Genomic DNA, 56,700 nt, shown 5'->3' on the forward strand with positions numbered 1-56,700 from the left:
CTGGACGGCCGCAAGATGTCGAAGAGCTACGACAACACCGTGCCGCTGTTCACCAGCGCCAAAGACATGAAGGAAGCAATATCCCGCATTGTCACTGACTCTCGTCTGCCGGGCGAGGCCAAGGATCCGGACACTTCGCATTTGTTCACGCTGTACCAGGCATTTGCTACCAAGGAACAGGGCGACGAGTTCCGCGCCGACCTGCTCCAGGGGTTGGGTTGGGGCGATGCCAAGCAACGCCTGTTCCAGTTGCTGGACGCGGAGCTGGGCGAGGCACGGGAGAATTACCATCGCCTGATCGAGCGGCCAACCGACCTGGAAGACATTCTGCAAGCGGGCGCCGAGAAGGCCCGTCGTGTGGCCACGCCGTTTCTGGGCGAGCTGCGTGAAGCGGTTGGCCTGCGTTCATTCCGTACCGCTGCGCAAACCGTCACGGCGACCAAGAAGAAGGCCAGCAAAGGCCCTCGCTTCATCAGTTTCCGCGAAGACGACGGCAGCTTCCGCTTCCGCCTGCTGGCGGCCGACGGCGAGCAACTGCTGCTGTCGCGCAGTTTCACAGACGGCAAGGCGGCCGGCGCCGTGACCAAACAGCTGCAGCAGGGCGGTGAGCTGGACATTCGGCCCGAAGGCGATGCCTTTACCCTGTGGCTGAGTGATGCCTGTGTCGCCGACAGCCCGGCGTTCGCCGATGCCGCCGCCCGCGACGCCGCGATCGAGAGCCTGAAACTGGCGCTCGCGCCACAACAGGATTAATTGCCATTCCAATGGGCCATCGCTACAGTGACGGCCCGTTTTTGCTCCCTTGCAAGCGACTATGACCCCTCTAGAACGATACCAAGCTGACCTGAAGCGTCCGGACTTTTTCCACGACGCCGCGCAAGAGAATGCGGTGCGCCATCTGCAGCGTCTGTACGACGATCTGGTCGCCGCCCATGACCGCAAGCCGGGATTGCTGGGCAAGCTGTTCGGCAAGAAAGAGGCCCCGATTGTGAAGGGGCTGTATTTCTGGGGCGGTGTGGGCCGGGGCAAGACCTACCTGGTCGACACCTTCTTCGAAGCGCTGCCGTTTGAAGACAAGACGCGCACGCACTTCCACCGCTTCATGAAGCGTGTGCACGAGGAGATGAAAAACCTCAAGGGCGAGAAGAACCCGCTGACCCTGATTGCCAAGCAATTCTCTGAAGAAGCGCGGGTGATCTGTTTCGACGAATTCTTCGTATCGGACATTACCGACGCGATGATCCTCGGCACGCTGATGGAAGAGCTGTTTAAGAACGGTGTGACCCTGGTCGCGACGTCGAACATCGTTCCCGACGGTCTGTACAAGGACGGTCTGCAGCGTGCGCGTTTCCTGCCGGCGATTGCGCTGATCAAGCAAAACACCGAAATCGTCAACGTCGACAGCGGCGTCGACTATCGACTGCGCCATCTGGAGCAAGCCGAGCTGTTCCACTTCCCGCTGAACGAAGCGGCGGAGGAGAGCCTGCGCAAAAGCTTCCGCGCGCTGACTCCTGAATGCACCAAGGCCATCGAGAACGATGTGCTGATCATCGAGAATCGGCAGATCAAGGCCATCCGTACCTGCGACGACGTGGCGTGGTTCGACTTCCGTGAGCTGTGCGACGGGCCGCGTAGCCAGAACGACTACATCGAACTCGGCAAGATCTTCCATGCGGTGCTGCTCAGCGGCGTCGAGCAGATGAGCGTGACCACCGACGACATCGCGCGCCGGTTCATCAACATGGTCGACGAGTTCTACGACCGCAACGTCAAGTTGATCATCTCGGCGGAAGTCGAATTGAAAGACCTGTACACCGGCGGCCGCCTGAACTTCGAATTCCAGCGCACGCTCAGCCGGTTGCTGGAAATGCAGTCCCACGAGTTCCTGTCGCGGGCGCATAAGCCCTAGGGAGCAGCTGCAAGCTTCAAGCGACAAGCTGCAAGAGGTCATCTCGCCACTTGCAGCTTGAGACTTGCCGCTTGAAGCTGACTCTAGGCCGCCTGCTGAAACTGCTGCCGGTATTGGTTCGGTGACAGGTCGGTGTGTTGGCGGAACAGGCGCGCGAAGAAGCTGGCGTCGTCGTAGCCCACTTCATAGCTGATGGTCTTGATGCTCTTTCGTGAGCCTGACAGCAAGCCCTTTGCGGTTTCGATCCGCAGCCGTTGCAGATAATGCAGTGGCTTGTCGCCCGTTGCCGTCTGGAAGCGGCGCATGAAGTTGCGGATGCTCATGCCGTGCTCCCGGGCCACATCCTCGAAACGGAATTTGTCGGCGAAGTGCTCTTCAAGCCAGTGCTGAATCTGCAGGATGATCACGTCCTGGTGCAGCTTCTGCCCGCCAAAACCAATCCGTCCCGGTGCGTAGCTGCGCTGCACTTCATAGAGAATGTCGCGGGCGACGGTCTGCGCGACATGGGCGCCGCAGAAGCGCTCGATCAGGTAGATGTACAGATCACACGCTGAAATCGTGCCGCCTGCGCAATACAGGTTATCGGCGTCGGTGAGGTGCTTTTCCTGATTCAGCAGCACGTTCGGAAAGCGCTCGGCGAATTCGTTGAAGAACCGCCAGTAGGTGGTCGCTTCCTTGCCGTCGAGCAATCCAGCGTCTCCCAGCCAGAATACGCCGCTGGCTTCACCGCAGAGCACGGCGCCGCGCGCATGCTGCTCACGCAGCCACGGCAGGATTTGCGGATAGCGCTCGCGCAGGGTGTCGAAGTCTTCGACAAAGGCGGGAAGGATGATGATGTCGCTGTGTTCAAGCACGCCGTCTACAGGGATCACGACGTCGCTGAAACTGCGGACTTCCTTGCCGTCCGGGCTGACCAGTCGGGTTTCAAACGCCGGCTTGAAGCCCTGTCCCAACTGCTTGCCGTAGCGCAGGCTGGCGAGGTGAAAGAAGTCTTTGGCTTGCATGAGCGTGGAGGCAAAAATTCCATCGATCGCAAGAATGCTGACACGCCGCAACGGCGCGTTTGGTTGGATAGACATAGTCTTTTGTTCTTATATGGGAAAGTGGTCAAGCAACGGCGTGATCGTCTTATTTTTTGTCGGATGTGTCCAGTGTCGCCGTCAACCGGCTGCGCCTACGCTCTGCTGACGTTTTGTCCGACAATTCTTCGCATCAGGTGCAGCCATGCTTCCCAGAACACTCTTCAGCTCGGAGCACGAGCTTTTCCGAAATAGCGTGCGCAAGTTCTTCGAACAGCACGCGGCGCCCTTTCATGCCCAGTGGGAGAAGCAGGGCCACATCGACCGCACGCTGTGGAACCGGGCCGGGGAGCAGGGCATGTTGTGTTCGCATTTGCCGGAAGAGTACGGCGGCATGGGCGCGGATTTTCTCTACACCACGGTGGTGATCGAAGAAATTTCCCGCCTCGGCCTGACCGGCATCGGCTTCTCCCTGCATTCGGACATCGTCGCGCCGTACATCCTGCATTACGGAAGCGAGGCGCTGAAGCTCAACTATTTGCCCAAGCTGGTTTCGGGGGAGCTGGTCACTGCCATCGCGATGACCGAGCCTGGTGCGGGTTCCGACCTGCAAGGGGTCAAGACCACTGCGGTGCTGGATGGCGACGAGTACGTCATCAATGGTTCGAAGACGTTCATCACCAATGGCTTTCTCGCCGATCTGGTGATCGTGGTCGCGAAGACCGACCCCAAGGCAGGCGCGAAGGGCACCAGTCTGTTCGTTGTGGAAGCGGGCACGCCCGGCTTCGCGAAGGGCAAGCGACTGGAGAAGGTCGGCATGAAGGCGCAGGACACGTCGGAACTGTTCTTCCAGGACGTGAGAGTGCCCAAGGAGAACCTGCTCGGCCAGGCCGGGATGGGTTTTGCGTATCTGATGCAGGAACTGCCCCAGGAGCGTCTGACGGTCGCCATCGGCGCCATTGCCTCCGCCGAAGCGGCCTTGCAGTGGACGCTCGATTACACGCGTGAACGCAAAGCCTTTGGCAAGGCGATCATCGATTTCCAGAACACCCGCTTCAAACTGGCCGAAATCGCCACCGAAGTTCAGATTGGTCGTACGTTCATCGATCGGTGCCTGGAGTTGCATCTGGAAGGGAAGCTGGATGTGCCAACGGCGGCCATGGCGAAATACTGGTCAACTGATCTGCAATGCAAGGTTTTGGATGAATGCGTGCAGCTGCATGGCGGCTACGGCTTCATGTGGGAGTACCCGATCGCCCGGGCGTGGGCCGATGCGCGGGTGCAGCGGATTTATGCCGGGACCAACGAAATCATGAAAGAGATCATCGCCCGGTCTCTGTAATCCTTTGCGGAACCCCAGAGGGGCCCTGTAAAGACCCTCTGCGGTTCCACAGTCAATCAGCGATCACGCAATCACCGATCAAGGCGCAGGATTCGGTTGATCCTTGTGAATCGCGTCAATGCCCGCCAGCACTTCATCCGACAGCACCAGTTCCGCGCTCGCCAGGTTGCTTTCCAGCTGCTCCAGCGTCGTTGCACCGATGATGTTGCTGGTGACGAAGCTGCGCCCGGTCACGAACGCCAGGGCCATTTGAGCCGGATCAAGACCGTGCTCGCGAGCCAGCGCAACGTAGCGCGCGCAGGCCGCTTCCGATTGCGGATTGAAATAGCGCGTGAAGCGGCTGTACAGGCTCAGACGGCCCTTGGCAGGACGGGCGCCGTCGGCGTATTTGCCAGACAACATCCCGAAGGCCATGGGCGAATAGGCCAGCAGGCCGCATTGCTCGCGAATCGCCACTTCCGCCAGACCCACTTCGAAGCTGCGGTTGAGCAGGTTGTAGGGGTTCTGAATCGACACCGGGCGCGTTAGACCATGGGTGTCGGACTCGGCAAGAAACTTCATGGTGCCCCAAGGCGTTTCGTTGGACAGACCGACGTGGCGGATCTTGCCGGCCTTGACCTGCTCGTCCAGCGCTTCGAGCACTTCCAGCAGCGGGGTGAAGTGCTCCTCGCTGTGGTTGTAACCGAGCTTGCCGAAGAAGTTGGTGCTGCGCTCAGGCCAGTGCAATTGATACAGATCGAGGTAATCGGTCTGCAAGCGTTTCAAGCTCGCATCCAGCGCCGCGACGATGTGATCGCGGTTGAATTTCAGCTGGCCGTCACGAATGTAATCAATGCCGTTGCCGGGACCGGCGATCTTGCTGGCGAGGATCCAGTCAGCGCGGTCGCCGCTCTGCTTGAACCAGTTGCCGATGATGGTCTCGGTGCTGGCATAGGTTTCTTTCTTCGGCGGCACCGGATACATCTCGGCGGTGTCGATGAAATTGATGCCGGCGGCCTTGGCCCGTTCGATCTGCGCGAAGGCCTCGGACTGGCTGTTCTGCTCGCCCCAAGTCATGGTGCCGAGGCAGATTGCGCTGACATTGAGGTCGGTTCTGCCCAGTTGGCGGTAGTCCATTTGGCTCTCCTGTTTAAAAGAGCCATAAAAGCAGGTTGAAATTTTTTTCGCAATCTGCATAATTCCGCTCCTCTTTGTCGCTGGAGTGATGCCCCGCGCCAAAAGAAACCGCTGCGATCGAACGCGCTGACCCGAGCCCCCTATAGCGTTCGTGCCCGGCGGCCTTTGACTTGTCAAAGACCGTACTAATGAGTATGCTCCGCCGTCTATTTTTCAGGGCGGCCTTTGAGGCTATAAAGAATGAAAACTTTTACCGCTAAACCGGAAACAGTAAAGCGCGACTGGTTCGTCGTCGACGCTGCTGGTCAGACCCTGGGTCGTCTGGCCACTGAAATCGCGAGCCGTCTGCGTGGCAAGCACAAGCCGGAATACACTCCGCACGTTGACACTGGCGACTACATCGTCGTGATCAATGCCGAGCAGATCCGTGTGACCGGTGCCAAGACCACCGACAAGATCTACTACTCTCACTCCGGTTTCCCGGGCGGGATCAAGTCGATCAACTTTGAAAAGCTGATCGCCAAAGCTCCTGAGCGCGTGATCGAGACCGCGGTCAAAGGCATGCTGCCTAAGAACCCGCTGGGTCGCGACATGTATCGTAAGCTGAAAGTCTATGCGGGCGCTGCACACCCTCATACTGCTCAGCAGCCCCAAGAACTGAAGTTTTAACGGAATAGTTCATTATGTCGGCGACTCAAAATTACGGCACTGGCCGTCGCAAGACCGCAACCGCTCGCGTTTTCCTGCGTCCGGGCACCGGTAACATCTCCATCAACAACCGTTCCCTGGACTCGTTCTTCGGTCGCGAAACTGCCCGCATGGTAGTTCGTCAGCCGCTGGAACTGACTCAGACTGTCGAGAAATTCGACATCTACGTCACTGTCATCGGCGGTGGTGTGAGTGGTCAAGCTGGCGCAATCCGCCACGGTATCACCCGCGCTCTGATGCAGTACGACGAAACCCTGCGCGGCGCTCTGCGCAAAGCAGGCTTCGTCACTCGCGATGCTCGCGAAGTTGAACGTAAGAAAGTCGGTCTGCGTAAAGCGCGTAAGCGTCCGCAGTACTCGAAGCGTTAATTCGCTTCCGTTCAAAAAGAACGCTCAGTTTCTATACGAAGCTGGGCGTTTTTTTATGGCTGTCTTTTATTGATTCCGAGGGCCTGGTCAAGGAGATCTCGGATGCTGACGGGAGAGGGCGCCATGGGCAATGACGGCGTAAACACGGGCCGGCGTCGCTTCCTTGTGACGGCCACGTCTGTGGTGGGCGCAGCAGGCGCGGTCGGCGCCGCCATGCCGTTCGTGGGCTCATGGTTCCCGAGCGCCAGGGCCAGGGCTGCGGGAGCGCCTGTCAAAGTCAATATCAGCAAGATTGAGCCCGGCCAGCAGATGATCGCCGAATGGCGCGGGCAGCCGGTGTTCATTGTCCGTCGTACGCCCGAGATCCTTTCCCGTCTGGGCCAGCTTACCGGCAAGCTCTCCGACCCCGAGTCAAAGGCCTCCGCCCAGCCTGGCTACGTCGATCCGGTGGTCCGTTCCATCCGCCCGGAAATCCTGCTGTTGGTCGGCATCTGTACCCATCTCGGCTGCTCACCGACGTTTCGCCCCGAAGTCGCCCCCGCTGACCTGGGCAAGGACTGGGGCGGCGGATATTTCTGTCCCTGCCACGGCTCCCGTTACGATTTGGCTGGCCGCGTGTACAAGGCACAGCCTGCACCGCTGAATTTGCCAGTGCCGCCGCATTCCTACGAGTCGGACTCAATCATCGTCATTGGCGTGGATCAGGAGGAAGCGTGATGAGCAGGCTCATGGACTGGATCAATGCGCGCTTGCCCGTGACCTCAATGTGGGAAAACCACCTCAGCAAGTACTACGTGCCCAGAAACCTGAATTTTTTCTATATATTCGGCGCGCTGGCATTGCTGGTGTTGGTCAACCAGATCCTCACGGGCATCTGGCTGACGATGAATTACACGCCCACGGCAGAGGGCGCCTTTGCCTCGGTCGAGTCCATCATGCGCGACGTCGAATACGGCTCGATCCTGCGGCTGTTGCATTCGACCGGCGCGTCAGCGTTCTTCATCGTCATCTACCTGCACATGTTTCGCGGCCTGCTGTACGGCTCTTATCAGAAGCCGCGGGAGTTGGTCTGGATCTTCGGCATGCTGATTTATCTGGCGCTGATGGCCGAGGCGTTCACAGGCTACCTCCTGCCATGGGGGCAGATGTCGTACTGGGGGGCGCAGGTGATCATTTCCCTGTTCGGCGCCATTCCGTTGATCGGCAACGACCTCGCACAGTGGATCCGCGGCGATTATCTGGTCTCCGGGATCACCCTCAACCGCTTCTTCGCGCTGCATGTCGTGGCGCTGCCAATCGTGATCCTCGGGCTTGTGGTGCTGCATATTCTGGCGCTGCATGAAGTGGGCTCGAATAACCCCGACGGCGTCGACATCAACAAGTACAAGGACGAGAACGGCAACCCGCTGGATGGCATTCCCTTCCACCCGTACTACACGGTCAAGGATCTGCTCGGCGTCGTGGTGTTTCTGTTTATCTTTTGCTCGGTGGTATTTTTCTTCCCGGAGATGGGGGGTTACTTTCTCGAGCAGCCCAACTTCGAGCCAGCGAACCCACTCAAGACCCCGGAGCACATTGCGCCGGTCTGGTACTTCACGCCCTTCTACGCGATCTTGCGCGCCATCCCGGACAAGCTTCTCGGCGTCATGACCATGGGCGCGGCGATCGCGGTGCTGTTCGTGCTGCCGTGGCTTGACCGCAGCCCGGTCAAATCGATGCGCTACAAAGGCTGGCTGAGCCGCGCGGGGCTAACGGTGTTTTGCGTGTGCTTCGTGACGCTCGGGGTGCTGGGCGTTCTTCCGCCGAGTCCCGGGCGCGCATTGCTGGCACAAGTCTGCACCTTCACGTATTTCGCCAACTTCATCCTGATGCCGTTCTACACGCGCATGGAGCGGACGAAGCCGGTACCGGACAGGGTGACCGGCTGATGAAAACCCTGCTCGTTGTCTTGCTCATGGCCATGTTGCCGGCGCTGTCGTTCGCGGATGAGCATGGCGCGGGCCTTGAGAGCGTTGATATCGATGTGTCCGACAAGTCCGCCCTGCAGGATGGCGCGCGGACGTTCGTTGATTACTGCATGGGTTGCCACAGCGCCAAATTCCAGCGCTATGAACGCGTCGCGGACGATTTAGGCATTTCCCACGAGCGCATGCTGGAAAAGCTGGCGCCTGCCGGAGCGAAGATCGGCGATCACATGACCATCGGCATGCAGCCGGCGGATGCGAAAACCTGGTTTGGCGCAGCACCTCCCGATCTGACCCTTGTCGCCCGCGTTCGCGGAACTGACTGGCTCTATGGCTATCTGCGTTCGTTCTACGAGGACCCGACGCGGCCCTGGGGCGTGAACAACACCGTTTTCCCCAACGTGGCCATGCCCAACGTGCTGGAAGGGCTTCAGGGGCGTCAGAGGCTCGGTTGCAAAGAGGTTCAGCGCGTCGAAGACGGGGAAAAACACACCGACACGCCCCTGAATCACGAAGCCTGCGATCAACTGATCATCGTGCCCAACACCGGCACGCTGACCAACGCGCAGTTCGACGAGAAGGTGAAGAACCTCGTCACCTTCCTCGCCTATTCGGCCAATCCGGACAAGCTGCAGCATCAGCGCATCGGCACCTACGTACTGCTTTACCTGGCCGTGTTGTTCATCCTGGCCTGGCTGCTCAAGCGGGAATTCTGGAAAGACATCCGTTGAGCAGGCGTCTGATTCGCGTGTCTCGGCCACCTGCTGCTGCGCTGTTTCAGGTAATGGAGGCAGAGCGGGTATAGTGGCGGGCTGAAGATTGCAGAATCTACCTTGAGTAAATGAGCTATCTTGTCGCCCGCGTTGAACACCCGATCATCGTGGACGTCGCCGAAAGCGCCCTCGCGGCGCATCCGTATTTCTGCTTTTTGAATATCTACAAGCGAGGAGGACCGCCATGGGCGTGACCAATCGGTTGGCCTGTTACTCCGACCCCGCCGACCACTATTCCCATCGCGTGCGCATTGTGCTCGCCGAGAAAGGTGTCAGCGCCGAGATCATTGAAGTTGTCGAGGGCCGTCATCCGCCCAAATTGATCGAGGTGAATCCGTACGGCAGCGTGCCGACCCTGGTTGATCGTGACCTGGCGTTGTACGAGTCGACGGTGGTAATGGAATACCTGGACGAGCGTTATCCCCATCCGCCGCTGCTCCCGGTCTATCCGGTGGCGCGTGCCAACAGCCGCTTGCTGATCCACAGGATTCAGCGCGACTGGTGCGGTCTGGTGGATCTGATTCTGGACCCGCGCAGCAAAGAAGCCGCACGTGTTCAGGCGCGCAAGGAGCTGCGCGAAAGTCTGACCGGCGTATCGCCGTTGTTCGCGGATAAGCCTTTTTTCCTGAGCGACGAGCAAAGTCTGGTCGACTGCTGTCTATTGCCCATACTCTGGCGCCTGCCGATTCTGGGTATCGAATTGCCGCGGCCCGCCAAGCCGCTGCTTGACTACATGGAGCGCCAATTTGCGCGTGAGGCATTTCAGGCAAGTCTGTCTGGTGTCGAACGCGACATGCGCTAAGGCCTTAGGAGCCGTTTGATGAACTCCAGTCGCCCTTATCTGATCCGCGCGCTGTATGAGTGGATCGTCGATAACGATTGCACACCGCACGTACTCGTCAATCCCGATTACCCAGCGGTGCAAGTCCCGCAAGGCTTCGCCAATGACGGGCAGATCGTTCTGAACATCTCGCCGAGCGCCGTGCGCCATTTGCACATGGACAACGACGCGGTGAGTTTCGAAGGCCGCTTCGGCGGCGTTCCCCACAGCCTGTACGTGCCTATTGCCGCGATCATGGGCATTTATGCCCGCGAGAACGGGCAGGGCATGGTCTTCGACCTGGAGCCTGCTGTGGATGAAGACGAAGATCTGGACGTCGAAGACGACATGCCGCCACCGAACGACGAGCCACCACGCCCTACGGGCCGGCCGAGTCTGAAAGTGGTCAAGTAAGTCGCTTCTGCAGCAACGAAAAAGGCGATCCCGAGGGATCGCCTTTTTTGTGTGTGCCGACTGGCGGTTGCCCATCCAAGCCTGGTTCAGGTTCGCTGAATCGTGTATGTCACTTTGCGCTTTCCGTAGATTTCAATTTTGATGACCTCGTTGCTGACGCTGGCAGCTTCAGCAACTTTGATGAGTTTAGTCATGCTGTTGATCGCGCTCGTCTTCGACCGATATTTTAACCGTTCAATTTCGGCCACCGAGCACGCCCGATATGCAGTTCGGATCACGCCGCTTTTCTCTAGCAGATCAATTTTCTCTGGCGAAATCCATGAAATCAGCTCGACAATTTTGTCGATTTTTTCATGTAAATGAGCCACTGCTTGCTGCTCGTCCGTAACGCCGAAGCGCTTCCAGGCCGGCTCATGGTGGAACACTCGGTTACGAAAGTTGCGAACAAGCGAAACGCGGTTTTTGCACACCTGAAGCATGCTCGCACTCGTAGGCCATGTGCCTCTAAACACTTGTCCCAGATTCTTCGGCCAAATGAGATTGTTGCCCATGAATTCATTATCAAGGACGAATTCCCACGTGGAAAAATCGGCTTGTGAAACGATCTCTTGGTGATCGGGAGCGCCACCGCTGCCCGGTCGTTTCCCTTTTTCCCTTCTGGCGATCTTGAAGGCTGACTGGAAATTATTGGTCAAATATTCAACAGGCTGCGGAGTTTTTACGACTCCTGCGGTATAGCTTCTGTAGCGAAGTTTGCCTTTTTTCCACCAGAATTTACCGATGTCAGCCGTGAGCGCAGAGTCAATCGCATTCCTCAGCGTGACTTCAGCTGCACTGAGTAGGGGGTAGAGGGAAGCGCAGACATGGGAATTCCATAGGTAAGCGCCAACCAGCTCTACGTCATTGCTGACGGAGAAAACTTTGGCGTAGCTGGAGATTCGGTGAGAGCTGATGATTTGATCAATCAGCACGGGTCTGTACTGGACGGTGTGCGGCATGCTCGGCTTCCTTTCAGCGAGGCGCCTGTAAGAATGTGGGTTGACATAGATGTCACCCACCCATAGCATCACTCTCCAGGTTGGCAATGAGCTCCAATGGGCGAAAGCTTAAGACTTTTTGCAAAGACCACGAAACACCCACCCCGGCCTCGAGTCGGGGTTTTTGTTTCTGGACATTTGCCAGCTCGCGTCTGCGCCGGTTCTATTTGCTTGCCATCCGGGTGAGTAGCGAACGCGTCTGGAGGCTGAAGCGGCTCTGGCCAGTCTGCCAGGGCTACCATCGATGTAGACCCACTTCTCGTTAAATGCTGCTGGCACTGGACCAAAAGCGCTGCAATAAAAAGCCCTCACGTGGAGGGCTTAAAAACCTTCGGCAAATCTGCCACACCGTCAGTCGATGTACTCAAACAGCTTCACGATCTTCTGCACGCCGCCGACGCCTTGCACCAGGTTGGTGGCGCGGGTGGCTTCGGCCTGGGTCAGCAGGCCCAGCAGGTAGACGATGCCGTTTTCAGTCACGACTTTGATGCGCGAGCCCGGGATGGCGCTGTCGGTGAGCATCTCGGTTTTGATCTTGCTCGTCAGCCAGGCGTCATTGCTGCGCGCCAGCATCGAGGACGGGCCGGTGACCTGCAGCTCGTTGTTGACCTTCTTGACCTTCTGCACCTGGCTGGCGGTTTGCTCGGCCAGTTGTTTGAGGTCGGCGCGCGGGGTCTGGCCGGCCAACAGGACGATGCCGTTGAAGCTGGTCACGACGATGTGCGATGCGTTGTCCAGATCAGGGCTGGCCTTGGCGATGTTGACCGCGACCTTGGTCTCGATCAGCGAGTCGTCGATCTTGCTGCCGAAGGTGCGTGTACCGCGATCGTCATCGATCGGCGCTTCACGGCTGGCGTTGATCACCGAGCTGCATCCGCTGATGCCCAGGCAGAGCGTCAGGGCCAGCAGGCTAAGACGTTTGGATATCATTCTTCACTCCCGAACAGTTGGCTGTCGATCAAGTCGCAAAGGCAGTGGATCGCCAGCAGGTGGACTTCCTGAATACGTGCGGTGACTTTCGCCGGGACGCGGATTTCAACGTCCTCCGGCAACAGCAACGACGCAACGTCGCCGCCATCGCGGCCGGTCAAGGCTACGACAATCATTTCACGATCATGTGCGGCCTGGATGGCCTGAATAATGTTCGCCGAATTGCCGCTGGTGGAAATCGCCAGCAGCACATCGCCCGGCTGACCCAGCGCACGAATCTGTTTGGAAAAGATTTCGTTGTAGCTGTAGTCGTTGGCGATGGAGGTGATGGTGGAGGTGTCAGTGGTCAGCGCTATGGCGGGCAGGCTCGGTCGCTCGCGTTCGAAGCGGTTAAGCAGCTCCGAGGAAAAGTGCTGGGCATCGCCAGCCGAACCGCCATTACCGCAAGCGAGCATCTTGCCCTCGTTGAGCAGGGCGTTGACCATCACTTGGCTGGCTTGCTCGATGTGGGGTGCAACAACATCCATCGCCTGTTGCTTGGTGTCGATGCTGGCCTGAAAAAGCTGGCGAATTCGGGATTGCATGTCCATCTATGAAAACCTTAATAGGGGCGGCTGGTCGGGGCGGCGTCCGATAAGTCATCGGCGTCCCGGCACAAAACTGTGCAGCCCGCAAAGCAAAGAGCAAAAGAGCCAGTGTGGTTCGTTGGGTTGGTGCAGTAGGACCGGCTTTAGCCGGGAAGGCGGCCGATCTTACGCTGCAATCCCACGGAATCATCGCGTTTTCAGCAATCGAAAGCGTTGGTCAGCCAGTTAAGCGCGGGTGATGTGCCGGGAGCGCCATTGATCGCGACGACGTCGAAGCGGCACGGCGAATCGGCCCAGCGCACCTCGCTTTGCAGAAAGGACTGAGCTGCCAGCGTGAGCTTTTCCTGCTTGCGAAAATCGACGCTTTCCAGCGGACCACCCCAGCCGGCGTGGCGACGATACCGAACTTCGACGAATACTACTGTATCGCCGTCGAGCATGACCAGATCAAGCTCGCCGCGTTTGCATGACCAGTTGCGGGTAATCAGCCGCAATCCATGCTGTTGCAGGTGACGCAGGGCGTAGGCTTCGGCCTCGCGCCCTGCGGTTTGACGGGTCGTGCCTGAGGTCAAGGCGCGGTGTCCGGCAGGCGCTGGACCTTACCGTCTACGAACTCTGCCCATGGCAGTTGACGCTCGATGCGTTGGCCCTGGCCGATCGCCAGGCTGCCGGACAGGCCGTCGATGCGGCTTTCAGGCAGCGTTTTCAACTGCGTCAGTCGTGGCGCCAGACGATACGCGTCGATGCCCATGGCGTAGAGACGGCCAAGGCTACCGGAGGCTTGCGGCCATTGCGCTGTCACTTGCTGGCGCAGTGGGTCGTTGGCGTTCAGCAGCCACGGGGTTTCGCAGAAGCGCACGCCGTTCAGGTCGTTGTACATCGCCGGGTCGCCGCTGTTGGTGAACAGGTGCGAAGTGGCATAGACCGGAACATCGCCAGCGTACTGGAAGACCATGGTCGGCTTGATCTGCTGAGCCTGTTGAGGCGTTGCAGCGAGGAACATGAAGTCCACGTCCTGGCGACGGGAAGGCTGAGCAGCCATCTGCGTGCCAGTGGCGCCTTGCACGCGCTGGGCGCGACCTTCGCTGTTGCGCAACTGGAACAGATCGGCCACCTGTTGAGCGAGTGCGACCGGCTGGTCGATGCGCTCAGCACCCAGCAAGGTGCCGCCTTTGGCCTGCCAGCTTTGACGGAAGGCCTCCAGCACGCGATCACCCCATTCGCCCTTCGGCACCATGGCAACCGCACTGCGCTTGCCATCGGCCCAGGCACGGCGGGCCACTTCGCGGGCTTCGTCTTCCGCTGCCAGACCGAACTGGAACAGCTCGGCAGGGCCCTGAGTGCCGGAATCGCTGTAGTTCAGCGCCAGCGTAGTGATCGGCAGTTGAGGGCGAGCGCTCAGCTGTTTAACCAGTGGCTTTTCCAGCGGACCCACTACCAGTTGCACGCCTGCGGCCTTGGCTTGCGCATAAAAGGCGTCCATCGAGGTCACGCGGGAGCTGTCGAATACTTCGATCGCAGGTGGCTTCTCCCCAGCCTGCTGCGCTTGGTAGTTCGCGGCCATGAAGCCGTCACGCAGGGCGCGGGAGACCGAGGCGAGCGGACCGTCTTGCGGCAGCAGCAGCGCAATCTTGGTCAACGGCTGGCTCTTCAGGTCACGCAGTTGCGCGAGGGCAGTCGGCAGCTGGCGCGCAGCCGGGTGTTGCGGATTCTGCGCCTTCCAGTTGTCGATGGCCGCCTGTTGCTGTTCCAACGTGCCGGCGCCTTTGACCGCGCGGGCCAGGCTCAGCCAGCCGCCCATGTCATCGTTGGCCGAGCTTTGCAACTGCTCGGGTGGCAGCGCAGCAACCAGCGTCCAGATGGCGTCGTTATTGGCGTTCAGGGCGTCGCCTTGCAGCAACGGGCCCATGAACACACGCTCGCTCGCAGCAGCGAGGGTCTGACCATCTGCTTCGAAAGCCCGGGCGCGAACGGTGTGGGTGCGGGTCTGCAGGTCAACCGGCATCTCGCCCAGATGCTGCATGCTCGGGTGGTTGAGGGCGGTCAGCGCAGCTTTCGGCTGGCTGCGACCCAATGCCAGTTCGGCAGACAAGGTGTTGGCGTAGATTTGCTTGTCGGTCTTGAGCTGATCCATCTGGACCTGCTCGAGAATGCTCGCAGCGCGGCTCGGGTTGTTCTGGCGCGCTGCCAGGTCGGCCGCCGTGAGTTTCAGCAACGCTGCCTGATCAGGCGATTTTGCCGCAGCGGCCTGTTCGAGCAGTTGTTCGATGCTGGCATCGGGGGAGCGAGGCAATTCGCCAAGGCTGGAGGAGGGCGAACCGGCACAGGCAGCCAGAAGGGCAGCGAGGCAGAGGGCAGAGAACAGCCGCAGGCAAGCGATCATGTGTATGTTCCTGATACTCGAGCAAATTAGCGTGGAAGTGTACCCAAGCACTGGCCGGGGCGCGACGTTGAAGGCGTTAAAGCGGCGATATTGATCGTCTCCGGGCGCGTCAGTTGACGTGAGTCGGACTGTCGCGGAGTCGCTGCCATGTTGCGGGTGTTCGAGCTGCTTTTCTGGACTCACGGGGTGCGACGTCCTGTTTTGTCGGCCGCAGCCTGTACAATGCAGGCTTTTACACAACATGAGGTGTGCGCTTTGACTGCTCCGGGTGCTTCGAATTCCACTACAGGCGCGCTTTATGTGGTGGCCACGCCGATCGGCAACCTGGATGACATCAGTGCCCGCGCCTTGAAGGTGCTGCGCGATGTTTCGCTGATTGCCGCAGAAGATACCCGCCACTCGTTACGACTGATGCAGCACTTCGGCATTCCGACGCCATTGGCGGCCTGTCATGAGCACAATGAGCGCGAGGAGGGGAGCCGCTTCATCACGCGCCTGCTGGCCGGCGATAACGTTGCGTTGATTTCCGATGCCGGCACGCCGCTGATTTCCGACCCCGGTTACCATCTGGTGCGTCAGGCCCGGGCAGCCGGTATTCAAGTGATCCCGGTCCCTGGCGCCTGCGCCTTGATCGCGGCGCTCTCTGCGGCGGGGTTGCCCTCGGACCGCTTCATCTTCGAAGGCTTCTTGCCGGCCAAGTCGGTGGGTCGAAAGGCGCGGCTCGAACTCGTCAAGGAAGAACCGCGCACGCTTATCTTCTATGAAGCGCCCCACCGCATTCTCGAATGCCTTCAGGACATGGAAGCGGTCTTCGGCCCGGACCGTCCCGCGGTGCTCGGCCGCGAATTAACCAAAACGTTCGAAACCCTCAAGGGGCTGCCGCTGTCCGAGCTTCGTGCCTTTGTTGAGGGCGACAGTAATCAGCAGCGCGGCGAGTGCGTGGTGCTTGTGGCGGGCTGCAGCGAGCCTGAAGGCGAAGATGTGATTGGCGCCGAAGCGCGGCGGGTGCTGGATCTGCTGCTGGAGGAAATGCCCCTAAAGCGTGCCGCCGCACTGGCAGCAGAGATCACCGGTGTACGCAAGAACCTGCTCTATCAGGTGGCGCTGGATAAACAGAAAGGCGTGTGACGGGATGTCGCGGGCAGCTCTGCAAATGGCGCGAGAGCCGATTAAAGCTTGTTCTTGAGCCGCCCTCCCATTAACCTTGGCGGCGGAGAGTCGATTGGACAGTCGCTGCCTTTCATTGTTCTGCAATGGAGGGGGGAGGAAAGTCCGGGCTCCATAGGGCGGAGTGCCAGGTAACGCCTGGGGGGCGTGAGCCTACGGAAAGTGCCACAGAAAATAACCGCCTAAGCATTTCGGTGCCGGTAAGGGTGAAAAGGTGCGGTAAGAGCGCACCGCACGTCTGGCAACAGTTCGTGGCTAGGTAAACCCCACTCGGAGCAAGACCAAATAGGGTTCCAAGGCGTGGCCCGCGCTGGAACCGGGTAGGTTGCTAAAGATGTCCAGTGATGGCCATCGTAGAGGAATGACTGTCCTCGACAGAACCCGGCTTACAGATCGACTCTCCACCTCCTTTTCTTCCCCTCGTTTGTACGATTCATCCCCTTCCGTAATACCAAAAAAATCTTAAACCTCACAAATCACTTTAACTTCAGACCTCATCTGTTTGTTCATCCTCGGAAATATCCGTAGGACCGGTCTGAAATCCGCTACATCTCCTGCGTAAGTGCTCCTAAATATCCGTCCTGTAAGGGTTTTCCTCGTGAAGTCGCCTTGACGGTGTGGTGGGCGCATTCCTATAGTGTGCGCAAGTGGCGGAAAGTGGCGTGAAGTGGGTTTTTTGACCGCAAAAAGATAATATTTGGAGATCGCGCCTGTGTTCCGTGGTGCAAACGCAATCAATCTCGACGCAAAGGGCCGTCTCGCTATGCCGAGCCGGTACCGTGACGAGTTGGATTCGCGTAGCGCCGGCCAGATGATTGTCACCATTGATACCGTCGACCCGTGCTTGTGCATCTATCCGCTTCCCGAGTGGGAGTTGATTGAGGCCAAGCTGCGCGAGCTCGCCACGTTCCGTGAAGAAAACCGTCGCCTGCAGCGGCTGTTGATCGGTAATGCGGTTGATCTGGAGTTGGACGGCAGCGGGCGTTTCCTGGTGCCGCCACGTTTGCGTGAATACGCCAAGCTCGATAAGCGAGTGATGCTGGTAGGCCAGCTCAACAAGTTTCAACTGTGGGATGAGGACGCCTGGAACGCACTTGCTGATGCGGACCTTGCGGCCATTCAAAAACCGGGTGCGATGCCCGATGAACTGCGTGATTTGATCCTGTGACTACGAATAGCGGCTTTACCCACATCACCGTACTGCTCGAAGAAGCCGTCGAGGCTCTCGCGGTGCGCGCCGATGGCTGCTATCTGGATGGCACGTTCGGTCGTGGCGGACACAGCCGCCTTATATTGCAGAACCTGGGGCCGGAGGGTCGGCTTCTCGGATTCGATAAAGATCCCCAAGCGATTGCCACCGGGCAAACGCTGGCGGCCGAAGACGGCCGCTTTGTCATTGTGCAGCGCAGCTTTGCTGAATTGGGCGCCGAAGCTCAAGAACGCGGGTTGGCGGGCAAGGTCAGCGGCATTCTGCTGGATCTCGGTGTGTCGTCGCCACAACTGGACGACCCCGAGCGCGGCTTCAGCTTCATGAACGATGGCCCCCTCGACATGCGCATGGACCCGTCCCGCGGCATCAGCGCAGCCGAGTTCGTCAACACTGCGCCCGCCGAAGAGATCGCCCGCGTTTTCAAGGAATACGGCGAAGAGCGTTTCTCCCGCCGCATGGCCGGTGCTGTCGTGGCCCGCCGCGAGACTCAGCCGTTCGAGCGCACCGGCGATCTCGCCGAAGTGCTGAAAGTCGCCAACCCGGCGTGGGAAAAGGGCAAGAACCCGGCGACCCGCGCGTTCCAGGGCCTGCGCATTCACGTCAACAACGAACTGGGTGATCTGGAAGCCGGCCTTGACGCTGCGCTGGACGCCCTTGAAGTGGGCGGCCGTCTGGTGGTCATCAGCTTCCACTCGCTGGAAGACCGCATCGTCAAATTGTTCATGCGCAAGCTGGTCAAGGGCGAAGCCGACAACCTGCCGCGCAACCTGCCGATCCGTCATCAGGCCTTCGAGCCGCGTATCAAGCTGATCGGCAAGGCGCAGTTCGCGTCCGATGATGAAACCCGCGCCAATCCGCGTTCGCGCAGCGCCGTCATGCGCGTCGCGGAGAAACTCCGATGAACCGCGGTTTCTTCAAGCCCCTGCCGGGCGGCAGCTTCTTCATGCTGATGCTGTTTATCGCCGTGCTGGTGTCAGCGATCGGTGTGGCGTACAGCGCGCACTGGAACCGTCAGCTGCTCAACTCCCTTTACGGTGAACTCAGCGTGCGCGACAAGGCGCAGGCCGAGTGGGGGCGCCTGATTCTTGAGCAGAGCACCTGGACTGCCCACAGCCGTATCGAGGCCCTGGCCACTGATCAGCTGAAAATGCGCATCCCGAACGCCGCCGACATCCGGATGGTGTCGCCATGATGAAACTCGAAGGGGCGCTCTACCCGTGGCGGTTTCGCGTCGTGGTCGGCCTGCTGTCGGTCATGGTCATCGCGATCTGCTACCGCATCGTCGACCTCCAGGTCATCGACCATCGCTTCCTGATCGAGCAGGGCGATGCGCGCAGCCTTCGCACCGTTTCGATTCCTGCCCACCGTGGTCTGATCACCGACCGCAACGGTGAGCCGCTGGCCGTCAGTACGCCGGTCACCACCATCTGGGCAAACCCGTCCGAAATGCAGGCCGACAAGACCAAATGGGTCCAGCTTGCGCAAGCGTTGGGGCAGGATCCCAAGGCGTTGACGGATCGCCTCAACGAACAGGCAAGCAAAGAATTCATCTATCTGGTCCGTGGCCTGACCCCGGAGCAGGGTCAGTCGGTGCTTGATCTGAAAGTCCCGGGCGTTTACGGCAAGGAAGAATTCCGCCGTTTCTACCCGGCGGGCGATGTCACCGCGCACATGGTCGGCTTTACCGACCTCGACGATCACGGCCGTGAAGGCGTAGAGCTGGCCTACGAAGACTGGCTTGCAGGCGTCCCCGGCAAGCGGCAGGTCATCAAGGATCGGCGCGGCAGGATGATCAAAGACCTGCAAGTGAAGAAAAACGCCAAGGCCGGCAAGACCTTGGCTTTGTCTATTGATCTGCGCCTGCAATACCTGGCGACCCGCGAGCTGCGCAACGCCATTCAGGAAAACGACGCCAAGGCCGGCAGCCTGGTGATCATGGACGTGAAAACCGGCGAAGTGCTGGCGATGGTCAATCAGCCGACGTACAACCCGAACAACCGTCGCACCATGGTGCCGGCGGCGATGCGTAACCGCGCGATCATCGACGTGTTCGAGCCGGGTTCGACCATGAAGCCGATCTCCATGACCGCCGCACTGGAAAGCGGCCGCTGGAAGCCGAGCGACAAGGTCGAGGTGTACCCGGGCACGTTGCAGATCGGCAAATACACCATCCGTGACGTGACCAAAACCGAAGGCCCGATCCTCGACCTGACCGGCATTCTGATCAATTCCAGTAACGTCGGCATGAGTAAAGTCGCGTTCGACGTGGGTGGCGAAGCGATTTTCCACGCCATGCAGCGTGTGGGCCTGGGCCAATACACCGGCCTCGGCTTCCCGGGCGAGCGCGTCGGCAACCTGCCGAACTACCGTGAGTGGCGCAAGGCTGAAACCGCAACGCTGTCGTACGGCTACGGCCTGTCGGTGACGGCGCTGCAGTTGGTCCACGCCTACGCGGCGCTGGCCAACAACGGCAGGATCGTGCCACTGACCATTCTCAAAACTGATAATCCAGCCGAGTCGGTTCAGGCCATTCCGGAAGCGACGGCCAAGACGGTGCAGGGCATGTTGCAGCAAGTGATCGAAGACCCGCGTGGCGTTTACCGTGCGCGCGTTCCGTCGTATCACGTGGCAGGCAAGTCCGGTACCGCGCGTAAGACATCCGTGGGCACCAAGGGCTACGCGGAAAACTCCTACCGTTCGCTGTTCGCCGGCTTCGGCCCGATGAGCAACCCGCGTTACGCGGTTGTTGTGGTCATCGATGAGCCGAGCAAAGGCGGTTACTTCGGTGGTCTGGTTTCCGCTCCAGTCTTCAGCAAGGTGATGTCGGGCACGCTGCGCTTGATGAACGTGCGCCCGGACAACCTCGCGCCGATTCCGCCTGAGCAACAAGCCAACGCCGTGCCCGCCGCCGCCCCAGTCAAGGGAGGACGTGGCTGATGTCTTTGAATTTGAGCAAGCTGTTTGCGCAGTGCAACCGCGATCTGCTGATTCGCGAACTGACCCTGGACAGCCGCAAAGTGCGTCCGGGCGATCTGTTTCTGGCGATTCCGGGCCTCAAGGTTGACGGCCGTGAGCACATCACCGACGCCATCGCCCACGGCGCGGCGGCCATTGCTTACGAGGTCGTAGGCGCCAAGGTGCTGCCGATCACCGATATCCCGATGATTCCGGTCAAGGGTCTGGCAGCGCAGTTGTCCGACATTGCCGGGCGCTTTTATGGCGACCCGAGCCGCAACCTGAACCTGATCGGTGTGACTGGCACCAACGGCAAAACCAGCGTGACTCAATTGGTCGCACAGGCGTTGGACAAGCTCGGCCAGCACTGCGGCATCATCGGCACACTGGGTACTGGCTTCTATAGCGAGCTGAAAAGCGGCATCCACACCACGCCGGATCCGATCTCCGTGCAATCGACCCTGTACGACCTGAAAAGGGCCGGGGCCAAAGCGGTTGCCATGGAAGTTTCGTCCCACGGGCTGGATCAGGGCCGGGTTACTGCGTTGGCTTTCGACGTGGCAGTGATGACCAACCTGTCCCGTGACCATCTCGATTACCACGGCACCATGGAGGCTTACGCGGCTGCCAAGGCCAAGCTGTTCGCCTGGAATGACCTGCGCTGCCGTGTGGTCAATCTTGACGACGGGTTTGGTCGCCAGCTCGCCGCTGCGCCGCACCCTTCACGGCTGATTACCTACAGCCTGGAAGACAGCAGCGCTTACCTGTTCTGCCGCGATGCGCATTTCGATGATGATGGCGTGCGCGCGACCCTGGTAACCCCCCAAGGCAGTCATGCCTTGCGCAGCAGGCTGCTGGGCCGTTTCAACCTGAGCAACGTGCTGGCTGCGGTCGGCGCGTTGATGGGGCTCGATTACCCGCTGGACGACATCTTGAAAGTCCTGCCGACGCTGGAAGGCCCTGCGGGCCGGATGCAGCGGCTGGGCGGTGGCTCGCGTCCGCTGGTGGTGGTCGATTACGCCCACACCCCTGACGCGTTGGAAAAAGTGCTCGCGGCGTTGCGTCCTCATGCAAAAGGTCAACTGACCTGCCTGTTCGGCTGCGGCGGCGATCGCGATCGCGGCAAGCGTCCGCTGATGGCCGAAGTGGTCGAGCGTCTGTCCGACAAAGTGTTGGTCACCGATGACAACCCGCGCAGCGAAGACCCGGCCCGTATTTTCGATGACATCCGTGCTGGGTTCGTCTCGGCAAACGCAGTCGATTTCGTTGCCGGGCGCGGTCAGGCGATCGCGCAGATCATCGCCCAGGCGTCCGCTGCCGATGTGATCGTGCTGGCCGGCAAGGGCCATGAGGATTACCAGGAAATCAACGGGCAGCGTCAGCCGTTTTCCGATCTGGAAGAAGCCACCAACGCGCTCGACGCCTGGGAGGCTGCACATGCTTAAGCCGCTCTCGTTCAGCGAACTGCTGGTGCCGCTCGACGCACGTCGTGTCGGCCATGACTGCAGTTTTTCCGGTGTCAGCATCGACAGCCGCGCAATCACGCCCGGCCAATTGTTCGTGGCGCTGACCGGCCCGCGCTTCGACGGTCACGACTATCTCGATCAAGTTGCTGCCAAAGGCGCAGTCGGCGCGTTGGTTGAACGCGAGGTCCCGGGCAGTTCGCTGCCGCAGTTGATCGTCACCGACACCCGCAAAGCCCTCGCGCAACTCGGCGCGATGAACCGCAATGCCTTCATAGACAAGCCGGTCGCTGCGATCACCGGTTCCAGCGGCAAGACCACCGTGAAGGAAATGCTGGCGAGCATCCTGCGCACCCGCGGTCCTGTGCTGGCGACCCGCGGCAACCTGAACAACGAACTCGGCGTGCCGTTGACGCTGCTGGAGCTGGCGCCAGAATTCGATGCAGCCGTGATCGAACTGGGCGCGTCCCGTGTGGGCGAGATAGCTTTCACGGTCAGCCTGACCAAGCCCCATGTTTCGGTCCTGACCAACGCCGGGACTGCCCACGTGGGCGAGTTCGGCGGTCCGGAAAAGATCGTCGAAGCCAAGGGCGAGATCATCGAAGGCCTGGACGCTCGCGGTGTTGCGGTATTGAACCTCGACGACAAGGCGTTCGATATCTGGGTGGCCCGCGCCGGCTCGCGCAACGTGTTGAGCTTCGCGCTCGACAACAGCCGTGCTGACTTTTACGCCAGCGACCTGGGCATTGATGCGCGCGGTTGCCCGGCATTCACGTTGAACACCCCGAACGGCTCAGCCCCGGTGCAGTTGAATCTGCTGGGCACGCACAACGTTGCCAATGCGTTGGCCGCGGCCGCTGCTGCCCATGCGCTGGGCGTTTCGCTCGCGGGCATCGTGACCGGGCTTGACGACGTACAGCCGGTCAAGGGCCGCACCGTCGCGCAACTGGCGCCGAACGGCATGCGCGTCATTGATGACACTTACAACGCCAACCCCACTTCCGTGGCTGCCGCGACCGACATCCTCACCGGTTTTCCGGGCCGCAGGGTTCTGGTGCTGGGCGACATCGGCGAGCTGGGCGCCTGGGCGGAGCAGGGCCATCGCGATGTCGGCGAATACGCGGTCGGCAAAGTCGACGCGCTGTATGCCGTCGGTCCGCTGATGGCCCATGCGGTCAAGGCTTTCGGGCAGGATGCCCGCCATTTTGAAACTCAGGCCGAGCTGATCGAAGCGCTTGGCGCCGAGCACGATAAAAACACCACCATTTTGATTAAAGGTTCACGCAGCGCTGCGATGGAAAACGTCGTAGCGGCCTTATGCGGAACACGCCTGGAGAAACATTAATGCTGCTGCTGCTGGCCGAGTATCTGCAACAGTTCTACAAAGGCTTCGCGGTCTTTCAGTACCTGACCCTGCGCGGGATCCTTGGCGTGCTCACTGCGCTGTCACTTTCCCTGTGCCTGGGCCCGTGGATGATCCGCGCCCTGCAGAGCAAGCAGATCGGTCAATCCGTGCGTAACGACGGACCCCAATCGCACCTGTCCAAGTCCGGCACGCCGACCATGGGTGGCGCGCTGATTCTGTCTGCAATCGGCATCGCCACGTTGTTGTGGGCTGATCTGAGCAACCGCTATGTGTGGGTCGTGCTGATCGTCACGCTGCTGTTCGGCGCCATCGGCTGGGTCGACGACTACCGCAAGGTGATCGAGAAGAACTCGCGCGGGCTGCCGAGCCGCTGGAAATACTTCTGGCAATCGGTGTTCGGCCTGGGCGCGGCGATCTTCCTTTACATGACTGCGCAATCGCCCGTGGAAACCACGCTGCTGATCCCGATGCTCAAAGACTTCAGCATCCCGCTGGGCATTGGCTTCGTCGTGCTGACCTACTTCGTGATCGTCGGCTCCAGCAACGCCGTGAACCTCACGGATGGCCTGGACGGTCTGGCGATCATGCCGACCGTGATGGTCGGCGGCGCACTGGGGATCTTCTGCTACCTGTCGGGTAACGTGAAGTTCGCGGAATATCTGTTGATCCCTTACGTGCCGGGCGCGGGCGAATTGATTGTGTTCTGTGGCGCGCTGATCGGCGCAGGGCTGGGTTTCCTCTGGTTCAACACCTACCCGGCTCAAGTGTTCATGGGTGATGTCGGGGCGCTGGCCCTGGGCGCGGCTTTGGGCACCATCGCGGTCATCGTCCGTCAGGAAATCGTTCTGTTCATCATGGGCGGCGTCTTCGTAATGGAGACCCTGTCAGTCGTCATTCAGGTCGCATCCTTTAAATTGACCGGCCGCCGCGTTTTCCGCATGGCGCCCATCCATCACCACTTTGAACTCAAGGGCTGGCCCGAGCCGCGCGTGATCGTCCGTTTCTGGATCATCACCGTGATTCTGGTGTTGGTCGGCCTTGCCACGTTGAAACTGAGGTAGAACGAGTGTCACTGATCGCTTCTGACCACTTCCGCATCGTTGTCGGCCTCGGCAAGAGCGGCATGTCCCTGGTTCGCTTTCTGGCGAACCGGGGTGTGTCGTTTGCTGTCGCCGATACGCGGGAGCATCCGCCAGAACTCGCGACCTTGCGCCGTGACTACCCGCAGGTCGAAGTGCGCTGTGGCGAGCTGGACGTTGAATTCCTGTGCCGCGCCGATGAGCTGTATGTCAGCCCCGGTCTGGCGCTGGCAACCCCGGCCCTGCAGCAAGCGGCCATGCGCGGCGTGAAGCTGTCCGGCGACATCGAGCTGTTCGCTCGCAATGCCAAGGCGCCCATCGTGGCCATCAGCGGATCGAACGCGAAAAGCACGGTCACCACGCTGGTGGGCGAGATGGCGGCGGCAGCGGGCAAGCGAGTGGCGGTTGGCGGAAATCTCGGTACCCCGGCGCTGGACCTGCTCAGCGATGACGTCGAGCTGTATGTGATGGAGCTGTCGAGCTTCCAGCTGGAAACCACCGATCAGCTTGGCGCTGAAGTGGCGACCGTGCTGAACATCAGCGAAGACCACATGGACCGTTACAGCGGCCTGCCGGCTTATCACCTGGCCAAGCACCGGATCTTCCGCGGCGCGCGCCAAGTGGTGGTGAATCGTCAGGACGCGCTGACCCGGCCGTTGATCGGCGAAGGCGTGCCGTGCTGGACCTTTGGTTTGAACAAGCCCGATAGAAACGGCTTCGGCTTGCGCGAAGAGAACGGCGAGAAGTACCTGGCCTTTCAGTTCGACAACCTCATGCCGGTCCGCGAGCTGAAAATCCGTGGTGGCCACAATCAGGCCAACGCCTTGGCCGCACTGGCGCTGGGTCATGCGGTGGGTCTGCCGTTCGATGCCATGCTTGCCAGCCTCAAGACATTTGCCGGTCTGGTTCATCGCTGCCAATGGCTGCGTGAGCTCAACGGCGTGAACTACTACGACGACTCCAAAGCGACCAACGTCGGCGCCGCGCTGGCAGCGATCGAAGGCTTGGGCGCCGACATCGACGGCAAGCTGGTGCTGATTGCCGGCGGCGATGGCAAGGGCGCGGATTTCACCCCGCTGCAAGCCCCGGTTGCCGCCCATTGCCGCGCCGTCGTCCTGCTGGGCCGCGATGCGGATTTGCTCGCCGCGACCTTCGGCGATTCGGTGCCTCTGGTACGCGTCACTACATTGGAAGAAGCCGTGCAACGTGCTGCTGATATCGCGCAGGAAGGGGACGCCGTGTTGCTGTCGCCCGCCTGCGCAAGCCTGGACATGTTCAAGAATTTCGAGGAGCGCGGACAACTGTTCGCCCGGGCCGTGGGGGACTTGTCATGATTTTTGGCGTGATCAAGCCGTACCCGTCGCCGATCATCAGCGGCCGTGGCGTTGACGTCGATTTCCCGATGCTCGCCGGCTGCCTCGCGTTGCTGGGCCTGGGACTGGTGATGATCACTTCCGCGTCGTCGGAAGTGGCCGCCGTTCAGTCGGGCAACGCGCTGTACATGATGACCCGTCACCTGATCTATCTGGTGCTGGGCCTGATCGCCTGCGTCGCGACCATGATGGTGCCGGTCGCCACGTGGCAGCGCCTTGGCTGGCTGATGCTGATTGGCGCGTTCGGTCTGTTGATCGCGGTGATCGTGCCCGGCATCGGGCGTGAGGTGAACGGTTCGATGCGCTGGATCGGCTTCGGCATGTTCAACGTGCAGCCGTCGGAAATCGCCAAAGTCTTCGTGGTGATCTTCCTGGCCGGTTACCTGATTCGTCGCCAGCAGGAAGTGCGCGAGAGCTGGATGGGCTTCTTCAAGCCGTTCATCGTGCTGCTGCCGATGGCGGGCCTGCTGCTGATGGAGCCGGACTTCGGTGCCACGGTTGTGATGATGGGCGCGGCGGCGGCGATGCTGTTCCTTGGCGGCGTCGGGCTGTTCCGTTTCAGCTTGATGGTCGCGCTGGCAGTGGGTGCCGTGTTCGTGCTGGTTCAGGCGCAGCCTTACCGGATGGCGCGTCTGATTACCTTCACCGACCCGTGGTCCGATCAGTTCGGTTCCGGCTACCAGCTGACCCAGGCGCTGATCGCCTTCGGTCGCGGTGAATGGTTCGGCGTCGGCCTTGGCAACAGCGTGCAGAAGCAGTTCTACCTGCCGGAAGCGCACACCGACTTCGTGTTCTCGGTACTGGCTGAAGAGTTGGGCGTTGTGGGTTCCCTCGCCACGGTCGCGCTGTTCGTGTTCGTCAGTATCCGGGCTATGTACATCGGCATGTGGGCCGAGCGCGCCAAGCAGTTCTTCGCTGCGTACACCGCTTACGGCCTGGCATTCCTGTGGATTGGTCAGTTCCTGATCAACATCGGCGTGAACGTCGGTCTGCTGCCGACCAAGGGTCTGACCCTGCCGTTCCTCAGCTACGGCGGCAGCTCGTTGATCATCTGCTGCGCCAGCTTGGGCCTGTTGCTGCGCATCGAGTGGGAATCGCGCAACAACATGGGCAGTGAAGAGGCCGAGTTCCAGGAAAGCGACTTTGCCGAGGAGCCGACCCATGGCCGCCGGTAACGTTTTGATCATGGCGGGCGGCACCGGCGGACACGTGTTCCCGGCGCTGGCGTGCGCCCGTGAGTTCCAGGCCCGCGGCTACACCGTGCATTGGCTGGGTACGCCCCGTGGGATCGAAAACGAACTGGTGCCCGCCGCAGGGTTGAAGCTGCACCTGATCAACGTCACCGGTCTGCGCGGCAAGGGCCGGCTGTCGCTGCTCAAGGCGCCGTTCATGTTGATCAAGGCTTTGCTGCAGGCGCGCAAGATCGTGGGTGAGTTGAAGCCGGTCTGCGTCGTCGGTTTCGGTGGCTACGTGACAGGCCCTGGCGGTCTGGCGGCGAAGCTGGCCGGGGTGCCGCTGATCATCCATGAGCAAAACGCAGTAGCGGGCACGGCCAATCGCAGTCTTGCGTCGTTCGCCGCACGCGTCTGTGAAGCGTTCCCGCAGACCTTCGCCGCGTCGGCCAAGCGTCGCACCACCGGTAACCCGGTGCGCGCCGAGCTGTTCTTCGAAACGCCGCGCCAGACGCTGATTGGCCGCCGGCCTCGTTTGCTGGTGCTGGGTGGAAGCCTGGGCGCCGAGCCGCTGAACAAATTGCTGCCGGAAGCCCTGGCGCAAGTGCCTGCCGATATCCGCCCTGAAGTGTTTCATCAGGCCGGCAAGCATCACGATGAAGTCACCGCCGAGCGTTATCGCGCCGCCGGTGTCGAGGCGCAGGTCGCCCCCTTCATCAAAGACATGGCACAAGCCTATGGCTGGGCGGATCTGGTGGTCTGCCGCGCAGGTGCGTTGACCGTCAGTGAACTGGCTGCCGCCGGGCTGCCGTCGTTGCTGGTGCCTTTGCCCCACGCGATCGACGATCACCAGTCACGCAACGCCGACTATCTGGCTCGCGAGGGCGCTGCCTTCGTCATGCCGCAAGCGACAACTGGCGCCGCCGAAATGGCCGCTCGCCTGAAAGAGGTTTTGATGCAACCCGAACAATTGAACCGCATGGCCGTCACGGCTCGCCAACTGGCCAAGCCTGACGCCACCAACACCGTCGTCGATATCTGCCTGGAGGTGGCCCATGGTTGAAAATCAACGCGCCATGCCACAGCCGGAAATGCGCCGCATCCGTCGTATCCACTTCGTGGGCATTGGCGGCGTGGGCATGTGCGGTATCGCCGAAGTGTTGCTGAACCTGGGCTATGACGTGTCCGGTTCCGACCTCAAGGCTTCGCCGGTCACCGAGCGTCTCGAATCGTTTGGCGCGCAGATCTTCATCGGCCATCGTGCAGAAAACGCATCGACGGCGGACGTGCTGGTGGTCTCCAGCGCTGTGAACACCTCCAACCCAGAAGTGGCGACCGCCCTTGAGCGTCGCATTCCTGTGGTGCCGCGCGCTGAAATGCTGGCTGAGCTGATGCGCTATCGCCACGGTATCGCGGTCGCTGGTACCCACGGCAAAACCACGACCACCAGCCTGATCGCCTCGGTGTTCGCGGCGGGTGGCCTTGATCCGACCTTCGTGATTGGCGGGCGTCTGAACGCTGCCGGTACCAACGCGCAGCTCGGCACCAGCCGTTACCTGATCGCCGAAGCCGACGAAAGCGACGCCAGCTTCCTGCACCTGCAGCCGCTGGTGGCCGTGGTCACCAACATCGACGCCGACCACATGGCGACCTACGAAGGCGACTTCAACAAACTGAAGAAGACCTTCGTCGAATTCCTGCACAACCTGCCGTTCTACGGTCTGGCCGTGGTCTGCATCGACGATCCGGTGGTGCGCGACATCCTGCCTTCGGTCAAGCGCCCGATCATGACCTACGGCTTCGATGACGCCGCCGACGTGCGCGCGATCAACGTGCGCCAGGACGGCATGCACACACACTTCACCGTGCTGCGTCGTGACCGCGAGCCACTGGATGTCTCGGTCAACATGCCGGGCAAGCACAACGTGCTGAACTCGCTGGCAACCATTGCCATCGCCACTGACGAGGGCGTCTCTGACGAAGCCATCGTTCAGGGGCTGTCCGGCTTCCAGGGCGTTGGCCGTCGTTTCCAGGTATACGGCGAACTGCCGGTGGAAGGCGGCAACGTGATGCTGGTCGACGACTACGGTCACCACCCGCGTGAAGTGGCTGCCGTCATCAACGCCGTGCGCGGTGGCTGGCCGGACCGTCGTCTGGTCATGGTCTACCAGCCGCACCGCTACAGCCGCACCCGTGACCTGTACGACGACTTCGTGCAGGTGCTCAACGAGGCCAATGTGTTGCTGCTGATGGAAGTCTATCCGGCCGGTGAAGAACCGATTCCGGGTGCGGACAGCCGTCAGCTGGCCCACAGCATTCGTCAGCGCGGTCAGCTTGATCCGATCTACATCGAGCGTGGTGTCGAACTCGCCCCGCTGGTCAAACCCCTGCTGCGCGCCGGCGACATCCTGCTGTGCCAGGGCGCCGGCGACATTGGCGGCCTTGCACCACAGCTGCTGAAAAGCCCGCTCTTCACCGGCGCCATCGTGGCCTCAACCGAAGGTAAGCTGAAATGACAGCCGCCCTGCAGTCCGCCCTGTTCTCGACGCTGGAGCCGAAACGCTTCGGTCGCGTCGCCGTGCTGTTTGGCGGCAAGAGCGCGGAGCGGGAGGTGTCCCTGAAATCCGGCAGCGCAGTGCTTGAAGCCCTGCAAAGCGCAGGCGTCGACGCGTTCGGTATCGACGTGGGCGAGGATTTTCTGCAGCGGCTGGTCAGTGAACAAATCGATCGGGCGTTCATCGTCCTCCACGGTCGTGGCGGCGAAGACGGCACCATGCAGGGCCTGCTTGAGTGCCTGGAAATTCCCTACACCGGCAGCGGCGTGCTCGCGTCGGCGCTGGCGATGGACAAGCTGCGCACCAAGCAGGTCTGGCAGAGTCTCGGCTTGCCGACGCCGCGCCACGCCGTGCTGAGCAGCGAAGCAGATTGTATTTCTGCGGCGACGGAACTGGGCTTTCCTTTGATCGTCAAACCCGCCCATGAAGGTTCCAGTATCGGTATGGCCAAGGTGACCGGCGTCGACGAATTGATCGCCGCCTGGAACGCCGCCCGTACCTACGATTCGCAAGTGTTGGTCGAACAATGGATCGAAGGTCCGGAGTTCACCATCGCCTCTCTGCGTGGGCAGGTATTGCCTCCCATCGGTCTGGGTACTCCCCACAGTTTTTACGACTACGACGCCAAATACCTGGCCTCCGATACCCAGTACCGGATTCCGTGCGGCCTCGATGCAGCCAAAGAAGTTGAACTCAAGGCACTCACGGCTCGGGCCTGTGAAGCGGTCGGCATTGCCGGCTGGGCGCGCACCGATGTCATGCAGGACGCCGACGGCAAATTCTGGCTGCTGGAAGTCAACACCGTTCCCGGCATGACCGATCACAGCCTTGTGCCCATGGCTGCGCGTGCGGCCGGGCTCGATTTCCAACAGTTGGTGTTAGCGATTCTGGCCGACAGCGTCCAGGTGCGAGGGTAGATCATGCACGGCGCAACGGTTCGTCATCAGCAATCCGCTACCGGCCGCAACAAGCCGGTGCCGCGGGGTGCCAGCCGCATGGTTGCCAAGGAGCCCATGTCGTCGCGCATGCCGCGACCGAATTTCGGTTTCCTGCGCAGCCTTATGTGGCCGGTGCTGCTGGTGGTGTTTGGTTTTGGTACGTACGAAGCCGCCCAGCGCCTGCTGCCTTACGCCGACCGGCCGATTTCGCGAATCAACGTGCAGGGCGATCTGAGCTACATCAGTCAGCAAGCCGTGCAGCAGCGGATCGCGCCGTTCGTGGCGACCAGCTTTTTCAACATTGATTTGGCCGGCATGCGCACCGAACTTGAGCAGATGCCGTGGATTGCCCACGCCGAGGTCCGCCGCGTCTGGCCGGATCAGGTGGTGATCCGTCTGGAAGAACAATTACCGGTTGCGCGCTGGGGCGATCAATCCCTGCTGAACAACCAGGGTCAGGCATTCACCCCGCGTGAGCTGGCCAACTACGAACACCTTCCGCAGTTGTTCGGGCCTCAACGGGCTCAACAGCAGGTGATGCAGCAGTACCAGGTCCTGAGCCAGATGTTGCGCCCGCTGGGGTTCTCCATCGCTCGCCTGGAACTGCGTGAGCGAGGCAGCTGGTTTCTGACCACCGGCGCAGGCACTGCAGGCCCAGGCCTGGAGCTGCTGCTGGGACGAGGCAATCTGCTTGAGAAGATGCGCCGCTTTATCGCCATCTACGACAAGACACTGAAAGACCAGATCACGAACATTGCGCGCGTCGACCTTCGTTACAACAACGGCCTGGCCGTTGGTTGGCGCGAACAGGCAGCGGCGCCAACGACGGACAAACCCGCCGTCGCGAAGAATTGATAAGAGGCAGGACCCATGGCAAACGTGCAAAGCGGCAAAATGATCGTCGGATTGGATATCGGCACCTCCAAGGTGGTGGCGCTGGTAGGCGAAGTCGCGGCTGATGGCACGCTGGAAATCGTCGGTATCGGCACTCACCCGTCCCGCGGCCTGAAGAAGGGCGTGGTGGTGAATATCGAATCCACCGTGCAATCGATCCAGCGCGCCGTAGAAGAAGCGCAGCTGATGGCCGGTTGCCGCATTCACTCGGCGTTCGTCGGCGTTGCGGGCAACCACATCCGTAGCCTGAACTCCCACGGCATCGTGGCGATTCGCGACCGCGAAGTGAGCTCCGCTGACCTTGAGCGCGTGCTCGACGCTGCCCAGGCCGTGGCGATCCCGGCTGACCAGCGTGTGCTGCACACGCTGCCACAGGATTACGTCATCGATAACCAGGAAGGCGTTCGCGAGCCACTGGGCATGTCGGGCGTGCGTCTGGAAGCCAAGGTTCACGTGGTGACCTGTGCGGTGAACGCGGCGCAGAACATCGAAAAATGCGTCCGTCGCTGCGGGCTGGAAGTCGACGACATCATCCTCGAGCAACTGGCCTCGGCTTACTCGGTGCTGACCGACGACGAGAAAGAACTGGGCGTGTGCCTGGTGGACATCGGCGGCGGCACCACCGACATCGCGATCTTCACCGAAGGCGCTATCCGTCACACCGCGGTGATCCCGATTGCGGGCGATCAGGTCACCAACGACATCGCCATGGCGCTGCGTACACCGACCCAGTACGCCGAAGAAATCAAAATCCGTTACGCCTGCGCCCTGGCCAAACTGGCCGGTGCCGGTGAGACCATCAAAGTGCCAAGCGTCGGCGACCGTCCGCCCCGTGAACTGTCCCGTCAGGCCCTCGCCGAAGTGGTCGAGCCGCGCTATGACGAGCTGTTCACCCTGATTCAGGCCGAACTGCGTCGCAGCGGCTACGAAGACTTGATCCCGGCCGGCATCGTGCTGACCGGTGGCACCTCGAAAATGGAAGGCGCGGTCGAACTGGCCGAAGAGATCTTCCACATGCCGGTCCGCCTCGGCGTGCCGCACAGCGTCAAAGGGCTCGCGGACGTCGTTCGCAACCCGATCTACTCAACCGGCGTCGGCCTGTTGCTGTACGGACTGCAAAAGCAGTCTGACGGCATCTCGCTGTCCGGCCTTTCCGGCTCCGGTAGCAGTTATAGCGATGAACCGAAGGCTCCAGTGTTAGAGCGTCTCAAGCGCTGGGTTCAGGGGAATTTCTAAGATTCAAAAAGTGGTAGGCAGGCAACAGGCGACATAAAACTAGAGAACTGAAGGAGAGGGAACATGTTCGAGCTCGTAGACAACATCCCACAAAGCCCGGTAATTAAAGTTATCGGCGTTGGTGGTGGCGGCGGCAACGCAGTCAATCACATGGTCAAGAGCAACATCGAAGGCGTCGAGTTCATCTGCGCCAACACCGATGCTCAGGCACTGAAAAATATTGGCGCACGTACCATTCTGCAACTGGGTACCGGCGTGACCAAAGGCTTGGGCGCGGGTGCGAATCCTGAAGTCGGCCGTCAGGCTGCACTGGAAGACCGCGAGCGCATCGCTGAAGTGCTGCAAGGCACCAACATGGTCTTCATCACCACCGGCATGGGCGGCGGTACCGGCACCGGTGCGGCTCCGATCATTGCCGAAGTGGCCAAGGAAATGGGCATTCTGACCGTTGCGGTCGTGACACGTCCGTTCCCGTTCGAAGGCCGCAAGCGCATGCAGATCGCCGATGAAGGCATCCGCGCGCTGTCCGAAAGCGTCGACTCGTTGATCACCATTCCCAACGAGAAGCTGCTGACCATCCTCGGTAAAGACGCCAGCCTGCTGTCGGCTTTCGCCAAGGCTGACGATGTACTGGCCGGTGCCGTTCGCGGTATCTCCGACATCATCAAGCGCCCGGGCATGATCAACGTCGACTTCGCCGACGTACGCACCGTGATGTCCGAAATGGGCATGGCGATGATGGGCACCGGCTGCGCCAGCGGTCCGAACCGTGCGCGTGAAGCCACTGAAGCGGCCATCCGCAACCCGTTGCTGGAAGACGTGAACCTGCAAGGTGCTCGCGGCATTCTGGTCAACATCACTGCCGGTCCTGACCTGTCTCTGGGTGAGTACTCCGACGTGGGTAGCATCATCGAAGCGTTCGCCTCCGAGCACGCCATGGTCAAGGTCGGTACGGTTATCGATCCGGACATGCGCGACGAGCTGCACGTCACTGTGGTTGCCACCGGCCTGGGTGCGAAAATCGAGAAGCCTGTGAAGGTCATCGACAACACTATGCAGACCGCTCAAGCCGCACCTGCGCAGCAGCACGCCGCACGCCAGGAGTTGCCTTCGGTCAACTACCGCGATCTGGACCGTCCAACCGTGATGCGCAATCAGGCACACGCGGGCGCAACAGCCGCAGCGAAGATGAACCCGCAAGACGATCTGGATTACCTGGATATTCCAGCGTTCCTGCGTCGTCAGGCTGATTAATGGGTTCTATCAGGGGTATAAGGGTGATTGGTGTTCAGCAAAGGCGGGGTCTGCTATCATCGCCAGCCTTTGTTGATACTAATTCGCGATACGCGCTGAAGCGGCCAATGCCATGATTAAACAACGCACCCTGAAAAATATTATCCGTGCCACAGGTATCGGCCTGCACTCGGGGGAGAAGGTTTACCTGACCCTCAAACCAGCACCTGTGAACGCTGGCATTGTGTTTTTCCGTACCGACCTTGAGCCGGTGGTCCAGATCAACGCTCACGCGTTGAATGTGGGTGACACCACGCTCTCCACGACGCTGTTCAATGGCGACGTGAAGGTCGATACGGTCGAGCACTTGCTGTCGGCCATGGCCGGCCTTGGCATCGATAACGCCTACGTTGAACTTTCTGCCTCCGAAGTTCCAATCATGGATGGCAGCGCAGGTCCCTTCGTATTCCTGATTCAATCGGCTGGCCTGGAAGAACAGGACGCACCGAAGAAATTCATCCGCATACTTAAAGAAGTGTGCGTAGAAGAAGACGGCAAGTCCGCCAAGTTCTTACCGTTTGAAGGGTTCAAGGTCGGGTTCGAGATCGATTTCGATCACCCGTATCTCAAGAACCGCACGCAAACGGCTTGTGTGGATTTTTCCAGCACTTCGTTCGTTAAAGAAGTGAGCCGTGCGCGGACATTCGGTTTCATGAAAGACATCGAGTATCTGCGTAAGCACAACCTGGCTCTGGGCGGCAGCGTTGAAAACGCGATCGTTGTGGACAAGGACGGCGTGTTGAACGAAGACGGTCTTCGTTATGAAGACGAGTTCGTGAAGCACAAGATTCTGGATGCCATCGGTGACCTGTATCTGTTGGGCAACAGTCTGATCGGCGAGTATCAGGGCTTCAAGTCGGGACACGGTCTGAACAATCGTTTGCTTCGTGCGTTGATCGCTCAGGAAGACGCTTGGGAAGTTGTGACCTTCGAAGATGCCAGCACCGCACCGATCTCTTACATGCGCCCTGTAGCGGCGGTGTAAACAGTCTCTTCTTCCTAGTTTTGATGTTTTCAGGCCACCTTCGGGTGGCTTTTTTTATGAGCGTCGATTAGATAGCGGGCATATTCGTTTTTTGTGTTTGCTGGAGTTATGGTTCCGCCCTTACGGCGGGTCACTTTTTCCAACAGCCCGGATTGCCGGCCCAGAAAAAAGTAACCAAAAAGGCCGTGTTCCTGGTTGGGTTCCTCCTTCGTCGGAATACCTTCACTCCGTTCTCGCTCCGTGGGCTCGCGCCGAACGGGCATCCATGCCCTGACGGCGCTCTCGCCGCATCCATGCGGCTCGGCCCACTGCGCGAGACCTGCGTTCAGCCTGCACCCAAGTCGCGATTGGCGGTGTCTGGACTTCTTATGTATGAAAATCAAAAGCAGAGCAAAGGCTTCCCGGCTGAAGCCGGTCCTACGAGGGCGCCGCCGGCCCAACTGGCTGCACGCGGTGTTCATGTAGGACCGGCTTTAGCCGGGAAGGGGCCAGTGCGTGCGCTGGCATTTTTGGACTTGCCAACATTTGAAGGGGACTAACATTTGAAGGGGACTGATTTATTTACAACGCTTCACCGTAAATTAATCTGTCCCCGTCCGAACTATGATTCCCCAGCCTCTTTAGGCACAGCATGCGCGGCCAGCCGCTCGAGCGCAGCACGCAGTTTCGGGTCGGTGATGCCTTCCGCTGTTGCGGTGATGGTCTCGGCCGCCGCGACCGACAGATCGCGCGTATGCCCAGCTTCAGTCCGGTGGGTTCTCGCGGGTTGAACCTTCAGTTGCAGCCGGGTGAGATTGGCAAATTCCTTGAACGCAACCAGTTGCCGTTGCAAACGCTTCTGTTGATAACGCAGTCGAGTGGCCCAGTGGCCATCCGTGACGATGAGCAGCAGTGTGCCTTCGCGCCATGACGCGACGTGGCAGTGCTCGCGCGCGGCGGGTTGTAGCTGGCTTTCCAGCAGACGCTGCAAGTGCGCGAGGCGTTGGGCGTGGTTGAAGATGGCTTTGAGGGGCCGGGCTTCGCGCAGAAGCACAGCCGGTGCGCGAGCGGGGAGGGGACGGAATGCCATGATGAGGTGCCTTGTGTTGCCTGGGCGTGATCTTAGCAGAATCGGTAGAAGCACCTTTGCGTCAGGCGTCCAGGGTGCAAATAAGCCCCGCGATCATGAAAAAACATTAATAAAACTTCTCACCCCCATGGGTTGAAGTCACGGGAAATGACCCTATTGTACTTCTGCCCCGTAACACTGCTGTGCCAGCATCGTGGAATAACGCCACTTTCCTCACCACCATTTCCGGGTAGAATGCTCGTTCGCATGCGGCCATGAGGGCTGCTCGGGCGACTCACGGGGCCGCCCTCCATCCCTATGTGTGGAAGATCCTTTCGATATGTTTGCACCTTTGTTAAAAAAACTTTTCGGAAGCAAGAACGAGCGCGAAGTGAAGCGCATGCTCAAGACGGTCCAGGTCGTCAACGGCTTCGAAGAGCAAATGCTCGCCCTCTCGGACGAACAGCTGCGCGCCAAGACCGACGAGTTGAAGGCCCGCATAGCCAAAGGTGAGACCCTCGACCAGCTCTTGCCAGAAGCCTTCGCGGTCTGCCGCGAGGCGGGTAAACGCATCATGGGCATGCGTCACTTCGACGTACAGCTGATCGGCGGCATGACGCTGCACGAAGGCATGATCGCCGAGATGCGTACCGGTGAGGGTAAAACCCTCGTCGCGACCCTCGCGGTCTACCTCAACGCACTGTCCGGCAAAGGCGTGCACGTAGTCACGGTGAACGACTACCTGGCCCGTCGTGACGCCAACTGGATGCGCCCGCTGTATGAATTCCTCGGTCTGACCGTAGGCGTGGTCACGCCTTTCCAGCCGCCGGAAGAGAAGCGCGCCGCCTACGCCTCCGACATCACCTACGGCACCAACAACGAATTCGGTTTCGACTACCTGCGCGACAACATGGCCTTCAGCCTGGAAGACAAATTCCAGCGTGAGCTGAATTTCGCCGTGATCGACGAAGTCGACTCGATCCTCATCGACGAAGCCCGTACGCCGCTGATCATCTCCGGTCAGGCCGAAGACAGCTCCAAGCTCTACACCGAAATCAACAAGCTGATCCCCAAGCTCGAGCAGCACATCGAGGAAGTGGAAGGCCAGGTCACCCAGCAGGGTCACTTCTCCATCGACGAGAAATCCCGTCAGGTGGAGCTGAACGAGTCCGGTCACCAGTTCATCGAAGAGATGCTCACCGAAGTCGGTTTGCTGGCTGAAGGCGAGAGCCTGTACTCGGCGCACAACCTGGGCCTGCTGACCCACGTTTATGCCGGTCTGCGTGCCCACAAGCTGTTCCATCGCAACGTCGAGTACATCGTTCAGGACGGCCAGATCCTGCTGGTCGACGAACACACCGGCCGCACCATGCCGGGTCGTCGTCTGTCCGAAGGCCTGCACCAGGCCATCGAAGCGAAGGAAGGCCTGAATATTCAGGCCGAGAGCCAGACCCTGGCCTCTACCACCTTCCAGAACTACTTCCGTCTCTACAACAAGCTGTCCGGCATGACCGGTACGGCGGACACCGAAGCGTTCGAATTCCACCAGATCTATGCTCTGGCCGTGATGGTCATTCCGCCGAACAAGCCGTTGGCGCGGAAAGACTTCAACGACCTCGTGTACCTGACCGCCGAAGAGAAGTACGCGGCGATCATCACCGACATCAAAGCCTGCCTGGCCGAGCAGCGTCCGGTGCTGGTAGGTACAGCGACCATCGAAACCTCGGAGCACATGTCCCGCCTGCTGGTGCAGGAAGGCATCGAGCACAAGGTTCTGAACGCCAAGTTCCACGAAAAAGAAGCCGAGATCATTGCCCAGGCCGGTCGTCCGGGTGCGCTGACCATCGCCACCAACATGGCCGGTCGCGGTACCGACATTCTGTTGGGCGGCAACTGGGAAGTTGAAGTGGCCAGCCTGGAAGACCCGACCCCAGAGCAGATCGCGCAGATCAAGGCCGACTGGCAGAAGCGCCATCAGCAAGTGATCGAGGCGGGCGGCCTGCACGTTATTGCCTCTGAGCGTCACGAATCCCGCCGTATCGACAACCAGCTGCGTGGTCGTGCCGGTCGTCAGGGTGACACCGGTTCGAGCCGTTTCTATCTTTCGCTGGAAGACAGCCTGATGCGCATCTTCGCCTCTGATCGGGTGAAGAACTTCATGAAAGCGCTGGGCATGCAGTCGGGCGAAGCGATCGAGCACCGCATGGTGACCAACGCCATCGAAAAAGCGCAGCGCAAAGTCGAAGGCCGCAACTTCGACATCCGCAAGCAGCTGCTCGAGTTCGACGACGTTTCCAACGAACAGCGCAAAGTGATCTACCACATGCGTAACAGCCTGCTGGCTGCGACCAACATTGGTGACACCATTGCCGAGTTCCGCGAAGAAGTCCTCGATGCCACCATCTCCGCGCACATCCCGCCGCAGTCGTTGCCTGAGCAGTGGAACGTGGCCGGTCTGGAAGCCGCGCTGAACAGCGATTTCGGCGTGAAGCTGCCGATTCAGCAGTGGCTCGACGAAGACGATCACCTGAACGAAGACACCCTGCGTCCGAAGTTGATGGAAGCCATCTTGGCGGCCTACAACGAGAAAGAAGACCAGGCCAGTGCCGAGGCGCTGCGCACCTTCGAGAAGCAGATTCTCCTGCGCGTGCTGGACGACCTGTGGAAAGACCACCTGTCGACCATGGATCACCTGCGTCACGGTATTCACCTGCGCGGCTACGCCCAGAAGAACCCGAAGCAGGAATACAAGCGCGAGTCGTTTGCCCTGTTCCAGGAGCTGCTCGATTCGATCAAGCGCGACGCCATTCGTGTGCTGTCCCACGTCCAGGTTCGCCGCGAAGATCCGGCCGAGGAAGAGGCGCGTCTGCGTCGCGAAGCCGAGGAGTTGGCGCAGCGCATGCAGTTCCAGCACGCCGAAGCGCCGGGCCTGGACCAGCCGGACCTGCTCGCCGAAGAGGGCGAGGACGTTGCGGTAGCTGCAGCCGCCGCACTGTCGCCGGTACGCAACGACCAGAAGCTGGGTCGCAACGAATTGTGCTGGTGTGGTTCGGGCAAGAAATTCAAGCACTGTCACGGCCAGATCAGCTAATTCGCCCACCGCGAAGAGCTGTAGCTGACCTGTAATATCACGCCGCGACCGGCTCAGCCGTCGCGGCGTTTTTCAATCAATCGAGCCGTGTCGGCGAGGCCGCGCGGTGTGACTGTCTTTCAAGGAGCGCACTTCATGGCTGTTGGTCTTGGTCCTTTGCCGACGCTGCACCCGGTTCCCGGTTTTGAACTTGGCATCGCCTCCGCCGGCATCAAGCGCCCGGGGCGCAAAGATGTTGTGGTCATGCGCTGCGCCGAAGGCTCGAGTGTCGCGGGCGTATTCACCCTGAACGCGTTTTGCGCGGCGCCGGTGATCATCGCCAAGCAGCGCGTGCAAGGCACCGTGCGTTATTTGCTGACCAACACCGGCAACGCCAACGCCGGCACGGGCGAACCAGGGCTGGCGGCTGCCGAGCGCACCTGCGCGAAGCTGGCCGAGATAACCGGGGTGGACGCCAGCGCCGTGCTGCCGTTTTCCACGGGCGTGATCGGTGAGCCGTTGCCCGTCGAGAAGATCGAAGGCGCGCTGCAGGCGGCGCTGGATGATTTGTCCGTCGACAACTGGGCCGCAGCGGCCACCGGCATCATGACCACTGACACGCTGCCCAAAGGCGCGAGCCGTCAGTTCGTGCTCGATGGCGTCACGGTCACCGTGACCGGCATCAGCAAAGGCGCGGGCATGATTCGTCCGAACATGGCGACCATGCTGGGCTACATCGCCACCGACGCCAAGGTGGCGCCGAGCGTGCTGCAGGACCTGATTCGCGACGGTGCCAACAAGTCGTTCAACCGCATCACCATCGACGGCGACACGTCGACCAATGACTGCTGCATGCTGATTGCCACCGGCCAGGCCGACCTGCCCGCGGTGACTGAAGCCAAGGGCCCACTGTTTGAAGCGCTGAAAAAAGCCGTCTTCGAGGTGTGCATGGACGTCGCCCAGGCCATCGTCCGTGACGGCGAGGGCGCGACCAAGTTCGTGACCGTCGAAGTCAACGGCGGCGGCAATCACCAGGAATGCCTGGACGTCGGTTACACCGTCGCGCACTCGCCGCTGATCAAAACCGCGCTGTTCGCGTCAGACCCTAACTGGGGCCGGATCTTGGCGGCCGTAGGGCGTGCGGGCGTGCCGAACCTGGACGTCAGCAAGATCGACGTGTTTCTGGGTGACGTCTGCATCGCCAGCAAAGGCGCCCGCGCCAGCACCTACACTGAAGAGCAAGGCTCGCTGGTGATGGCACAGGAAGAAATCACCATCCGCATCGAGCTGGGTCGAGGTGATTGCAGCGAAACCATCTGGACCACCGACCTGTCGCACGAGTACGTGAAAATCAACGCGGAATACCGCACCTGAGTCACGAGCGAGTCCACCGGTCTCAACGGAGCCAAGACATGAGCCTGCGCCTGATCATCGGCGACAAACGTTACTCCTCCTGGTCGCTGCGTCCGTGGCTGGCGCTTGCGCTGACCGGCGAGACGTTCACCGATCAGGTGATTCGCCTGAATCAGGCTGACACCACGCGCCTGATTCTGGAGCATTCGCCGACCGGTAAAGTGCCGGCGCTGAAGTGCGAGCACGGCACCATCGTCGACTCATTGGCGATTTGTGAGTATCTGGCGGAGCGTTTTCCGAATGCAGGCTTGTGGCCGGCGGATATCGCCGCCCGCGCTCAGGCCCGCTCGGCGTGCGCGCAGATGCACAGCGGCTTTGTCGGACTGCGCTCGCGCTTGCCGATGGATTTGCGTCAGGACGAGGCGCTGGAAGTCATTGCGGTCGAAGCTCAGGCAGACATCGACCGCATGGTTGCGCTGTGGCGTGAATGCCGCGCGGTGTCGGGCGTGAGCGAAGGTTTTCTGTTCGGCACGCCGGGCATCGTCGATGCGTTCTTCGCACCGGTCGCCGTGCGCTTTCGTACCTATCGCGTCGAGCTGCCAGCGGACGCGGCGGCCTACGTCGAAACGATTTATCAGTGGCCTGAGTTCAAACGCTGGCAGAAAGCGGGTCTGGAGGAAGGTTGAACGTGAAACGCATCCATGTGGCCGCGGCGGTTATCCGTGGCACCGACGGCAAGATCCTCATCGCCCGACGCGCCGACAAACAGCATCAGGGCGGTCTGTGGGAGTTTCCTGGCGGCAAGGTTGAACCGGATGAATCGGTCGAGGCCGCGCTGTCGCGCGAGCTGCACGAAGAGCTCGGCATCGTCGTTACGGCGGCGCGTCCGCTGATCAAGATCAAGCACGACTACCCGGACAAACAGGTGTTGCTGGACGTGTGGGAAGTCTCGTCGTTTACCGGCGAGCCCCACGGTGTCGAAGGGCAACCGCTGGCCTGGGTATCGCAGCGGGAACTGGCCGAGTATGAATTTCCGGCGGCCAATCGGCCGATCGTGGCCGCTGCGCGTTTGCCGGGTGAATACCTGATCACCCCGGACGATCTGGAAACGCCCGAACTGCTGCGCGGCATACGCACGGCGGTGGCTGGCGGCATCAAGCTGGTTCAGCTGCGTGCGCCGAATATGTACGACCCGAAATACCGTGACGTTGCGGTGGACGCGGTCGGGCTGTGCGCGGGCAAGGCGCAGTTGATGCTCAAAGGGCCGAGGGAATGGCTGGGTGACTTTCCGGCGGCGGGCTGGCACCTGACCAGCGAACAGCTGCGCAAATACGCCAGCAAGGGCCGTCCGTTTCCTGAAGATCGCTGGCTGGCAGCCTCCTGTCACGACGCTGAAGAGTTGAGTCTGGCCGAGCAGATGGGCGTGGATTTCGTCACCCTCTCGCCTGTGCTGCCGACGCAAAGCCATCCGGACGCCCAGCCGCTGGGTTGGGAAAAGGCTCGCGACTTGATCGAGGGCTTTAGCAAGCCGGTTTATCTGCTGGGCGGGGTAGGGCCGACGGACCGTCAGCACGCGTGGGAATGTGGCGCGCAGGGTGTGGCGGGGATCAGAGCGTTCTGGCCGCAGGACTGACAAAGCAAATGTCGGTGCCGGCTCATCCCTCTTGGCACAACACCTGATTCCGCTGCCGATGAAGAACTTGTGGGAGCGAGCTTGCTCGCGAAGAGGTCTGTACATCCACTGGATCTCTAGTGGCTGAAATGCAGTCTTCGTGAGCAAGGTGGAGCGCCACCCCGGTTACTCCCACAGGTTCCGCGCTTGCTAGCTGATTTGCGGCGTATCAGCAGCGCAGCACAGTCAGCCTAATCCCTACCCAGTCACTGCGGCTTCTTCGCAGGCTCCCACAAAATCTCCGCTACACCCTCACGCCGGGCAATGATCCGTGCCGCGACAAACAGCAAATCCGACAGCCGATTGATGTACGCCAGACCAACCCCGGCCAGTGGCTCGACCGCGTTCAGGTGCTGGCAACGCCGCTCCGCCGTACGCGCCAGGCTCCGGCAAACGTGGGCTTGGGCGATCAGCGTCGAGCCGCCCGGCAGGATGAAGTTCTCCAGCGGCCCCAGCTCCTCATTCCAGTGATCGATGGCCGTTTCCAGGCGCTCGATCTCCGCCGCATTCAGCGCCTTGTATTCCGGCATCGCCAGCTCGCCGCCCAGGTCGAACAACCGATGCTGACACGGCGCCAACACGTCGATGACTTCCTGCAACGCCGGATGAATCGAGACTGCCGCCGAAAGGCCGGCCAGCAATACGCCGACCTGACTGTTCAGTGAGTCGACTTCCCCGATGGCCTCGACCCGCGGGTGATCCTTCGGCACTCGGCGACCATCGCCCAGGCCCGTTTCGCCGGTGTCACCCGTGCGCGTGTAAATTTTCGACAAGCGAAATCCCATGGCTCTACTCCCGGTCGTTCTGACCAATGACCTGTGGTGCAGGCATATCTATCGAATTGTCCACCAGCGGCAGGCGCAAGGTGAAACAGGTGCCCTGGCCGAGGGTGGAATGCACTTCCATCTGGCCTTTGTGGTTGTTGGTGATGATGAAATACGACACCGACAGCCCGAGGCCCGTGCCCTGGCCGATCTCTTTGGTGGTGAAAAACGGCTCGAAGGTGCGCTTGCGCACGCTCTCGGACATGCCGATGCCGTTGTCCTCGACCTGGATTTCCGCCCAGGGCGGGTTCAGGCGTGTGCGCAAAATGATGCGCCCCGGCTCGCTGGCGTTCTCGCGCTGGTGAATAGCCTGAGCGGCGTTCTTCAGCAGGTTGAGCAGCACTTGCTCCAGTTCGTTGGCCGTCGCAGGCACCGGGCCCAGAGCAGGATCGAACTGGCGAATGATGTTCTGGCCCTTGAAGTCAAAGCCGATGGTCAGGTCGAAGTCGTTGCTGGCAATCTCCACGGCCTGATCAATCAGTGCCGGCAGATCACAGGGCGCCAACTGCCGGTTGCTGCGTCGGCTGAAGCTGAGCATGTGGCTGACGATCTTCGCCGCCCGCGCCCCGGCTGACTGAATGCCGTCCAGCAACTGCGGCACTTCCCGGGCGATCAAGTATTGATTGACCGCCGCCAGCTCGATGCCCTCCTGCTGGGCCTGCTCCAGGTTCTTGGGCAGGTCGGGCGACAGCCGACGGCGGATGTTCTGCACGTTGTGCATGATCGCGCCGAGGGGGTTGTTGATTTCATGGGCCATGCCTGCGGCCAGGCCACCCACCGAGAGCATCTTCTCGGACTGGACCATCATTTCCTCCAGCGACAGGCGCTGGGTGATGTCATCGATGCGGATCACCGCGCCACGGCCGGCATCGCCGGTCAGAGGGTAGAAGGTGAGGGCGTAATGACGCGACTCTTCGCCCTTGACCCAGGTGACACGCTCAATCTTGGTGACGGTGTGACGCTCGACGGTCTGTTTGATCTGCGGCAAGAAGGCGCGCATCGGCGGGAACGCCGAGTAGATGGGCTGGTTCAGCGCCTCGTCCAGTGGGGTACCGGACAGGGCGCCGGCTTCCTGATTCCACTGGGTGACGTACAGCTGCTCGTCCAGGGCGATCAGCGCCGACGGCATGGAGTCGATGATGCTGTTGAGGTAGTTCTGAAACCCCGTGAGCTTCTTCTCGATCTTGCTGCGCACCTGCACTTCCAGCTCCAGCTTGCGGTTGGTGTGACGGGTTTCCTCCGCCAGACCCTGCGCCTGATCGTAGGCTTCCTGGGACTCATCGCGTGCGCGTCTGAGCTGCTGCTCACGGGCTTCCATGCGCGAGAGCATGGTGTTGAACGCCTCGGCGAGCGACCCGATTTCGTCCTTGTTACCGGGCGTCGCCCGCAGCGCGTAGTTTTCCTCGCGGGTGACCCGCCGGGACAAATCTTCAAGCTGGTAGATCGGTTCAGTGATGAAGCGCCGAATCTGCCGGGCCACACCGGCCCAGAGCAGGATGCTGAAAATCAGAATGCCGATACTGGCGGTCAGCGTGCCGGTGTAGAACGCCGTCGGCAATTCGCTGCTGGCGACCAGCAAAAGATGCCCCGGCGCTTGCCCTGCTTTGGGAATGGGGATGACCTGAGTGTTGCGAAACTCGGTAATGCGCCAGCTCTCCAGATCGCGGTAATGGTCGGGCATGCGCAATTTGTCGCCCTGCTGCATCTGCGCCAGACGCGTACCGCTGCTGTCGTAAACAGCCGCCGCCCGCAACGGGCCGTAATTCTTCAGTTCCTTCAGCAGCGCCTGGGCGTTGTAGGTCAAGGATAAGGCTTGCTCGGACAGCCCCGGATTGCTGATCAGTCGACCGATCGTTTGCAACGCCTGGGGCGCCATCGCTTCCTGAGAGATGTAGTAGGCGGCGCTGATGAAGGTCAGGTTGGCGACCACCAGCACGGTGGTGAGCAATACCAGCAAGGCGGCCAGAAGTTTTTGACCGACCGGCAGGTTTTCGAGGCGCTGGCGCAATGGCATGGGGCAGGTCACCGGAAGGAGGAGCGGGCAGGTTAGCGCTGTTCCGCCCGTGAGCAAACCCGTCAGTCGCTGGGCAGACCTCGGGCGTTGAGGTGTTCGATCAGGCGCAGGCGCAACAGGTTCAGTGTGGGTGCCGGGCAATCAAGGGCCGCCGCCGTGGCGCAGACATGCCCGAGCAGGTAGCGGATCTCGGTGCGGCGGCCTTGGGCGACATCCTGATACATCGAGGAATAATTCGCAGCGGTGGCAGCAATCACCTGTTGCACTTGATCCAGCAACCCCTCAGCCGCGCCGGGCTGACCGCAGCAGTGCAGCACATGGCCGAGCTCGGCACACAGCGCCGTCACTTCCTCGGCATGAGCCTGCAGCTCGCCGTTGCGGCATTGGTGCAAGACGGTCAGCGGGTTGATGGCGCAGTTGAGCGAGAGCTTGCGCCAGAGGCGTTCGGCGATGTCAGCGGTCCACTGATGGGGGATGCCCGCTTGCTTGAGTTCCTCCAGCCAGGCCGGCGCCGCGCCTTGCTGCGTGTCGCCCAGCCAGTTGAAACCCTGTCCGGCGAACACCACGCTCCCGTCTTCATGGCGGTAGGCGCCTTCGGTGCTGGAGACAAAGATGCAGCGTGCCTCAGGAATCACGGCGGCCACGGCGTCCTGGCTGCCCAGCCCGTTTTGCAGCAGGAGCACCTCGGCCCTGTCGGTCAGGCGATGGGCGACGGCTGCAACCGCATGTTCAGCGTCGTAGGCCTTGCATGCCACCAGCAGGCGCTGGATGGGCTCGCCTGCGTTGAGCGTCTGTGCCGGGATAGCAAACGTCTGGCGCTGACCGTTTTCGTTGAGCGTCAGACCGGCTTGGGTGTTGTAGGCCGCAAGTCGAGCCTCGTCGCGCACGATCAGGCGCACCGGCAGATCCGCCCGGGCCAGTCGCGTGGCCCACAGACTGCCCAAGCTGCCCGCGCCCAGCACATGCCAGCAAACGCGACTCAAAAGAAATCACGCCCGATGACGAAGATCTCGGTGCGCAAGGAAAACCAAATCAACATCGCAGGCTCACATGAACGTGGGAAAAGTCTCGTTATAATGACCGGGCTTTCATACCGTCAAGTCAGGCGTGCTCCATCCACATGTCGAGCCGCGCCGTATCAATTGGAGAATCTAAATGCCCTCGTTCGACGTAGTGTCTGAACTGGATAAACACGAAGTCACGAATGCCGTCGACAACGCGATCAAAGAGCTGGACCGCCGCTACGACCTCAAAGGCAAAGGCAGCTTCGAGTTCACGGAAAAAGACCTGCTGATCAAGATGACCGCCGAAGAAGGTTTTCAGCTCGAAGCGATGATCGAGATCCTCAAGCTGGCCCTGGTCAAGCGCAAGATCGACGTGCAGTGCCTGGAGCTGAAGGACCCCTTCGCGTCCGGCAAGGTCATGAAACAGGAGGCCACGCTCAAGGAAGGCATCGACAAGGAGCTGGCGAAGAAGATCGTCGCTCACATCAAGGAAGCCAAGCTCAAGGTTCAGGCTGCGATTCAGGGCGAGCAAGTGCGCGTCACCGGCAAGAAGCGTGACGACCTGCAAGAGGCGATCGCTGCGCTGCGTGGTCACGAGTTCGGCATGCCGCTGCAATTCAACAACTTCCGCGACTGATTCCCCCGCGATTTGCCCTGCGATTTCATGTTGGCTCAGGAACCCGAGGGGTTCCTGTGCGTCCGAATGCAGGTCTGGCTGAAATAACGAGCCCACTTGGCGCCGTTGCTTCAGCCTTCCATGTCGCGACCCCGAGGAGAAATAGATGGACTTGGATTTAAACGGCCAGGTAGACCATCTGGTGAAAGCGTCTCAGGCCTGGATCCCGATGGTCATGCAATACGGCAGCAAAGTGCTGCTGGCAGTGGTCGTCCTGCTGGTCGGCTGGTGGCTGATCAATAGACTGACGTCCCGAGTGGGCGCGCTGTTGGCGCTGCGCCACGTCGACCTGGCGTTGCAGGGCTTCATCAGCAGCATCACCAACATCATTCTGAAGATTCTGCTGATTGTCAGCGTTGCCTCGATGATCGGGGTTGAAACCACCTCATTCGTGGCCGCGATCGGTGCGGCGGGTCTGGCCATCGGCCTGGCGTTGCAGGGCAGCCTGGCGAACTTTGCCGGCGGCGTGTTGATTCTGCTGTTCCGTCCGTTCCGCATTGGCGACTGGATCGAAGCGCAAGGTGTGTCGGGCACCGTGGACGGGATTCAGATCTTCCACACCGTGCTGCGCACCGGCGACAACAAGACGGTGATCCTGCCCAACGGCAACCTGTCCAACGGCATCATCACCAACACCAACCGTCAGCCGACGCGCAAGATCACCTTCGACGTGGGCATCGATTACGACGCCGACCTGAAGCAGGCGCTGCAAGTGCTGATGGACATGGCGGATGATCCGCGCATCTTGCAGGATCCGGCGCCACAGGCGGTGGTCGCGGCATTGGGCGACAGCTCGATTACCGTGTCCCTGCGTGTGTGGACCAAGACCGGTGACTTCGGTGACGTGTCGAACCGCTTCAACGCTGAAATCCGCGACCGCCTGCGCGCGGCCAACATCGATATCCCGTTCCCGCAGCGGGTGATTCGTGTGGTGCAGGATGAGCAGCCCGCAAAGGCGTAACGCTCGATCGCAGAAACCAAAAAGCCCCGACTCGTGAGAGTGCGGGGCTTTTTGTTGAGTGGGAAAGGCTATCTGGCGATGGACCTCGCTGCTTTGTACGCGCTCACTCTCGTTCAAACGTCGCGCTGTCGTGCATAAACGCGGTCCCACAGGATAGGGTTCGCCAGCGAATCTTTTTACAGAACCGAATCCGCAGGCTTGGTTTGCTCTTCGGGTTCGGCCGCTTCTTCCCGCGCTTCTCGCCGTGCTTCCTGCGCCCAGTGCAGGGCGATCATGAACAACGTCGGCACGCCCATCAGCGCGGTCGCCAGGAAGAAGTTGTGGTACCCCAGCTTCTCCACCATGACCCCGGAGTAGCCACCGATCAGGCGCGGCAACAGCAGCATGATCGAGCTGAGCAGCGCGTACTGAGTGGCCGAGAACTTGAGGTTGGTCAGGCTCGACAGGTAGGCCACGAACGCCGACGTCGCGAGGCCCGAGCTGAAGTTGTCCAGCGAGATCGTCACGATCAGCATCTTCAGGTTCGGGCCCATGTCGGCCAGCATCAGGAACAGCAGGTTGGTCGCCGCCGAGGTCACGCCGCCGATGAACAGGATCGGCAGAATGCCAAAGCGCACGATCGCCAGACCGCCAAACGCCGCGCCGGCCAGCGTCATCACCAGCCCGAAGATCTTGCTGACACTGGCAATCTGATCCTTGGTGAACCCCTGGTCGATGTAGAACACGTTCGCCATGACGCCCATGACCGTGTCGGACATGCGATAGGTGGCGATCAGCCCCAGCAGCAGAAAGGCCTGCCAGCGATAACGCAGGATGAAATCGTTGATCGGCGTCAGCACCGGCGCCAGACCGCGGCGGCCCATGGACGACAGGCAGGCCACGGTCAGCAGCGTGTAGAGGATCGCGCGCAGAAAGGCGCGGTCTTCCATCAGCAGGTCTTTCCAGGTGGTGCCCTGAAACAGCACGCTGGCGAAATCGGTGTTGTACAGCTGGGTGAACATCGCCGGCACCGAGACCAGCAGAATGATCAGCACGAACACCGAGGCCAGTTGATGGGCAAAGCCGTAGCGCACGGCCGAGAGCTGGGTGCGGATCGGCACGGACGGTTCACGCATGATCAGGCTGGTGATCAGCGCAGGCACCATAAGCAAGCCGAACAGCACGTAGGTGCCGGCCCAGGCCGAGTGCTTGTAGGCAAAGCCGGTCGAACCGAAGCCTTCGGCGAAGTACAACGCGCCGGCAGTGGCGAGGAGGGCGGCGACGCGATAGCCGGCCATGTAGCTGGCGGCGAGGGTCGCTTGCTGGCTGTCGCTGGCGATTTCCAGGCGGTAGGCGTCGATGGCGATGTCTTGCGTTGCGGAGGAGAACGCGACCAGCACGGCAATCGCGATCAGCCACGACAGATGCTGCTGCGGGTCACAGAACCCCATGCCGATCAGCCCCAGGGTCACCAGCGATTGCGAAAGCACCAGCCACGAGCGGCGTCGGCCGAGCCGGCCCAGCAACGGCAGGCTCCATTGATCGAGCAGCGGCGACCAGACCCACTTAAAGGCATAGGCCAGGCCAATCAGGCTGGCGTAGCCAATGGTTTCACGCGCAACGCCGGCTTCGCGCAGCCAGACAGACAGCGTTGAGAACACCAACATGTAGGGCATGCCCGCGGCAAAGCCGAGCAACAGGAGCACAAACGTAGAGGGGCTGGCATATGCGGCGAGCGCGGCGCGCCAGGTTTTGCGGGGCATGGGCTGGAATCTGCCTCAGGTTACGTAAACAAAGCGCGCACTCTAACCGTTGTGCTCTGTCGGGCGCCAGCCATGACGCTGCATATCCACACGATTGTTACGGATGGTCACGCCCTCGGCCCGCAAGCGCGCCCGTTGCTCCTCGCCCGACACGGTTCCGGGGGCCAGGCTGATGCGCCCGCCGGCGCCAATCACGCGATGCCAGGGCAGGCTGCTGCCGTCCGGCAACTGGCTCAACGCTCTGCCAACGAAACGCGCCGCTCGTCCCAAACCGGCCAGCTCGGCCAACTGACCGTAACTGACCACCTTGCCTTCCGGCACTTGATGCAGTGTGAGGTATAACGCCGTGCGCCGTGCCTCAGCGGGAGAGAGGCCGGCAGGGTCGTTTTGAGCCGATGATTGTTCGATCACGCATTCGTTCCTGTAAAAGGGATGAACGGGAATTTTCGATAAGGAACTAGGGAAACTTCCTACTGTCAGTGTTACCTGTGTCGGCGGTCTGCCGATTGCCAACCCGTTATCTATCCGGATAATGCCCGATTCTCCGCGAACCAGAGCCTTGTCGTTGCTTATGTTGTCCAGAACCCTGTTGTGCGTTGCTGTTGCTACTGCTTCTACCCCATTGCTCGCCGACACCGTCTGGTTGAAAAACGGCGACAAGATGACCGGGACTATCAAGTTCTTCGACGGCGGCAAGCTGCTGATCAATACCAAATATGCAGGCGACGTCCCGCTGGACTGGAAGGAAATCAAGACGCTGGAAAGTGACCAGCACCTTTTGGTAAAGCAGGACGCCACCACTGGCGAAGTGTCCAAGTCGTTGCAGCCGGCCGAAGATGGCAAGGTCACGCTGGCCAATGGCGATGCGCCGAAGACGGTTGAACTGGCGAGCATCCAGCAGATCATCAAGCCCAAGCCGGTGGTCACCGATCTGGTCTGGAAGGGCAACGTCGATGCTGCGCTGGACTTCCAGCGCGCCGAGAACGACACCGACGATTACAACATCGCCTTCAAGACCTCCGCGACCCATGGCCAGTGGCGCCACAACGCCAAGGGCGAGTACAACCGCGAATCGCAGGACAACCTGACCACTACCAATAACTGGGACGCCGAATACTCGGTCGACCGGTTCTTCACGGACAAGTGGTTCTGGGACGGTCGTATCACCTACAAGCGTGACACCATTGAAGACCTGGCCCGTCAGCGCACCGTGGGTACCGGTCCGGGCTACCAGTTCTGGGACGACGAACTGGGCGCATTCAAAATCGGCGCGCTGCTTAACCGCACCGATTTCGAATATTCCAACGGCGAGAAGGACAACTTCTATTCCGTGTCCGGCACCTGGGACTACAACCGTTACCTGATCGGCAAGAAGGTCGAGTTCTTCACCAACGGTGAAGTCGGCAAGCCTATCAGCGGCGTGGCTGACTACAGCCTCGAGACAGAAGTGGGCCTGCGCTACAAAGTCACCGAATGGGCGTCGCTCAACCTCAAGGCCGAGAAAGACATCATCAGCGGCTCCGACAACGGCGACCTGGACAAGACCCGCTACACCGCCGGTTTTGGTGTTTCCTGGTAAAACAGCCTTATCAATGCCTGAGCGTGCGCAGATCACGACCTGATCTGCGTACGTTGGCTTGTTTCATTTTCAAGCGTTTTCTTTTTACGCGAATCCTCCGCGAAATCGTCACCCCCGCTCAATCTGGCACCTTCCGGCGATAACGATTATCGTGGGGCCTGCGTCGCCGTCTGCTGCTTCGCGTCCTTCGATGCCTTCGTTTTACTGTTCAGGAGCCCCACATGAGCGCCAGTGCCAACCGGCAAGCCCGTACCTTGCTGCTCAAGGAATACCGCGGCGTGTTATCGACCCATTCTAAGTCGATGCCCGGTTACCCGTTTGGCTCGGTGGTGCCTTATTGCCTGGACGACCAGGGCCGTCCGTTGATCCTCATCAGCCGCATCGCGCAGCACACCCACAATCTGCAGCTCGACGCCAAGTGTTCCTTGCTTGTGGGCGAGCGCGGCGCCGAGGATGTGCAAGCGGTGGGGCGCGTCACGCTGATGGCCGAAGCCGAGAAGATCAGCGACGAGGCGCAGATTGAAGCGGCCGCTCAGCGTTACTACCGTTATTTTCCTGAATCCGAGAGTTACCACAGCGCTCACGATTTTGATTTCTGGGTGCTGAAGCCGGTGCGCTACCGGTTTATCGGCGGGTTTGGCGCGATCCACTGGCTGGACGACGCGGCATTGGCCAATCCCTTCGCCGGGGCTACGGAGATCAGCATGGTCGAGCACATGAATGCTGATCACGCCAAGGCCATCGCCCACTACGTCGAGCTGGCCGGTTTGCCACAGACCGAGCCCGCCACGCTGGTGGGCATCGACAGCGAGGGCATGCACCTGCGCGTGGGCCAAAGTCTGCACTGGTTGGCTTTCCCGGAGCCCTGTAATACGCCGATACACGTCCGCCAGGCCTTGGTTCACCTGGCTCACGCTGAAAAATGGCCCACACTTGAACAGGCCGAGGCTTGAATTAACGACTTTGCGACGTCACGTAAGGTCTACTGGAAGCCTTCTTCCGTCTAGGAACTCACTTTGATGCGCGTTTTTCTTCTGCTTTTATTGCTTTTTCCGGTGCTCGAGCTGTTCGTGCTGGTGAAAGTCGGGATGTCGATCGGCTTTCTGCCGACCTTCCTGCTGGTCGTTGCCGGGTCGATGCTCGGTGTTTTCGTGGTGCGGATCGCCGGTGTCGCCACAGCGTTGAGTGCCCGGCAGAGTCTGGCCCGTGGCGAGCTCCCTGCCCAGCAGATGCTCGACGGTTTGATGATGACCATCGGCGGCGGTTTGCTGGTGCTGCCGGGTTTTATCAGCGACGTGCTGGGCCTGCTGTTTCTCATGCCGTTCACCCGTCGCATGATCGTCGGCAAGGTGCGTAACCGCGCCGAGGCTCAGGCCGCGCGCCAGCGTGCGTTTGCCGAGAACATGCATGCGGCGAATTCGCCAGGCTCTATGCACCCCGGTGCTGCCCGTCCTGAAGCTCGTCGCCCTGAAGTCATTGAGGGTGAAGTGATCGAAGGCGAGTTCGAACCCCTCGATAAAAAGTGATTCAACGTCACCACGACACGGCACCTGCGGGTGCCGTGTTCGTTTTCGCGACCGCCATTCATGCAAAAAATTTCTCGGGTCAGCCTTGAAATCGGCTTGTTCGCCCTTATGTATGGGTCACCGCAAGGTTTCTGACGCGTTTCGTCAGACCGTATTCTGCGGTTCGCTCGCGAACCGTAACCGGCAAGCCCGGATGTTTTAACCCGCCGGTGTCCGCACCGGGCGTTTAAAAACCATAATTAGGAGATCGACAATGAAGCTTCGTCCTCTGCATGACCGCGTCGTAATCCGTCGCAGCGAAGAAGAAACAAAAACTGCTGGCGGTATCGTGCTGCCTGGTTCGGCTGCTGAAAAACCTAACCGTGGCGAAATCATCGCCGTCGGCAACGGTCGCATCCTGGACAACGGTGAAGTACGCGCGCTGGCCGTGAAAGTGGGTGACAAAGTGGTGTTCGGCCCTTACTCCGGCAGCAACACTGTGAAAGTAGACGGCGAAGACCTGCTGGTGATGAGCGAGAACGAAATTCTCGCGGTCGTCGAAGGCTGAGTTGATACCCCATTTCCCGTTACTACAAAGTATTTAAGGAATAACGATCATGGCTGCTAAAGAAGTTAAATTCGGCGATGCTGGCCGTAAAAAAATGCTGGCTGGTGTCAACGTCCTGGCCGACGCAGTAAAAGCAACCCTGGGCCCGAAAGGCCGTAATGTCATCATCGAAAAAAGCTTCGGCGCTCCGCTGATCACCAAAGACGGTGTGTCCGTAGCCAAAGAAATCGAGCTGAAAGACCGTTTCGAAAACATGGGCGCGCAGCTGGTCAAAGACGTTGCCTCCCGTGCAAACGATGACGCTGGCGACGGTACCACCACTGCTACCGTTCTGGCCCAGGCCATCGTCAACGAAGGCCTGAAAGCCGTCGCTGCCGGCATGAACCCGATGGACCTGAAGCGCGGCATCGACAAGGCGACCATCGCCATTGTTGCCGAGCTGAAGAAGCTGTCCAAGCCTTGCACCGACACCAAGGCAATCGCCCAGGTTGGTACCATCTCGGCCAACTCGGACAATTCCATCGGCGACATCATTGCCGAAGCCATGGAAAAAGTGACCAAAGACGGCGTTATCACCGTTGAAGAAGGTTCGGGTCTGGAAAACGAGCTGTCTGTTGTTGAAGGCATGCAGTTTGACCGTGGCTACCTGTCCCCGTACTTCATCAACAAGCCGGACACCATGGTGGCCGAGCTGGACAGCCCGCTGTTGCTGCTGGTTGACAAGAAGATCTCCAACATCCGCGAAATGCTGCCAGTTCTGGAAGCCGTTGCGAAAGCTGGCCGTCCTCTGCTGATCGTGGCTGAAGACGTTGAAGGCGAAGCGCTGGCGACGCTGGTCGTGAACAACATGCGTGGCATCGTCAAAGTTGCAGCGGTCAAAGCCCCAGGCTTTGGCGACCGTCGCAAGGCCATGCTGCAGGACATCGCTGTTCTGACTGGCGGTACCGTTATCTCGGAAGAGATCGGCCTGAGCCTGGAAACCGCTACCCTGGAACACCTGGGTAATGCCAAGCGCGTTATCTTGAACAAAGAAAACACCACCATCATCGACGGTGCTGGCGTTCGTGCCGACATCGACGGTCGTATCGCGCAGATCCGTCAGCAGATCGGCGACACGTCTTCGGACTACGACAAAGAGAAGCTGCAAGAGCGTCTGGCCAAGCTGTCGGGCGGCGTTGCGGTAATCAAGGTCGGTGCCGGTTCCGAAGTTGAAATGAAAGAGAAGAAAGCCCGCGTTGAAGACGCCCTGCACGCAACCCGTGCAGCCGTTGAAGAAGGCGTGGTGCCTGGCGGTGGTGTTGCTCTGGTTCGTTCGCTGCAGGCGATTTCCGAACTGCGTGGCGACAACGCTGATCAGGACGTCGGTATCGCACTGCTGCGTCGTGCGGTTGAAGCGCCTCTGCGTCAGATCGTTGCGAACTCGGGCGACGAGCCTAGCGTTGTGGTCGACAAGGTCAAGCAGGGTACTGGTAACTACGGTTACAACGCTGCGAGCGGCGAGTACGGCGACATGATCGAGATGGGTATTCTCGATCCGGCCAAGGTGACGCGTTCTGCTCTGCAGGCTGCTTCGTCGATCGCCAGTCTGATGATCACCACTGAGGCGATGATTGCTGATGTGGCTGATGAGAAGGCTGCTGGTGGCGGTATGCCTGATATGGGCGGCATGGGTGGTATGGGCGGCATGATGTAAGCCAGCCGTACCCCGATGTAGAAAAAACCCCGCTTCGGCGGGGTTTTTTTATGGGCTTTTTTTGGGGCTTGGTGGGGGGCATATCCATTATTTGTGGTGTGGCTGATTCACCTTTCCGCCCTTACGGCGGGTCACTTTTTCCAAGAGCCGAAAAAGTAACCAAAAAGGCCCTGCTCCTGGTTTGGCCCCTCCTGCGTCGGGGTTCCTTCACTCCGGTCTCGCTCCGTGGGCCCGCGCCGAACGGGCATCCATGCCCTGACGGCGCTCTCGCCGCATCCATGCGGCTCGGCCCACTCCGCGAGACCTGCGTTCAGCCTGCACCCAAGTCGCGTTTTGTGTCGTCTGGGCTTTTTGTGTACGAAGATCAAAAGCAGATCAAAGGCAGATGCAGATCAAGGGCTTCCCGGCTAGGCACAGAAGATTTTCGCGGAGGTTGCAGGGGACTGATTTATTTACAGCGCTTCACCGTAAATCAATCTGTCCCCGGTCTAGCCATGATCCCGAAACTACTTCGTCGGTCTAGCCTCATCCTGATACTGCTTCTCCATTCACCACCACGTCCTCCTTCTTGGCCGGTCGGTACAGCACAAAGTAATACGCCCCCAAACACAGCAGCCAGCAGAACACCGCTGTCCAGATGTTGTGGGAGAAGAAGTGCGCGCCCTGGAGCATTCGTCCGACGGAGAAGACGGTGCCCAGGCCCGCCGCGAAGATCAGGCCGGCTTTGGCCAAGCGGGGTTTGCGGTCGCGGAAGACGAAGAACAGGGCGAACAGTGTGAAGCCGGTGGCTGCGTGACCGCCGGGCCAGCAGCGGCCGGGTTTGTCGGTTTGCGGGCGGGGGCTGAGGAGTTCGCTGTAGGTTTCCTGGCCGCCGAATTCTTTCAGGCTCCACGGGCATTGCACCGATGTCACGACTTTCACCGGCGTAACAAAGCTGGTGGATAACGCCATCGACAGCACCATGCAGCCCAATTCGCGTTTCCACGGCTTCAGCACGTTGACGAAGAACGAGGCGATGAAGCTCACGAAGGACAACACGCCGATGGCGATGACGGCTTGTTTGGCGCGGTCGTGCAGGACGTCTTCGAGAAAGAAGCTGTGCCGACCGATGAACTCGCCCGCTACGGGGTCGTAGGCCAGCTTGGCGATGTCCATGTCCAGCGAAGTCAGTTCCAGCAAGATCAGAACGATGGCGGTCACGGCCGGGATGCCCAGATAAACCCAGAAGTTGATCGGGCGTGAGGCGGGCCGTTCGAGTGCGTGTGACATGGCGAATCCCGTGTAATGGGCGAGGGGGAGCGGGGGTTTATTGAGCCAGAGCGGTGCGAAGTCTGAGCAGAACGCTGTCGCGGCGCCGTGAACCGCGAGTGAAAAAAACGTTATGCACGGAGGTGCTGGCCCTTGAGCGCGCATCGCCGTAAGCTGCCGCCAACTCTGACCTTGTTGAACGGCCTCTCGCGCCGTGTCCCGGGTCTCGCCACACCGCATAGGGAGACACGCGCCATGAGAATTCTGCTGGTTGAAGACAACCGCGACATCCTGGCAAACCTCGCCGATTACCTCGGTTTAAAGGGTTACACCGTCGATTGTGCCCAAGACGGCCTGTCCGGTCTGCACCTGGCGGCGACCGAGCATTACGACCTGATCGTGCTCGACATCATGCTGCCCGGCATCGACGGTTACACCCTGTGCAAGCGCCTGCGTGAAGACGCGCGCCGCGACACGCCGGTGATCATGCTCACCGCCCGCGACCAGCTCGACGACCGCCTGCAGGGTTTCCGCTCCGGCGCCGACGACTACCTGCTCAAGCCGTTCGCGCTGTCGGAACTGGCGGCGCGCATCGAGGCTGTATTGCGTCGTGCGCAGGGTGGCGGGAGGCGTACCCTGCAGGTCGCCGATCTGATCTACGACCTGGACACCCTGGAAGTGACTCGC

Annotated in this window: 53 protein-coding genes and 1 other RNA gene (2 of these 54 only partly in view); 40 read left to right on the forward strand and 14 right to left on the reverse strand. The window is 60.5% G+C overall.

Features of this window, described 5'->3' with window-relative positions:
* Positions 1-753, forward strand: partial view of a tryptophan--tRNA ligase gene (locus tag ACYASU_RS16340; RefSeq protein ID WP_463583386.1) — the 3' portion only. The gene continues 597 nt to the left of window position 1, outside the view; the window shows 753 of its 1,350 coding nt (coding positions 598-1,350); its start codon lies off the left edge, out of view; it ends in the stop codon at positions 751-753.
* A gap of 61 nt (positions 754-814) precedes the next feature.
* Entirely contained in the window at positions 815-1,909 is a 1,095-nt protein-coding gene (zapE, locus tag ACYASU_RS16345; RefSeq protein ID WP_065992112.1) for a cell division protein ZapE, read from the forward strand.
* Between the two features lie 83 nt (positions 1,910-1,992).
* On the opposite strand, the gene ACYASU_RS16350 is transcribed toward zapE, so the two are convergent.
* Complete coding sequence (locus tag ACYASU_RS16350; protein WP_172612965.1) at positions 1,993-2,913, reverse strand: GlxA family transcriptional regulator; 921 nt, start codon at positions 2,911-2,913, stop codon at positions 1,993-1,995.
* A 220-nt stretch (positions 2,914-3,133) separates the two neighbouring features.
* Here ACYASU_RS16350 and ACYASU_RS16355 point away from each other — a divergent pair, with 220 nt between their 5' ends.
* The gene (locus tag ACYASU_RS16355; RefSeq protein WP_282368981.1) at positions 3,134-4,270 is read left to right on the forward strand and encodes an acyl-CoA dehydrogenase family protein; all 1,137 of its coding nucleotides are present in this window, start codon (positions 3,134-3,136) and stop codon (positions 4,268-4,270) included.
* Between the two features lie 78 nt (positions 4,271-4,348).
* On the opposite strand, the gene ACYASU_RS16360 is transcribed toward ACYASU_RS16355, so the two are convergent.
* Positions 4,349-5,386, reverse strand: coding sequence for an NADP(H)-dependent aldo-keto reductase (locus ACYASU_RS16360; protein ID WP_192171771.1), 1,038 nt, complete (start codon positions 5,384-5,386; stop codon positions 4,349-4,351).
* A 240-nt stretch (positions 5,387-5,626) separates the two neighbouring features.
* On the opposite strand from ACYASU_RS16360, the gene rplM reads away from it, so the two are divergent.
* The 7 genes from rplM to ACYASU_RS16395 all read left to right on the forward strand — a co-directional run bounded on the left by rplM (position 5,627) and on the right by ACYASU_RS16395 (position 10,433).
* On the forward strand, positions 5,627-6,055 hold the full coding sequence (gene rplM / locus ACYASU_RS16365; protein ID WP_019693576.1) for a 50S ribosomal protein L13: 429 nt from the start codon (positions 5,627-5,629) through the stop codon (positions 6,053-6,055).
* A gap of 14 nt (positions 6,056-6,069) precedes the next feature.
* Positions 6,070-6,462: a 30S ribosomal protein S9 gene (gene rpsI / locus ACYASU_RS16370; RefSeq protein WP_065992123.1), complete on the forward strand. Its 393-nt coding sequence runs from the start codon at positions 6,070-6,072 to the stop codon at positions 6,460-6,462.
* A gap of 123 nt (positions 6,463-6,585) precedes the next feature.
* Entirely contained in the window at positions 6,586-7,179 is a 594-nt protein-coding gene (gene petA / locus ACYASU_RS16375) for a ubiquinol-cytochrome c reductase iron-sulfur subunit (RefSeq protein WP_463583450.1), read from the forward strand.
* Positions 7,179-8,390 (forward strand): cytochrome b, encoded by a 1,212-nt coding sequence (locus tag ACYASU_RS16380; protein ID WP_463583387.1) that lies wholly within the window; start codon positions 7,179-7,181, stop codon positions 8,388-8,390. The genes petA and ACYASU_RS16380 overlap by 1 nt, the downstream gene beginning before the upstream one ends.
* Complete coding sequence (locus tag ACYASU_RS16385; RefSeq protein ID WP_463583388.1) at positions 8,390-9,157, forward strand: cytochrome c1; 768 nt, start codon at positions 8,390-8,392, stop codon at positions 9,155-9,157. Before ACYASU_RS16380 ends, ACYASU_RS16385 begins: the two co-directional genes overlap by 1 nt.
* A 226-nt stretch (positions 9,158-9,383) precedes the next feature.
* A complete protein-coding gene (locus ACYASU_RS16390) occupies positions 9,384-10,001 on the forward strand; it encodes a glutathione S-transferase N-terminal domain-containing protein (protein ID WP_037014722.1) in 618 nt (205 codons plus the stop codon).
* Between the two features lie 18 nt (positions 10,002-10,019).
* A complete protein-coding gene (locus ACYASU_RS16395) occupies positions 10,020-10,433 on the forward strand; it encodes a ClpXP protease specificity-enhancing factor (protein WP_463583389.1) in 414 nt (137 codons plus the stop codon).
* A gap of 86 nt (positions 10,434-10,519) precedes the next feature.
* Here ACYASU_RS16395 and ACYASU_RS16400 read toward each other — a convergent pair whose 3' ends face one another.
* The 5 genes from ACYASU_RS16400 to ACYASU_RS16420 form a co-directional block, all read right to left on the reverse strand.
* Positions 10,520-11,431, reverse strand: coding sequence for a CAAX protease (locus ACYASU_RS16400; RefSeq protein WP_463583390.1), 912 nt, complete (start codon positions 11,429-11,431; stop codon positions 10,520-10,522).
* Positions 11,432-11,821: 390 nt separating this feature from the next.
* Positions 11,822-12,400 (reverse strand): BON domain-containing protein, encoded by a 579-nt coding sequence (locus ACYASU_RS16405; protein ID WP_192171767.1) that lies wholly within the window; start codon positions 12,398-12,400, stop codon positions 11,822-11,824.
* Positions 12,397-12,990, reverse strand: a complete 594-nt coding sequence (locus ACYASU_RS16410) for a phosphoheptose isomerase (protein ID WP_065992135.1) — start codon at positions 12,988-12,990, stop codon at positions 12,397-12,399. Before ACYASU_RS16410 ends, ACYASU_RS16405 begins: the two co-directional genes overlap by 4 nt.
* 194 nt (positions 12,991-13,184) lie before the next feature.
* The gene (locus ACYASU_RS16415) at positions 13,185-13,559 is read right to left on the reverse strand and encodes a YraN family protein (protein WP_463583391.1); all 375 of its coding nucleotides are present in this window, start codon (positions 13,557-13,559) and stop codon (positions 13,185-13,187) included.
* A complete protein-coding gene (locus ACYASU_RS16420) occupies positions 13,556-15,370 on the reverse strand; it encodes a penicillin-binding protein activator (RefSeq protein ID WP_192171765.1) in 1,815 nt (604 codons plus the stop codon). Before ACYASU_RS16420 ends, ACYASU_RS16415 begins: the two co-directional genes overlap by 4 nt.
* A 222-nt stretch (positions 15,371-15,592) precedes the next feature.
* Here ACYASU_RS16420 and rsmI point away from each other — a divergent pair, with 222 nt between their 5' ends.
* The 18 genes from rsmI to lpxC all read left to right on the forward strand — a co-directional run bounded on the left by rsmI (position 15,593) and on the right by lpxC (position 35,056).
* Complete coding sequence (rsmI, locus tag ACYASU_RS16425) at positions 15,593-16,498, forward strand: 16S rRNA (cytidine(1402)-2'-O)-methyltransferase (RefSeq protein ID WP_463583451.1); 906 nt, start codon at positions 15,593-15,595, stop codon at positions 16,496-16,498.
* 86 nt (positions 16,499-16,584) lie between these two features.
* Positions 16,585-16,942: RNase P RNA component class A (gene rnpB, locus ACYASU_RS16430), an RNA gene on the forward strand.
* A 307-nt stretch (positions 16,943-17,249) separates the two neighbouring features.
* Positions 17,250-17,705: a division/cell wall cluster transcriptional repressor MraZ gene (gene mraZ / locus ACYASU_RS16435; RefSeq protein ID WP_192171890.1), complete on the forward strand. Its 456-nt coding sequence runs from the start codon at positions 17,250-17,252 to the stop codon at positions 17,703-17,705.
* The gene (rsmH, locus tag ACYASU_RS16440; protein ID WP_423574142.1) at positions 17,702-18,649 is read left to right on the forward strand and encodes a 16S rRNA (cytosine(1402)-N(4))-methyltransferase RsmH; all 948 of its coding nucleotides are present in this window, start codon (positions 17,702-17,704) and stop codon (positions 18,647-18,649) included. The genes mraZ and rsmH overlap by 4 nt, the downstream gene beginning before the upstream one ends.
* Positions 18,646-18,939, forward strand: coding sequence for a cell division protein FtsL (gene ftsL / locus ACYASU_RS16445; RefSeq protein ID WP_192171762.1), 294 nt, complete (start codon positions 18,646-18,648; stop codon positions 18,937-18,939). The genes rsmH and ftsL overlap by 4 nt, the downstream gene beginning before the upstream one ends.
* A complete protein-coding gene (locus ACYASU_RS16450; RefSeq protein WP_463583392.1) occupies positions 18,936-20,684 on the forward strand; it encodes a peptidoglycan D,D-transpeptidase FtsI family protein in 1,749 nt (582 codons plus the stop codon). Before ftsL ends, ACYASU_RS16450 begins: the two co-directional genes overlap by 4 nt.
* Positions 20,684-22,147: a UDP-N-acetylmuramoyl-L-alanyl-D-glutamate--2,6-diaminopimelate ligase gene (locus ACYASU_RS16455; RefSeq protein ID WP_463583393.1), complete on the forward strand. Its 1,464-nt coding sequence runs from the start codon at positions 20,684-20,686 to the stop codon at positions 22,145-22,147. Before ACYASU_RS16450 ends, ACYASU_RS16455 begins: the two co-directional genes overlap by 1 nt.
* Positions 22,140-23,510, forward strand: coding sequence for a UDP-N-acetylmuramoyl-tripeptide--D-alanyl-D-alanine ligase (locus tag ACYASU_RS16460; RefSeq protein WP_463583394.1), 1,371 nt, complete (start codon positions 22,140-22,142; stop codon positions 23,508-23,510). The genes ACYASU_RS16455 and ACYASU_RS16460 overlap by 8 nt, the downstream gene beginning before the upstream one ends.
* On the forward strand, positions 23,510-24,592 hold the full coding sequence (gene mraY / locus ACYASU_RS16465) for a phospho-N-acetylmuramoyl-pentapeptide-transferase (RefSeq protein ID WP_037014691.1): 1,083 nt from the start codon (positions 23,510-23,512) through the stop codon (positions 24,590-24,592). The genes ACYASU_RS16460 and mraY overlap by 1 nt, the downstream gene beginning before the upstream one ends.
* A 5-nt stretch (positions 24,593-24,597) precedes the next feature.
* Entirely contained in the window at positions 24,598-25,944 is a 1,347-nt protein-coding gene (gene murD / locus ACYASU_RS16470) for a UDP-N-acetylmuramoyl-L-alanine--D-glutamate ligase (protein WP_463583395.1), read from the forward strand.
* On the forward strand, positions 25,941-27,158 hold the full coding sequence (gene ftsW, locus ACYASU_RS16475) for a putative lipid II flippase FtsW (RefSeq protein WP_133772211.1): 1,218 nt from the start codon (positions 25,941-25,943) through the stop codon (positions 27,156-27,158). Before murD ends, ftsW begins: the two co-directional genes overlap by 4 nt.
* Positions 27,145-28,218, forward strand: coding sequence for an undecaprenyldiphospho-muramoylpentapeptide beta-N-acetylglucosaminyltransferase (gene murG, locus ACYASU_RS16480; protein ID WP_192171757.1), 1,074 nt, complete (start codon positions 27,145-27,147; stop codon positions 28,216-28,218). Before ftsW ends, murG begins: the two co-directional genes overlap by 14 nt.
* Positions 28,211-29,671: a UDP-N-acetylmuramate--L-alanine ligase gene (gene murC, locus ACYASU_RS16485; RefSeq protein ID WP_133772215.1), complete on the forward strand. Its 1,461-nt coding sequence runs from the start codon at positions 28,211-28,213 to the stop codon at positions 29,669-29,671. Before murG ends, murC begins: the two co-directional genes overlap by 8 nt.
* A complete protein-coding gene (locus ACYASU_RS16490) occupies positions 29,668-30,627 on the forward strand; it encodes a D-alanine--D-alanine ligase (RefSeq protein ID WP_463583396.1) in 960 nt (319 codons plus the stop codon). Before murC ends, ACYASU_RS16490 begins: the two co-directional genes overlap by 4 nt.
* A gap of 3 nt (positions 30,628-30,630) precedes the next feature.
* Complete coding sequence (locus ACYASU_RS16495) at positions 30,631-31,503, forward strand: cell division protein FtsQ/DivIB (RefSeq protein ID WP_282368937.1); 873 nt, start codon at positions 30,631-30,633, stop codon at positions 31,501-31,503.
* 15 nt (positions 31,504-31,518) lie between these two features.
* On the forward strand, positions 31,519-32,778 hold the full coding sequence (ftsA, locus tag ACYASU_RS16500; RefSeq protein ID WP_037014678.1) for a cell division protein FtsA: 1,260 nt from the start codon (positions 31,519-31,521) through the stop codon (positions 32,776-32,778).
* A gap of 63 nt (positions 32,779-32,841) precedes the next feature.
* Positions 32,842-34,032, forward strand: a complete 1,191-nt coding sequence (gene ftsZ / locus ACYASU_RS16505; protein WP_074884474.1) for a cell division protein FtsZ — start codon at positions 32,842-32,844, stop codon at positions 34,030-34,032.
* A gap of 112 nt (positions 34,033-34,144) precedes the next feature.
* Positions 34,145-35,056 carry a UDP-3-O-acyl-N-acetylglucosamine deacetylase gene (gene lpxC / locus ACYASU_RS16510; protein ID WP_065992158.1) on the forward strand — a complete coding sequence of 304 codons (912 nt, stop codon included), beginning with the start codon at positions 34,145-34,147 and terminating at the stop codon, positions 35,054-35,056.
* 601 nt (positions 35,057-35,657) lie between these two features.
* Here the strand turns inward: lpxC and ACYASU_RS16515 are convergent.
* A complete protein-coding gene (locus ACYASU_RS16515) occupies positions 35,658-36,125 on the reverse strand; it encodes a DUF721 domain-containing protein (RefSeq protein ID WP_463583397.1) in 468 nt (155 codons plus the stop codon).
* 319 nt (positions 36,126-36,444) lie between these two features.
* On the opposite strand from ACYASU_RS16515, the gene secA reads away from it, so the two are divergent.
* From secA to ACYASU_RS16535, 4 genes are all read left to right on the forward strand, one after another.
* Complete coding sequence (gene secA / locus ACYASU_RS16520) at positions 36,445-39,195, forward strand: preprotein translocase subunit SecA (RefSeq protein WP_463583398.1); 2,751 nt, start codon at positions 36,445-36,447, stop codon at positions 39,193-39,195.
* Positions 39,196-39,330: 135 nt separating this feature from the next.
* Positions 39,331-40,548: a bifunctional glutamate N-acetyltransferase/amino-acid acetyltransferase ArgJ gene (gene argJ / locus ACYASU_RS16525; RefSeq protein ID WP_463583399.1), complete on the forward strand. Its 1,218-nt coding sequence runs from the start codon at positions 39,331-39,333 to the stop codon at positions 40,546-40,548.
* Positions 40,549-40,586: 38 nt separating this feature from the next.
* Positions 40,587-41,213: a glutathione S-transferase family protein gene (locus ACYASU_RS16530; protein WP_463583400.1), complete on the forward strand. Its 627-nt coding sequence runs from the start codon at positions 40,587-40,589 to the stop codon at positions 41,211-41,213.
* A gap of 2 nt (positions 41,214-41,215) precedes the next feature.
* Positions 41,216-42,160 carry a Nudix family hydrolase gene (locus ACYASU_RS16535; RefSeq protein ID WP_463583401.1) on the forward strand — a complete coding sequence of 315 codons (945 nt, stop codon included), beginning with the start codon at positions 41,216-41,218 and terminating at the stop codon, positions 42,158-42,160.
* A 245-nt stretch (positions 42,161-42,405) separates the two neighbouring features.
* Here ACYASU_RS16535 and ACYASU_RS16540 read toward each other — a convergent pair whose 3' ends face one another.
* From ACYASU_RS16540 to ACYASU_RS16550, 3 genes are all read right to left on the reverse strand, one after another.
* The gene (locus tag ACYASU_RS16540) at positions 42,406-42,984 is read right to left on the reverse strand and encodes a cob(I)yrinic acid a,c-diamide adenosyltransferase (RefSeq protein WP_346630809.1); all 579 of its coding nucleotides are present in this window, start codon (positions 42,982-42,984) and stop codon (positions 42,406-42,408) included.
* A gap of 4 nt (positions 42,985-42,988) precedes the next feature.
* A complete protein-coding gene (locus ACYASU_RS16545) occupies positions 42,989-45,037 on the reverse strand; it encodes a sensor histidine kinase (RefSeq protein ID WP_463583402.1) in 2,049 nt (682 codons plus the stop codon).
* 62 nt (positions 45,038-45,099) lie between these two features.
* Positions 45,100-46,020 (reverse strand): putative 2-dehydropantoate 2-reductase, encoded by a 921-nt coding sequence (locus ACYASU_RS16550; RefSeq protein ID WP_463583403.1) that lies wholly within the window; start codon positions 46,018-46,020, stop codon positions 45,100-45,102.
* 172 nt (positions 46,021-46,192) lie between these two features.
* Here ACYASU_RS16550 and ACYASU_RS16555 point away from each other — a divergent pair, with 172 nt between their 5' ends.
* On the forward strand, positions 46,193-46,678 hold the full coding sequence (locus ACYASU_RS16555; RefSeq protein WP_065992166.1) for a YajQ family cyclic di-GMP-binding protein: 486 nt from the start codon (positions 46,193-46,195) through the stop codon (positions 46,676-46,678).
* A 151-nt stretch (positions 46,679-46,829) separates the two neighbouring features.
* Complete coding sequence (locus ACYASU_RS16560; RefSeq protein WP_133772600.1) at positions 46,830-47,678, forward strand: mechanosensitive ion channel family protein; 849 nt, start codon at positions 46,830-46,832, stop codon at positions 47,676-47,678.
* Between the two features lie 176 nt (positions 47,679-47,854).
* On the opposite strand, the gene ACYASU_RS16565 is transcribed toward ACYASU_RS16560, so the two are convergent.
* Positions 47,855-49,420 (reverse strand): AmpG family muropeptide MFS transporter, encoded by a 1,566-nt coding sequence (locus tag ACYASU_RS16565; RefSeq protein WP_346627057.1) that lies wholly within the window; start codon positions 49,418-49,420, stop codon positions 47,855-47,857.
* 42 nt (positions 49,421-49,462) lie between these two features.
* Positions 49,463-49,831, reverse strand: coding sequence for an MGMT family protein (locus tag ACYASU_RS16570; protein ID WP_192171745.1), 369 nt, complete (start codon positions 49,829-49,831; stop codon positions 49,463-49,465).
* 160 nt (positions 49,832-49,991) lie between these two features.
* Between ACYASU_RS16570 and ACYASU_RS16575 the strand changes: the two genes are divergently transcribed.
* The 5 genes from ACYASU_RS16575 to groL all read left to right on the forward strand — a co-directional run bounded on the left by ACYASU_RS16575 (position 49,992) and on the right by groL (position 54,765).
* The gene (locus ACYASU_RS16575) at positions 49,992-50,999 is read left to right on the forward strand and encodes a DUF481 domain-containing protein (RefSeq protein WP_346627058.1); all 1,008 of its coding nucleotides are present in this window, start codon (positions 49,992-49,994) and stop codon (positions 50,997-50,999) included.
* 221 nt (positions 51,000-51,220) lie between these two features.
* Positions 51,221-51,952 (forward strand): HugZ family pyridoxamine 5'-phosphate oxidase, encoded by a 732-nt coding sequence (locus ACYASU_RS16580; RefSeq protein WP_463583404.1) that lies wholly within the window; start codon positions 51,221-51,223, stop codon positions 51,950-51,952.
* Positions 51,953-52,018: 66 nt separating this feature from the next.
* A complete protein-coding gene (locus ACYASU_RS16585) occupies positions 52,019-52,525 on the forward strand; it encodes an FxsA family protein (protein WP_346630805.1) in 507 nt (168 codons plus the stop codon).
* Positions 52,526-52,778: 253 nt separating this feature from the next.
* A complete protein-coding gene (locus ACYASU_RS16590) occupies positions 52,779-53,072 on the forward strand; it encodes a co-chaperone GroES (protein WP_065992178.1) in 294 nt (97 codons plus the stop codon).
* Positions 53,073-53,121: 49 nt separating this feature from the next.
* Complete coding sequence (gene groL, locus ACYASU_RS16595; protein ID WP_133772246.1) at positions 53,122-54,765, forward strand: chaperonin GroEL; 1,644 nt, start codon at positions 53,122-53,124, stop codon at positions 54,763-54,765.
* A gap of 525 nt (positions 54,766-55,290) precedes the next feature.
* Here the strand turns inward: groL and ACYASU_RS16600 are convergent.
* Positions 55,291-56,034: a phosphatase PAP2 family protein gene (locus tag ACYASU_RS16600; protein WP_463583405.1), complete on the reverse strand. Its 744-nt coding sequence runs from the start codon at positions 56,032-56,034 to the stop codon at positions 55,291-55,293.
* A 234-nt stretch (positions 56,035-56,268) separates the two neighbouring features.
* Here ACYASU_RS16600 and colR point away from each other — a divergent pair, with 234 nt between their 5' ends.
* Positions 56,269-56,700: the 5' portion of a two-component system response regulator ColR gene (colR, locus tag ACYASU_RS16605; RefSeq protein ID WP_037014624.1), read on the forward strand. It continues 252 nt past the right edge of the window; only the first 432 of its 684 coding nucleotides appear in the window; the start codon lies at positions 56,269-56,271; its stop codon lies off the right edge, out of view.

The organism is Pseudomonas sp. HP_12 (assembly GCF_055283955.1).

Coding starts and splice junctions, on each gene's coding strand:
- zapE (WP_065992112.1), top strand. CDS start 815: ATGACCCCTCTAGAACGATACCAAGCTGACCTGAAGCGTCCGGACTTT.
- ACYASU_RS16350 (WP_172612965.1), bottom strand. CDS start 2,913: ATGCAAGCCAAAGACTTCTTTCACCTCGCCAGCCTGCGCTACGGCAAG.
- ACYASU_RS16355 (WP_282368981.1), top strand. CDS start 3,134: ATGCTTCCCAGAACACTCTTCAGCTCGGAGCACGAGCTTTTCCGAAAT.
- ACYASU_RS16360 (WP_192171771.1), bottom strand. CDS start 5,386: ATGGACTACCGCCAACTGGGCAGAACCGACCTCAATGTCAGCGCAATC.
- rplM (WP_019693576.1), top strand. CDS start 5,627: ATGAAAACTTTTACCGCTAAACCGGAAACAGTAAAGCGCGACTGGTTC.
- rpsI (WP_065992123.1), top strand. CDS start 6,070: ATGTCGGCGACTCAAAATTACGGCACTGGCCGTCGCAAGACCGCAACC.
- petA (WP_463583450.1), top strand. CDS start 6,586: ATGGGCAATGACGGCGTAAACACGGGCCGGCGTCGCTTCCTTGTGACG.
- ACYASU_RS16380 (WP_463583387.1), top strand. CDS start 7,179: ATGAGCAGGCTCATGGACTGGATCAATGCGCGCTTGCCCGTGACCTCA.
- ACYASU_RS16385 (WP_463583388.1), top strand. CDS start 8,390: ATGAAAACCCTGCTCGTTGTCTTGCTCATGGCCATGTTGCCGGCGCTG.
- ACYASU_RS16390 (WP_037014722.1), top strand. CDS start 9,384: ATGGGCGTGACCAATCGGTTGGCCTGTTACTCCGACCCCGCCGACCAC.
- ACYASU_RS16395 (WP_463583389.1), top strand. CDS start 10,020: ATGAACTCCAGTCGCCCTTATCTGATCCGCGCGCTGTATGAGTGGATC.
- ACYASU_RS16400 (WP_463583390.1), bottom strand. CDS start 11,431: ATGCCGCACACCGTCCAGTACAGACCCGTGCTGATTGATCAAATCATC.
- ACYASU_RS16405 (WP_192171767.1), bottom strand. CDS start 12,400: ATGATATCCAAACGTCTTAGCCTGCTGGCCCTGACGCTCTGCCTGGGC.
- ACYASU_RS16410 (WP_065992135.1), bottom strand. CDS start 12,990: ATGGACATGCAATCCCGAATTCGCCAGCTTTTTCAGGCCAGCATCGAC.
- ACYASU_RS16420 (WP_192171765.1), bottom strand. CDS start 15,370: ATGATCGCTTGCCTGCGGCTGTTCTCTGCCCTCTGCCTCGCTGCCCTT.
- rsmI (WP_463583451.1), top strand. CDS start 15,593: ATGCAGGCTTTTACACAACATGAGGTGTGCGCTTTGACTGCTCCGGGT.
- ftsL (WP_192171762.1), top strand. CDS start 18,646: ATGAACCGCGGTTTCTTCAAGCCCCTGCCGGGCGGCAGCTTCTTCATG.
- ACYASU_RS16450 (WP_463583392.1), top strand. CDS start 18,936: ATGATGAAACTCGAAGGGGCGCTCTACCCGTGGCGGTTTCGCGTCGTG.
- ACYASU_RS16455 (WP_463583393.1), top strand. CDS start 20,684: ATGTCTTTGAATTTGAGCAAGCTGTTTGCGCAGTGCAACCGCGATCTG.
- ACYASU_RS16460 (WP_463583394.1), top strand. CDS start 22,140: ATGCTTAAGCCGCTCTCGTTCAGCGAACTGCTGGTGCCGCTCGACGCA.
- mraY (WP_037014691.1), top strand. CDS start 23,510: ATGCTGCTGCTGCTGGCCGAGTATCTGCAACAGTTCTACAAAGGCTTC.
- ftsW (WP_133772211.1), top strand. CDS start 25,941: ATGATTTTTGGCGTGATCAAGCCGTACCCGTCGCCGATCATCAGCGGC.
- murG (WP_192171757.1), top strand. CDS start 27,145: ATGGCCGCCGGTAACGTTTTGATCATGGCGGGCGGCACCGGCGGACAC.
- murC (WP_133772215.1), top strand. CDS start 28,211: ATGGTTGAAAATCAACGCGCCATGCCACAGCCGGAAATGCGCCGCATC.
- ACYASU_RS16490 (WP_463583396.1), top strand. CDS start 29,668: ATGACAGCCGCCCTGCAGTCCGCCCTGTTCTCGACGCTGGAGCCGAAA.
- ACYASU_RS16495 (WP_282368937.1), top strand. CDS start 30,631: ATGCACGGCGCAACGGTTCGTCATCAGCAATCCGCTACCGGCCGCAAC.
- ftsA (WP_037014678.1), top strand. CDS start 31,519: ATGGCAAACGTGCAAAGCGGCAAAATGATCGTCGGATTGGATATCGGC.
- ftsZ (WP_074884474.1), top strand. CDS start 32,842: ATGTTCGAGCTCGTAGACAACATCCCACAAAGCCCGGTAATTAAAGTT.
- lpxC (WP_065992158.1), top strand. CDS start 34,145: ATGATTAAACAACGCACCCTGAAAAATATTATCCGTGCCACAGGTATC.
- ACYASU_RS16515 (WP_463583397.1), bottom strand. CDS start 36,125: ATGGCATTCCGTCCCCTCCCCGCTCGCGCACCGGCTGTGCTTCTGCGC.
- secA (WP_463583398.1), top strand. CDS start 36,445: ATGTTTGCACCTTTGTTAAAAAAACTTTTCGGAAGCAAGAACGAGCGC.
- argJ (WP_463583399.1), top strand. CDS start 39,331: ATGGCTGTTGGTCTTGGTCCTTTGCCGACGCTGCACCCGGTTCCCGGT.
- ACYASU_RS16530 (WP_463583400.1), top strand. CDS start 40,587: ATGAGCCTGCGCCTGATCATCGGCGACAAACGTTACTCCTCCTGGTCG.
- ACYASU_RS16540 (WP_346630809.1), bottom strand. CDS start 42,984: ATGGGATTTCGCTTGTCGAAAATTTACACGCGCACGGGTGACACCGGC.
- ACYASU_RS16545 (WP_463583402.1), bottom strand. CDS start 45,037: ATGCCATTGCGCCAGCGCCTCGAAAACCTGCCGGTCGGTCAAAAACTT.
- ACYASU_RS16555 (WP_065992166.1), top strand. CDS start 46,193: ATGCCCTCGTTCGACGTAGTGTCTGAACTGGATAAACACGAAGTCACG.
- ACYASU_RS16565 (WP_346627057.1), bottom strand. CDS start 49,420: ATGCCCCGCAAAACCTGGCGCGCCGCGCTCGCCGCATATGCCAGCCCC.
- ACYASU_RS16575 (WP_346627058.1), top strand. CDS start 49,992: ATGTTGTCCAGAACCCTGTTGTGCGTTGCTGTTGCTACTGCTTCTACC.
- ACYASU_RS16580 (WP_463583404.1), top strand. CDS start 51,221: ATGAGCGCCAGTGCCAACCGGCAAGCCCGTACCTTGCTGCTCAAGGAA.
- ACYASU_RS16585 (WP_346630805.1), top strand. CDS start 52,019: ATGCGCGTTTTTCTTCTGCTTTTATTGCTTTTTCCGGTGCTCGAGCTG.
- ACYASU_RS16590 (WP_065992178.1), top strand. CDS start 52,779: ATGAAGCTTCGTCCTCTGCATGACCGCGTCGTAATCCGTCGCAGCGAA.
- groL (WP_133772246.1), top strand. CDS start 53,122: ATGGCTGCTAAAGAAGTTAAATTCGGCGATGCTGGCCGTAAAAAAATG.
- ACYASU_RS16600 (WP_463583405.1), bottom strand. CDS start 56,034: ATGTCACACGCACTCGAACGGCCCGCCTCACGCCCGATCAACTTCTGG.